The sequence below is a fragment of the Rhodococcus sp. NPDC058505 genome (assembly GCF_042720095.1).
Classification (GTDB): Bacteria; Actinomycetota; Actinomycetes; order Mycobacteriales; family Mycobacteriaceae; genus Rhodococcus_G.
Map to the genome: position 1 here is coordinate 57672 of NZ_JBHXNB010000002.1, position 57671 is coordinate 115342.

Annotated in this window: 49 protein-coding genes, 3 tRNA genes and 1 pseudogene (2 of these 53 cut by a window edge); 28 read left to right on the plus strand and 25 right to left on the minus strand. The window is 70.6% G+C overall.

Features of this window, described 5'->3' with window-relative positions; all coding sequences use genetic code 11:
• The 6 genes from gyrA to ACFWPA_RS01915 form a co-directional block, all read left to right on the plus strand.
• On the plus strand, positions 1-1739 hold the 3' portion of the coding sequence (gene gyrA, locus ACFWPA_RS01890) for a DNA gyrase subunit A (protein WP_378508697.1). The gene continues 775 nt to the left of window position 1, outside the view; the window shows 1739 of its 2514 coding nt (coding positions 776-2514); its start codon lies beyond the left edge, outside the window; its stop codon occupies positions 1737-1739.
• Positions 1740-3110, plus strand: coding sequence for a DUF3566 domain-containing protein (locus ACFWPA_RS01895; RefSeq protein WP_378569563.1), 1371 nt, complete (start codon positions 1740-1742; stop codon positions 3108-3110). It begins immediately after the preceding gene.
• Positions 3111-3210: 100 nt separating this feature from the next.
• Positions 3211-3284 (plus strand) — tRNA-Ile (locus ACFWPA_RS01900).
• Between the two features lie 27 nt (positions 3285-3311).
• Positions 3312-3422, plus strand: a complete 111-nt coding sequence (locus tag ACFWPA_RS01905; RefSeq protein WP_378508699.1) for a DLW-39 family protein — start codon at positions 3312-3314, stop codon at positions 3420-3422.
• Between the two features lie 7 nt (positions 3423-3429).
• Positions 3430-3502: transfer RNA gene (locus tag ACFWPA_RS01910), tRNA-Ala, on the plus strand.
• 168 nt (positions 3503-3670) lie between these two features.
• A complete protein-coding gene (locus ACFWPA_RS01915) occupies positions 3671-4942 on the plus strand; it encodes a lipase family protein (protein WP_378569620.1) in 1272 nt (423 codons plus the stop codon).
• Positions 4943-5019: 77 nt separating this feature from the next.
• Here ACFWPA_RS01915 and ACFWPA_RS01920 read toward each other — a convergent pair whose 3' ends face one another.
• Entirely contained in the window at positions 5020-5460 is a 441-nt protein-coding gene (locus ACFWPA_RS01920; protein ID WP_378569564.1) for a hypothetical protein, read from the minus strand.
• 16 nt (positions 5461-5476) lie between these two features.
• Here ACFWPA_RS01920 and ACFWPA_RS01925 point away from each other — a divergent pair, with 16 nt between their 5' ends.
• Complete coding sequence (locus tag ACFWPA_RS01925) at positions 5477-6037, plus strand: peptidylprolyl isomerase (protein ID WP_378508701.1); 561 nt, start codon at positions 5477-5479, stop codon at positions 6035-6037.
• A 16-nt stretch (positions 6038-6053) separates the two neighbouring features.
• The gene (locus tag ACFWPA_RS01930) at positions 6054-7010 is read left to right on the plus strand and encodes a rhomboid family intramembrane serine protease (RefSeq protein ID WP_378508702.1); all 957 of its coding nucleotides are present in this window, start codon (positions 6054-6056) and stop codon (positions 7008-7010) included.
• A 7-nt stretch (positions 7011-7017) separates the two neighbouring features.
• Here ACFWPA_RS01930 and ACFWPA_RS01935 read toward each other — a convergent pair whose 3' ends face one another.
• Entirely contained in the window at positions 7018-7482 is a 465-nt protein-coding gene (locus tag ACFWPA_RS01935) for a PH domain-containing protein (protein WP_378508703.1), read from the minus strand.
• A gap of 94 nt (positions 7483-7576) precedes the next feature.
• Complete coding sequence (crgA, locus tag ACFWPA_RS01940) at positions 7577-7840, minus strand: cell division protein CrgA (protein WP_378508704.1); 264 nt, start codon at positions 7838-7840, stop codon at positions 7577-7579.
• A gap of 120 nt (positions 7841-7960) precedes the next feature.
• On the opposite strand from crgA, the gene ACFWPA_RS01945 reads away from it, so the two are divergent.
• Both ACFWPA_RS01945 and ACFWPA_RS01950 read left to right on the plus strand, forming a co-directional pair.
• Complete coding sequence (locus ACFWPA_RS01945; RefSeq protein WP_378508705.1) at positions 7961-8695, plus strand: DUF881 domain-containing protein; 735 nt, start codon at positions 7961-7963, stop codon at positions 8693-8695.
• A gap of 48 nt (positions 8696-8743) precedes the next feature.
• Positions 8744-9403, plus strand: a complete 660-nt coding sequence (locus tag ACFWPA_RS01950) for an aminodeoxychorismate/anthranilate synthase component II (RefSeq protein ID WP_378569565.1) — start codon at positions 8744-8746, stop codon at positions 9401-9403.
• A 153-nt stretch (positions 9404-9556) separates the two neighbouring features.
• Here ACFWPA_RS01950 and pknB read toward each other — a convergent pair whose 3' ends face one another.
• From pknB to ACFWPA_RS01985, 7 genes are all read right to left on the minus strand, one after another.
• On the minus strand, positions 9557-11494 hold the full coding sequence (pknB, locus tag ACFWPA_RS01955; RefSeq protein WP_378508707.1) for a Stk1 family PASTA domain-containing Ser/Thr kinase: 1938 nt from the start codon (positions 11492-11494) through the stop codon (positions 9557-9559).
• Entirely contained in the window at positions 11491-12846 is a 1356-nt protein-coding gene (locus tag ACFWPA_RS01960) for a serine/threonine-protein kinase (RefSeq protein ID WP_378508708.1), read from the minus strand. The genes pknB and ACFWPA_RS01960 overlap by 4 nt, the downstream gene beginning before the upstream one ends.
• Positions 12843-14339, minus strand: a complete 1497-nt coding sequence (locus tag ACFWPA_RS01965; protein ID WP_378508709.1) for a peptidoglycan D,D-transpeptidase FtsI family protein — start codon at positions 14337-14339, stop codon at positions 12843-12845. Before ACFWPA_RS01965 ends, ACFWPA_RS01960 begins: the two co-directional genes overlap by 4 nt.
• Entirely contained in the window at positions 14336-15790 is a 1455-nt protein-coding gene (locus ACFWPA_RS01970) for an FtsW/RodA/SpoVE family cell cycle protein (RefSeq protein WP_378508710.1), read from the minus strand. The genes ACFWPA_RS01965 and ACFWPA_RS01970 overlap by 4 nt, the downstream gene beginning before the upstream one ends.
• Positions 15790-17250: a PP2C family protein-serine/threonine phosphatase gene (locus ACFWPA_RS01975; protein WP_378569566.1), complete on the minus strand. Its 1461-nt coding sequence runs from the start codon at positions 17248-17250 to the stop codon at positions 15790-15792. Before ACFWPA_RS01975 ends, ACFWPA_RS01970 begins: the two co-directional genes overlap by 1 nt.
• Complete coding sequence (locus ACFWPA_RS01980) at positions 17247-17711, minus strand: FHA domain-containing protein (RefSeq protein ID WP_378508712.1); 465 nt, start codon at positions 17709-17711, stop codon at positions 17247-17249. Before ACFWPA_RS01980 ends, ACFWPA_RS01975 begins: the two co-directional genes overlap by 4 nt.
• 164 nt (positions 17712-17875) lie before the next feature.
• On the minus strand, positions 17876-19231 hold the full coding sequence (locus ACFWPA_RS01985; RefSeq protein WP_378569567.1) for an FhaA domain-containing protein: 1356 nt from the start codon (positions 19229-19231) through the stop codon (positions 17876-17878).
• 161 nt (positions 19232-19392) lie between these two features.
• Between ACFWPA_RS01985 and ACFWPA_RS01990 the strand changes: the two genes are divergently transcribed.
• A tRNA-Leu gene (locus tag ACFWPA_RS01990) sits at positions 19393-19478 on the plus strand.
• A gap of 81 nt (positions 19479-19559) precedes the next feature.
• Here the strand turns inward: ACFWPA_RS01990 and ACFWPA_RS01995 are convergent.
• Complete coding sequence (locus tag ACFWPA_RS01995; RefSeq protein WP_378569621.1) at positions 19560-20924, minus strand: MFS transporter; 1365 nt, start codon at positions 20922-20924, stop codon at positions 19560-19562.
• A gap of 67 nt (positions 20925-20991) precedes the next feature.
• Between ACFWPA_RS01995 and ACFWPA_RS02000 the strand changes: the two genes are divergently transcribed.
• Positions 20992-21780: an AraC family transcriptional regulator gene (locus tag ACFWPA_RS02000; RefSeq protein WP_378509307.1), complete on the plus strand. Its 789-nt coding sequence runs from the start codon at positions 20992-20994 to the stop codon at positions 21778-21780.
• Positions 21781-21992: 212 nt separating this feature from the next.
• Here the strand turns inward: ACFWPA_RS02000 and ACFWPA_RS02005 are convergent, their stop codons facing one another.
• Positions 21993-22967 (minus strand): NYN domain-containing protein, encoded by a 975-nt coding sequence (locus ACFWPA_RS02005; protein ID WP_378569568.1) that lies wholly within the window; start codon positions 22965-22967, stop codon positions 21993-21995.
• Between the two features lie 131 nt (positions 22968-23098).
• Between ACFWPA_RS02005 and ACFWPA_RS02010 the strand changes: the two genes are divergently transcribed.
• A complete protein-coding gene (locus ACFWPA_RS02010) occupies positions 23099-24418 on the plus strand; it encodes a ClC family H(+)/Cl(-) exchange transporter (protein WP_378569569.1) in 1320 nt (439 codons plus the stop codon).
• Positions 24419-24487: 69 nt separating this feature from the next.
• Complete coding sequence (locus tag ACFWPA_RS02015) at positions 24488-25384, plus strand: esterase/lipase family protein (RefSeq protein ID WP_378509304.1); 897 nt, start codon at positions 24488-24490, stop codon at positions 25382-25384.
• A gap of 112 nt (positions 25385-25496) precedes the next feature.
• Here the strand turns inward: ACFWPA_RS02015 and ACFWPA_RS02020 are convergent, their stop codons facing one another.
• Complete coding sequence (locus tag ACFWPA_RS02020; protein WP_378509303.1) at positions 25497-26525, minus strand: FAD-dependent monooxygenase; 1029 nt, start codon at positions 26523-26525, stop codon at positions 25497-25499.
• A 95-nt stretch (positions 26526-26620) separates the two neighbouring features.
• Between ACFWPA_RS02020 and ACFWPA_RS02025 the strand changes: the two genes are divergently transcribed.
• From ACFWPA_RS02025 to ACFWPA_RS02065, 9 genes are all read left to right on the plus strand, one after another.
• Complete coding sequence (locus ACFWPA_RS02025) at positions 26621-27220, plus strand: TetR/AcrR family transcriptional regulator (protein WP_378509302.1); 600 nt, start codon at positions 26621-26623, stop codon at positions 27218-27220.
• A 282-nt stretch (positions 27221-27502) separates the two neighbouring features.
• The gene (gene gltB, locus ACFWPA_RS02030) at positions 27503-32098 is read left to right on the plus strand and encodes a glutamate synthase large subunit (protein WP_378509301.1); all 4596 of its coding nucleotides are present in this window, start codon (positions 27503-27505) and stop codon (positions 32096-32098) included.
• Positions 32091-33545: a glutamate synthase subunit beta gene (locus ACFWPA_RS02035; protein ID WP_378509300.1), complete on the plus strand. Its 1455-nt coding sequence runs from the start codon at positions 32091-32093 to the stop codon at positions 33543-33545. The genes gltB and ACFWPA_RS02035 overlap by 8 nt, the downstream gene beginning before the upstream one ends.
• A 253-nt stretch (positions 33546-33798) precedes the next feature.
• Entirely contained in the window at positions 33799-35577 is a 1779-nt protein-coding gene (locus ACFWPA_RS02040) for an Ig-like domain-containing protein (RefSeq protein ID WP_378569570.1), read from the plus strand.
• Between the two features lie 78 nt (positions 35578-35655).
• Entirely contained in the window at positions 35656-37353 is a 1698-nt protein-coding gene (locus ACFWPA_RS02045; RefSeq protein ID WP_378569571.1) for an Ig-like domain repeat protein, read from the plus strand.
• Between the two features lie 198 nt (positions 37354-37551).
• Positions 37552-38445: a polyphosphate polymerase domain-containing protein gene (locus ACFWPA_RS02050; protein ID WP_378509296.1), complete on the plus strand. Its 894-nt coding sequence runs from the start codon at positions 37552-37554 to the stop codon at positions 38443-38445.
• Positions 38446-38481: 36 nt separating this feature from the next.
• Positions 38482-39159, plus strand: coding sequence for a DUF4956 domain-containing protein (locus ACFWPA_RS02055; RefSeq protein WP_378509295.1), 678 nt, complete (start codon positions 38482-38484; stop codon positions 39157-39159).
• Positions 39159-40724, plus strand: a complete 1566-nt coding sequence (locus tag ACFWPA_RS02060) for a CotH kinase family protein (protein WP_378509294.1) — start codon at positions 39159-39161, stop codon at positions 40722-40724. The genes ACFWPA_RS02055 and ACFWPA_RS02060 overlap by 1 nt, the downstream gene beginning before the upstream one ends.
• Before the next feature lie 174 nt (positions 40725-40898).
• The gene (locus ACFWPA_RS02065; RefSeq protein WP_378509293.1) at positions 40899-41816 is read left to right on the plus strand and encodes a cutinase family protein; all 918 of its coding nucleotides are present in this window, start codon (positions 40899-40901) and stop codon (positions 41814-41816) included.
• Between the two features lie 10 nt (positions 41817-41826).
• Here the strand turns inward: ACFWPA_RS02065 and ACFWPA_RS02070 are convergent, their stop codons facing one another.
• Positions 41827-43044: an oxygenase MpaB family protein gene (locus ACFWPA_RS02070; protein ID WP_378509292.1), complete on the minus strand. Its 1218-nt coding sequence runs from the start codon at positions 43042-43044 to the stop codon at positions 41827-41829.
• 76 nt (positions 43045-43120) lie between these two features.
• Here ACFWPA_RS02070 and ACFWPA_RS02075 point away from each other — a divergent pair, with 76 nt between their 5' ends.
• Positions 43121-43798, plus strand: a complete 678-nt coding sequence (locus ACFWPA_RS02075; protein ID WP_378509291.1) for a TetR/AcrR family transcriptional regulator — start codon at positions 43121-43123, stop codon at positions 43796-43798.
• Here the strand turns inward: ACFWPA_RS02075 and ACFWPA_RS02080 are convergent.
• The 7 genes from ACFWPA_RS02080 to lysX all read right to left on the minus strand — a co-directional run bounded on the left by ACFWPA_RS02080 (position 43752) and on the right by lysX (position 50804).
• Entirely contained in the window at positions 43752-44357 is a 606-nt protein-coding gene (locus ACFWPA_RS02080; RefSeq protein WP_378509290.1) for a histidine phosphatase family protein, read from the minus strand. The two genes, ACFWPA_RS02075 and ACFWPA_RS02080, sit on opposite strands and share 47 nt — an antisense overlap.
• An 81-nt stretch (positions 44358-44438) precedes the next feature.
• A complete protein-coding gene (locus tag ACFWPA_RS02085) occupies positions 44439-45218 on the minus strand; it encodes an ABC transporter permease (protein WP_378509289.1) in 780 nt (259 codons plus the stop codon).
• Positions 45215-46018 (minus strand): ABC transporter ATP-binding protein, encoded by an 804-nt coding sequence (locus ACFWPA_RS02090; protein WP_378509288.1) that lies wholly within the window; start codon positions 46016-46018, stop codon positions 45215-45217. Before ACFWPA_RS02090 ends, ACFWPA_RS02085 begins: the two co-directional genes overlap by 4 nt.
• Complete coding sequence (locus ACFWPA_RS02095; RefSeq protein WP_378509287.1) at positions 46015-46383, minus strand: DUF1048 domain-containing protein; 369 nt, start codon at positions 46381-46383, stop codon at positions 46015-46017. Before ACFWPA_RS02095 ends, ACFWPA_RS02090 begins: the two co-directional genes overlap by 4 nt.
• A gap of 2 nt (positions 46384-46385) precedes the next feature.
• Complete coding sequence (locus ACFWPA_RS02100) at positions 46386-46715, minus strand: PadR family transcriptional regulator (RefSeq protein WP_378509286.1); 330 nt, start codon at positions 46713-46715, stop codon at positions 46386-46388.
• 73 nt (positions 46716-46788) lie between these two features.
• Positions 46789-47475, minus strand: coding sequence for a DUF998 domain-containing protein (locus ACFWPA_RS02105; RefSeq protein WP_378509285.1), 687 nt, complete (start codon positions 47473-47475; stop codon positions 46789-46791).
• Complete coding sequence (gene lysX / locus ACFWPA_RS02110; RefSeq protein ID WP_378509284.1) at positions 47472-50804, minus strand: bifunctional lysylphosphatidylglycerol synthetase/lysine--tRNA ligase LysX; 3333 nt, start codon at positions 50802-50804, stop codon at positions 47472-47474. The genes ACFWPA_RS02105 and lysX overlap by 4 nt, the downstream gene beginning before the upstream one ends.
• Positions 50805-50871: 67 nt before the next feature.
• Between lysX and ACFWPA_RS02115 the strand changes: the two genes are divergently transcribed.
• From ACFWPA_RS02115 to ACFWPA_RS02125, 3 genes and pseudogenes are all read left to right on the plus strand, one after another.
• Positions 50872-51090 carry an RNA-binding S4 domain-containing protein gene (locus ACFWPA_RS02115; protein ID WP_378509283.1) on the plus strand — a complete coding sequence of 73 codons (219 nt, stop codon included), beginning with the start codon at positions 50872-50874 and terminating at the stop codon, positions 51088-51090.
• 182 nt (positions 51091-51272) lie between these two features.
• A complete protein-coding gene (locus ACFWPA_RS02120; RefSeq protein WP_378509282.1) occupies positions 51273-52703 on the plus strand; it encodes an alkaline phosphatase PhoX in 1431 nt (476 codons plus the stop codon).
• A gap of 137 nt (positions 52704-52840) precedes the next feature.
• Positions 52841-53276: pseudogene (locus tag ACFWPA_RS02125) on the plus strand (L,D-transpeptidase); the annotation flags it as partial.
• A 73-nt stretch (positions 53277-53349) separates the two neighbouring features.
• Here ACFWPA_RS02125 and rraA read toward each other — a convergent pair.
• From rraA to ACFWPA_RS02145, 4 genes are all read right to left on the minus strand, one after another.
• On the minus strand, positions 53350-53829 hold the full coding sequence (gene rraA, locus ACFWPA_RS02130; RefSeq protein WP_378509281.1) for a ribonuclease E activity regulator RraA: 480 nt from the start codon (positions 53827-53829) through the stop codon (positions 53350-53352).
• 38 nt (positions 53830-53867) lie between these two features.
• A complete protein-coding gene (locus tag ACFWPA_RS02135; protein WP_378509280.1) occupies positions 53868-54260 on the minus strand; it encodes a DUF5313 family protein in 393 nt (130 codons plus the stop codon).
• 26 nt (positions 54261-54286) lie between these two features.
• Complete coding sequence (locus ACFWPA_RS02140; protein ID WP_378509279.1) at positions 54287-55063, minus strand: MerR family transcriptional regulator; 777 nt, start codon at positions 55061-55063, stop codon at positions 54287-54289.
• Positions 55064-55141: 78 nt separating this feature from the next.
• The gene (locus ACFWPA_RS02145) at positions 55142-56629 is read right to left on the minus strand and encodes an adenylate/guanylate cyclase domain-containing protein (protein ID WP_378509278.1); all 1488 of its coding nucleotides are present in this window, start codon (positions 56627-56629) and stop codon (positions 55142-55144) included.
• A gap of 297 nt (positions 56630-56926) precedes the next feature.
• Here ACFWPA_RS02145 and ACFWPA_RS02150 point away from each other — a divergent pair, with 297 nt between their 5' ends.
• On the plus strand, positions 56927-57671 hold the 5' portion of the coding sequence (locus ACFWPA_RS02150) for an insoluble domain protein (RefSeq protein ID WP_378509277.1). 449 nt of this gene lie beyond the right edge of the window; the window shows 745 of its 1194 coding nt (coding positions 1-745); the start codon lies at positions 56927-56929; its stop codon lies beyond the right edge, outside the window.

Consider the following 57671-nt stretch of genomic DNA (forward strand, 5'->3'; position numbering starts at 1 on the left):
AGATCGAGGAAAACGCCAAGGGCCAGACGATCATCGTCATCACCGAGCTGCCCTACCAGGTCAACACCGACAACTTCGTCAACGCGATCGCCGAGCAGGTCAAGGACGCGAAGATCGCCGGGATCTCCGACATCCACGACGAGTCCTCGGACCGCGTCGGCCTGCGGATCGTCGTCACCGTCAAGCGGGACGCGGTCGCGAAGGTCGTGCTCAACAACCTGTACAAGCACACGCAGCTGCAGACCACGTTCGGGTGCAACATGCTCTCGATCGTCGACGGGGTGCCGCGCACGCTGCGCCTCGATCAGATGATCCGGCTGTACACCGTCCACCAGCTCGAGGTCATCGTCCGGCGCACCAAGTACCTGCTCCGCAAGGCGGAGGAGCGCGCCCACATCCTGCGCGGTCTGGTCAAGGCACTCGACGCCCTCGACGAGGTCATCGCGCTGATCCGCGCGTCGCAGACCGTCGACATCGCCCGCGCGGGCCTGATCAACCTGCTTGACGTCGATGACATCCAGGCCGACGCGATCCTCGCGATGCAGCTGCGTCGCCTCGCCGCGCTCGAACGCCAAAAGATCATCGACGAACTCGCCGAGATCGAGCGTGAGATCGCCGACTACCAGGACATTCTCGCCAAGCCGGAGCGGCAGCGCGCGATCGTCCGCGACGAGCTCAAGGAGATCGTCGACAAGTACGGCGACGATCGCCGCACCCGGATCATCGCCGCCGACGGCGACGTGTCCGACGAGGACCTGATCGCGCGCGAGGACGTCGTCGTCACGATCACCGAGACCGGGTACGCCAAGCGCACCAAGACCGACCTGTACCGCTCGCAGAAGCGCGGCGGCAAGGGCGTCAAGGGTGCTGAACTCAAGCAGGACGACCTGGTCCGGCACTTCTTCGTCACGTCCACCCACGACTGGCTGCTGTTCTTCACCACGAAGGGCCGCGTCTACCGGGCGAAGGCGTACGAGCTGCCCGAGACCGGGCGCACCGCCCGCGGTCAGCACGTCGCGAACCTGTTGGCGTTCCAGCCGGACGAGCGGATCCAGGGCGTGATCCGGCTGCAGTCCTACGAGGACGCACCCTACCTGGTGCTCGCGACCCGCAACGGCCTGGTGAAGAAGTCGAAGCTGTCGGACTTCGACTCGAACCGGTCCGGCGGCATCGTCGCGATCAACCTGCGCGGCGAGGACGAACTGGTCGGTGCGGTGCTGTGCTCCGCGGAGGACGATCTGCTTCTCGTGTCCGAGCAGGGGCAGTCGATTCGCTTCTCCGCCACCGACGAGGCGCTGCGCCCGATGGGCCGTGCCACGTCCGGTGTGCAGGGCATGCGGTTCAACGGTGACGACGCACTGCTGTCGCTGAACGTGGTCAAGGAGGGGACGTACCTGCTGGTCGCGACCTCCGGCGGCTACTCGAAGCGCACCCCGATGGAGGACTACCCGGTGCAGGGTCGCGGCGGCAAGGGCGTACTGACGATCCAGTACGACCGCAAGCGTGGCACCCTGGTCGGAGCGCTCATCGTCGACGACGACGACGAGGTGTACGCCATCACCTCCGGCGGTGGTGTGATCCGCACGGCGGCCAAGCAGGTGCGCAAGGCCGGCCGACAGACCAAGGGCGTGCGGTTGATGAACCTGGGGGACGGCGACAACCTGCTCGCGATCGCGCGCAACGCCGACGAACCCGAGGAGTCCGACGCCGCCGCGACCGATGCAGCGAAGGAGTCGTAAGTGAGCACTCCCCACCAGTCCGGCAGCGACCGGCCCACCCCGGCGGGCCCCGGCCCGTCGGGGCAGCCGCAGGCAGCGAAGACCGGAACCAATGGGGTCTCGGACGGGGCCGCGTCGACGGCCCCGCCCGTGAACGGCGGTTCGGTACAGCCCGTGAACGGCGGTTCGGCACAGCCCGCAAACGGGTCGGCGCGGCCCACGCCCGCGAAGCCGGACACCGCGGCGGCGACACCCGCCGGTCCCGCGGTGAAGCCGGATGCTGCGGCGACGTCGCCCACCGCGGCACCGGCCGCGGGCAAGCAGGCCGCGCCGGCAGCCAAGGAGGCGTCCGCGCCGTCCGCCGCGGCGGAGTCGGCGAAGCCCGCCGCGTCGAAGCCGTCCGCGGGGGAGTCGTCGAAGCCCCCGGCCGCGGCACCGACCTCGGGAACCGGCCCCGGCGCTGCTGGGCGTCCGGCGGCCGCAGGTGCCTCGGGTGAGCCGTCCGGGTCCGGCGCGCAGGCCAGCGGCCGCTCCGCCCCGTCCACCCCGGCCGCATCGCGTCCGGACCAGGGCGCGACGAGCGGGCAGCAGGCCGACCGCCCCGGCCAGGGGCGGCCCGCCGCGGCCGCCCGGTCCGGTGCGCAGACCCCGCCGTGGCAGCGCGGCACGCAGTCCGCCGCGACACCCGCCCAGCCGGCCAAGACCCCGGCAGCGAGCGGCAAGGCAGCGGCAGCGCAGGCAGGTACGGGCACGCCCGCCGCGGCACGACCGGCCGCCCAGCAGGCGGCCACCGCCCAGCAGCCCGCTGCCCGGCCTGCCGGGCAGCGGCCCGCCGACCCCGCACGGGCCGCGAAGAAGCAGGCGGCGCAGGCGAAGGCCGCCGTGATCGACGGCCCGACCCGGCACATCGACCGGGAGGACCTCGCGAAGGACCTCCCCGACCTGTCGGAGATCAAGCATCCGACGCCGGTCGCGACGGAGAAGGTGCCTGCGCGGAAGCCGCCCGTCGTCGTCGCGGCCACCACCCCGATCGGGGACCCGTTGCGGGCGTCCGTGCAGATCCGCAAGATCGACCCGTGGTCCGCGCTCAAGGTGGCCCTTGTGCTGTCGGTGGCGATGTTCTTCGTGTGGATGTTCGCGATCGGATTCCTGTACCTCGTGCTGGACGGCATGGGCGTGTGGGATCGGCTGAACAACGCGTTCACCGACATCATCTCGGAGTCGTCCGACTCCGGTCTGGTGACCGCGGGACAGGTGTTCGGGTACTCGGCGCTGATCGGTGGCATCAACATCGTCCTGTTCACCGCGCTCGCGACGGTCGGGGCCTTCATCTACAACCTCTGCACCGATCTCGTCGGCGGTGTCGAGGTGACCCTGGCGGATCGGGACTGACCTGGTCTTTCGCTACTCCACCGGCCCGATTTTGGTGGCCGCGGGTCGGTGGGGTAGTGTCATGCCTCGGTTCGAGAGAGTGATCTTCCGGGCCGATCACGGGCCTATAGCTCAGGCGGTTAGAGCGCTTCCCTGATAAGGAAGAGGTCGGAGGTTCAAGTCCTCCTAGGCCCACTCCCCGTGCCGACGAAGGGTTCGAGCATGAAGATTCTGGTGGTCATCGCGACCGCGGCAGCAGTGATCTTCGGACTCACCAAGCTGCGCTCACAGCAACGCGGCGAGGACGTCTGGCACGAGGTCACCAGCCGCTGACGCGGACGGGGCCTTAGCTCAGTTGGTAGAGCGCTGCCTTTGCAAGGCAGATGTCAGGAGTTCGAATCTCCTAGGCTCCACAAGTTCACAGGCTTTCCCGCGACACCCCGCACCCGAACGGTGCGGGGTGTCGTGCATTGCGCGGGCGTGAGCCGGTCGCCCGGGCCGGGCGCGGTGTTGTGTTAATCTCCCCGACGATCTGTTACCACCGGTAACAGGCATCCGTTCCTTCGGGGGTTCTCCACGTGATCAACAGCAGGGGAGTGCGCGGCGCCGTCACGGCCGCACTGGTCGCTGGCGCCGCCGTCGCGATGTCGGGTCAGGCCGCGGCGGCCCCGGACTTCTACCGCGCCCCGACCGAGCTGCCCGACGCCGCTGGCGCGCTGATCCGGACCGAGCAGGCGGTTCTCGTGCCGAGCGTGCCGACCTCGACCGGCGGCTTCCCCGCGGACAGCACCCGGATCATGTACCGCAGCACCGACGCCAACGGGAAGCCGATCGCGGTCACCGGCACCTACTTCGACCCGCAGGCGCCGTGGACCGGAGCGGGAGAGCGGCCACTGGTCTCGCTCGCCGTCGGAACCCACGGCCAGGGTGACCAGTGCGCCCCGTCGAAGCTCTTCGGGCAGCCGCTCAACGTCGACGAGCACCTCGCCCCGATGGTCGAGTACGAGACGCTCGCCGTCGACAACCTCCTGCTGCGCGGCATCGCCGTCGTCGTCACCGACTACGAGGGACTCGGCACCGACGGTGTCCACACCTACGTCAACCGCGCAGCGCAGGCACACGCGGTGATCGACGCCGCCCGTGCGGCCCGCGCCCTGCCCGACACCGCGATCACCGCCGACGGCCCGGTCGGCTTCTGGGGCTATTCGCAGGGCGGCGGCGCGGCGGCGGCCGCCGCCGAACTCGCGCCGCAGTACGCGCCGGACCTCGACGTCAGGGGCGCATACGCGGGCGCGCCCCCCGCCGACCTCGAGGCCACGCTGGAGGAGATCGACGGCTCGTCGCTGACCGGCGCGATCGGCTACTCGATCAACAGCCTCGTCCAGGCCTACCCGGAGCTGTTGGAGCTGCTCGACACCGAGATCAACGACCGCGGCCGGGACATGCTGGCCCGGACCGCGACCCAGTGCGTTCCCGAGACCGCCGCCGCGTTCGGTTTCCAGCGGACCAGCGACTACACCCGCAGCGGTGAGCCGCTGTCGGTGGTGCTGGAGCGGATGCCGCTCGCGAAGGACCTCCTGGCCCGGCAGCGCATCGGCCGGTTGACGCCGGCCGCCCCGGTGTTGATCCAATCGGGCGTGCACGACGACGTGGTGCCGTTCGGGCAGGCCGCTCAGCTCGCCGCCGACTGGTGCGACCGGGGCGCGACCGTCCGGTTCACCGAGAACCCGCTGCCCGCGCTCGGAACGGGTGTCGGCGTGAACCACGCCGCCCCGATGCTGCTCGGCCTGCCCGAGGCGTCCCAGTTCATGGTGGACCGCTTCAACGGAGTTCCCGCCGCGGGCACCTGCTGACGGCCGTCCACCGGTCGGGTTCGGCCAGCACCCCCCGCGATGACCGGGGGGGTGCCGGGCCGTTCCACGTGAAACCGCTACTCGACGACCTCGACGTCGCGCAGGCTCGGCGGCTGGTCCGCGACCGGCGCCGGCTCGGGGCGTCGCAGGCGCCACGCCGCCACCGCGGCGGCGGCCGCGGCGCCGACCGCGCTGAACACCAGCACCCGCCGCAGCAGGCGGCCCCGGTGCTTGTCGGTCGCGGCGACGACGACGAGGTCCTCGGTGTGCGGCGCGGCGGCCCGCCGCTTCGCGCGGGACGCCGCGGTCTTCGCGAGCGTGTAGCCGTTGCCGAACAGGTAGGTGCCGACGGAGGCGCCGCCCTTGGCCAGTCCGCTCGCGCCCCGCAACACGCCGAGCGCGGAGGATTTCGCGAGCCGGAGGGCGGTGTCCGATGCGCTCGGGGCGGTCGCATCCGGTGAGGTGGCGTCGGTTTCGGCGTCATGGGGGGCGGCGGTGTGGGCGGTCGCGCGGGTCATTGGTCCACTGTCGCATATGTTCCGGTCGAGTGAATGGCACCATGGAGGGGTGACTTCACCGAATCAGACCGCAACCGCAACGCTGCACACCAACCGTGGCGACATCAAGATCGCCCTGTTCGGCAACCACGCGCCGAAGACGGTCGCCAACTTCGTCGGCCTCGCCGACGGCTCCGCCGACTACACCACCCAGAATGCGAAGGGCGAGAAGTCCGGCCCCTTCTACGACGGCGCCGTCTTCCACCGCGTCATCGACGGCTTCATGATCCAGGGCGGCGACCCGACCGGCACCGGGCGCGGCGGCCCGGGCTACCAGTTCGCGGACGAGTTCCACCCGGAACTGCAGTTCGACCGCGCCTACCTGCTCGCGATGGCGAACGCGGGTCCGGGCACCAACGGATCCCAGTTCTTCATCACCACCGGGAAGACCCCGCACCTCAACCGTCGCCACACCATCTTCGGTGAGGTCGTCGACGCGGAGTCGCAGAAGGTCGTCGACGCCATCTCGGCCACCCCGGTCGACCGTTCGGACCGCCCGGTCGAGCCGGTCGTGATCAACGGCATCACCATCTCCTGATTCCCCGAGGACACCGATGACCAACCCCGGTTGGGGCGGCGGGCCCGGCGAGGGTCTCCCGCCCCAGCCGCGGTGCGTGCGGCATCCGGATCGACCGACCGGACTGTCCTGCACCCGCTGCGGCCGCCCCGCCTGCCCCGACTGCCTGCGCTCGGCCCCGGTCGGCCAACACTGCGTCGACTGCGTCGCCGCGGCGAACCGACAGACGGCGACCGTGCGGACCGTCGCGGGCGCGCCGGTGCGGTCCGGGACGCCGACGCCGATCGTCACCTACGTGTTGATGGGGATCAACATCCTCGTGTTCCTGGTGACGGCGCTGCAGGCGAAGTCGCTGATGGACAACGGCCGCGGTTTCATCAACCCGTTCACCGGGACGGCCGTCTTCGACTCGTCCCTGTTCGGTTGGTGGGTGCTGTCCCCGGTCGACGTGGCATCCGGCGACTGGATCCGGCTGGTGGGCAGCGGGTTCCTGCACTTTGGGCTCGTGCATCTCGCGGTCAACATGTTCGCGCTGTACGTCCTCGGGCGGGACACCGAACTCGTGCTCGGGCGGGCCCGGTACGGCGCGGTGTACCTGATCTCCCTGCTCGGTGGGTCCGCCTCGGTGATGGCGTTCGAGGGCAGCGGCTTCACCGCCGGGGCGTCCGGCGCGATCTTCGGCATCATGGGCGCGCAGGCCGTGCTCCTCCTGCGGATGCGGCGCAGTCCGGGACCGGTGCTCGCGGTCATCGCGATCAACGTCGTGATCAGCGTGACGCTGCCGGGCATCTCGTTCTGGGGACACTTCGGTGGTCTCGCCGCCGGCGCGGCGGCGACCGCCGCGCTGCTCTACGCGCCGCAGTGGTTCGGCGCCGGGCAGGACCGGGACAAGATTGTCCGGATCGGCTGGATCGGGCTGGGGGTGGTCGCCGTCGTTACCCTCGGCGTCATCGGCATGCGCGTGGCGCAGCTGCGCAGCGAGTACGGGCTGTAGCCCCGGGTCACGGGGTGGCGGAGCGGCGGTCCGGGGGGACCAGGCCGCGGGCGTCGAGCTCCTCGAAAACCGTGGCCGGGTCGGTGCCGAGGTCCCAGCGGCCGAAGATCAGCAGCCGGTCGTCGTCGACGCCGGGTGGCCGGATGTCGATCTCCAGCATCGGCACCCGGCGGCCGAGCCGCGGATAGCGGACGACCCGGATCCGGCTCACCTCGGTGCGGTCGACGTCGAGGCGGCCGAGGAGCCGCTGCATTGTCAGTCCCCGGTCCCCGTCCTGGATCGCGAGCCGCGGACGCTGCCGCGCGCCGAGCGCGGTGATGGTGAGCAGACCGAGCGCGGCCAACCCGATCAGGACCCGGCCCGCGGGATCCGCGGGGACGGCGAGCGCGGCGATCGCCATCGCCACCCCGCCGACCCCGGTCGCGGCGAGCGCCGCGGCGGGGGTCGACCACCCGGTTGCCGGACCGTTCAACGCACCCTCCCCAGAGTTATCCACAGGCGCTATCCACAGTGGGGATGAATGACATGGGTGTAATCGCGTCCGGGGATTTGAGCAAAACCGCAGGTCATCGCCAGCGCATCGTCATGATCAACCCGGCAACCATGAAACCGAACCCGATCAGGAAGTTGTACGCGCCCAGGTTGTTGATGAAATCGATCTGCTCGCCGGCGAGGTAGTACACGATCAGCCAGGCCAGGCCGATCACCATCAGGCCGAGCATCACCGTCACGTAGATCGGGCTCGACGGCCCGGCCTTGACCTTCACGGGAGTGCGGTTCGCGGGGTTGACGGTGTAGTCCGTCTTCTTACGGACCTTCGACTTCGGCATGACGTCCTCGGGTGATGTGTGCAGGGCAGGTAGATTCGAGCCTACGGTAGCGGCATTCGCACCGGTCCGGCACCGATCCGTCGGGCGCGGATCACGACGACTTCGCCGGGAGGCACCGCGATGACCGAACGCCCCCGCCGGTCCGGGCTCTGGCTGGTGTGCGTGCCGATCGTGTGCCTGGTTGCCGGGCTGCTGTTCGCGACCGCGCGCGAGGCGTCCTCCGGAGACGAGCTGCGCCGCGGCGACACCACCAGGCTGTCGGATCTGGTGCGGGCCGCCCAGTCCGACCTCGACCACATCACCGCCGACCGCGACGTGCTCGCCGCGCAGGTCGACGCGCTGCAGGCGGGTGCCGCCGATTCCGATGCTGGCGTTGCGCAGGTCCTCGACCGGGTTCGTGGCCTGGAGGGTCCCGCCGGGCTGGCCGCGGCGAGCGGACCGGGGGTGACCGTCACCCTCACCGACGCGCCCCGCGACTCCGACGGCAACTATCCGGCGGGCGTGCGCCCCGACGACCTGGTGGTGCACCAACAGGATGTCCAGTCCGTCCTCAACGCGCTGTGGGCGGGCGGCGCGACGGCGGTCGGGTTGCAGGATCAGCGGGTCGTCGCGACCACCGCGCCCCGCTGCATCGGCAACACGCTGCTGCTGCACGGACGCACCTATAGCCCGCCCTACGTGATGACCGCGCTCGGCGACCCCGCCCGGCTGACCGCCGCGTTGGACGGGGAACCTGGGGTGCGGCTGTTCAAGCAGTACGCGGTCCGCTACGGGCTTGGCTTCGTCCAGGAACCGTCGGACGACCTGTCCGTCCCGGCCTACGACGGGCAGATGCGGACCAGGTTCGCGCGCTGAACCGACGCCCGTACCCGCCGTGCGGGCCGGTGCGCCTATCCTGACGCCATGCGCATCCTCGTCGTCGACAACTACGACAGCTTCGTGTTCAACCTGGTCCAGTACCTGGGCCAGCTCGGCACCACGGCGACGGTGTGGCGCAACGACGACCCGCGGCTCGACGATCGGGCCGCGGTCGCATCCGACTTCGACGGGATCCTGCTCAGCCCCGGACCGGGCACCCCGCAACGGGCAGGGGCCAGCATGGACCTGGTCGCGGCGTGTGCGGCGGCGTCGACGCCGCTGCTCGGGGTGTGCCTGGGGCATCAGTCGATCGGTGCCGCGTTCGGCGCGACCGTCGACCGGGCACCGGAGCTGCTGCACGGCAAGACCAGTCAGGTCACCCACGACGGCACCGGGGTGCTCGCCGGGCTTCCCAGCCCGTTCACCGCGACCCGCTACCACTCGCTGACGGTGCTGCCGGAGACGCTGCCCGACGTGCTGATCCCGACCGCGCACACCGACTCCGGCATCGTGATGGCGCTGCGGCACCGGGATCTGCCGATCCACGGCGTCCAATTCCACCCGGAGTCGGTGTTGACCCAGGGCGGGCACCGGATGCTCGCGAACTGGCTCGAGGTGTGCGGCGAGCGGCCCGCGGAGGGCCTGATCGAGACCCTTGAGGCGGAGATGGCCCGCGCTCTCGGCGACGCGCTCACCCACCCCTGACCGACCGCCCCGCCCCCTGACCGAATGTGGGATTCGATCAGTTCAACTGACCGAATCCCACATTCGGTCAGGCGGGGCGGGGTTGGCCGGGCGGGCGGGTCAGGCCGGGCGGGGCGGGGTTGCTCAGGCCGGGCGGGCGAGGGCGGGGTTGGGCTAGCGGTTGCCGCTCGGGATGCCGAGCTGGCCGATGCCGACCGTGATGGACGCGGTCTTCGACACCTCGGACCCCGGCGGCTGCGTCTGCGTGACCACCTTCCCGACCTGATCGGTTTCGAGGGTCGCCTCCGGATGTTGCACCAGCTGGCTGGTCGAGCCGGTCCACCCTGCTCGGCGCAGCGAGTCGAGCGCCTTCGACACGGTCTGGTTCGACAGGTCCGGCATCTGGATCATGTTGCCGTTGGACACCTTCAGCTTGACGGTGCTGCCGCGGGCCGCGGTCCCGCCGCCGGTCGGGTCGGTGGACACCACCTGCCCCTTCGGCCTGCCGGAGTCGACGTTCTCCACCTCGACCTTGAACCCGGCGCCCTCGACGTTGGGCTGCGCGACCTCGAGGGTCTGCCCGACGACGTTCGGGACGCGGACCTGTTCGGGGCCACTGCCGAGGGTCACCTGCACGGTGCCGTTGAGGTCGACGGTGGCACCCGACGCGGGCTGCTGGGCGGTGACCTTGTCGAGTTCGTCGGCGGACGATGGCGCCCGCTCCACGCTCGGGTCGAGCGCCAACCCGGCCGCGTTCAGCGCCTGCGCGGCCTGCGACTGGGTCATCCCGGTCAGCTTCGGCACCTCCACCTGCTGCGGTCCCGACGACACGTCGAGGGTGACGACCGTGCCCTCGTCGGCGCGGGAGCCTGCGACCGGGATGGTGGCGACGACGTTGCCGGTCGCGACGACATCACTGGGCTTCTGCTGCGTCTGCACCCGGAAGCCGAGGTTCTGCAGTTCGGTCTGCGCGGCCTGCGACGCCTGGTTGGTGACGTCGGGGATGGTGACCTGCGCGGCCTTCGACCCGGGGCCGAGCGACCACAGGAATGCACCGACGATGCCGATCACCGCGAGCGCGGCGACCGCGAGCAGCGTCATCTTCAGCGCCTTGCGGGAGCCGTCCTGCTGCTGCGGCGGCACCGCGGCAGCAGCGGCGGTGGGGGTCGCTGCGGCAGGCGGGGTCGCCGCGTACCGGCCGGAGTTGGTGTCGACGGCACCGAGGATGGTGGTGCGGTCCTCGTCGTTCATCACCATCGGCGCGGAGGGGCGCTGCCCGCCGAGCACCCGCACCAGGTCGCTGCGCATCTCGGCGGCGCTCTGGTACCGGTTGGCGGGGTTCTTGCTCATCGCCTTGAGGATCACCGAGTCCAGCTCGCGCGGAATGTCGGGGTTCACCGACGACGGCAGCGCCGGATCCTCCTTGACGTGCTGGTAGGCGACCGCGACCGGGGAGTCGCCCTTGAACGGCGGTTCCCCGGTGAGGACCTCGAACAGCACGCAGCCGAGCGAGTACACGTCGGAGCGGGCGTCGACCTGCTCGCCGCGGGCCTGCTCGGGCGAGAGGTACTGCGCGGTGCCGATCACCGCGGCGGTCTGCGTCATCGGGCTGGAGCTGTCCGAGATCGCGCGGGCGATGCCGAAGTCCATCACCTTCACCGCACCGGAACGGTTGATCATGATGTTCGCGGGCTTGATGTCGCGGTGCACGATGCCGTTGCGGTGGCTGAAGTCGAGCGCCGCGCACACGTCGGCGATGACCTCCATCGCGCGGCGCGGCGCCATCGGGCCCTCGCCGCGGACGATGTCGCGCAGGGTGACGCCGTCGACGTACTCCATCACGATGTACGGCAGCGGACCGCCGTCGGTCTCGGCCTCGCCGGTGTCGTAGACGGCGACGATCGCCGGATGGTTCAACGCGGCCGCGTTCTGTGCCTCGCGGCGGAACCGCAGGTAGAACGTGGGGTCGCGGGCCAGGTCGGCGCGCAGCACCTTGATCGCGACGTCGCGGCTGAGCCGCAGGTCGCGGGCCAGGTGCACCTCGGACATGCCACCGAAGCCGAGAATCTCGCCCAGCTCGTAGCGGGAGGAGAGTTTGCGCGGTGTGGTCATGGCTGTCCTTGGGAAGCCGAGGTCGTCGTCTCGGTCGTGGTCTCGGTGGTGGTCTCGGTCGTGGTGGTCGGCGGCTCGGTGGTCGTCGTCGTGGTCCGTTCCAGCGTGGTGGTCGGCGGCTCGGTGGTCGTCGTCGGTTCCGTCGTCCACAGGGTCGTCGGTTCCGTCGTCTGCTCCGTGGTCCACTCCGTTGTTCGTTCGGTGGTCGTCGGCCGGGTGGTCGTCGGTGCGTGGGTGGTGGTCACCGGCGTCCGGGTGGTCGTCGGTGCGCCCGGGCTCGGCGGTTGCCCGTCACCCCCGGTCAGCAGCACCCAGCCGCCGAGCAGCAGTGCCAGCAGCACCAGGGCGCCGCCGCCCCAGGCCAGGGCCCGCTGACCGGGGGTCAGCCCGGATGGTGGCGGGTCCGCCACCGGATCGGGCCCAGCATAGGCATCGGTCGACGAGGTCAGCACCTGGGTGGCCGCGGTGGGTGGTGCGACCGCGACGGTCGGTGCGCCGGAGCCCGGCATCGGCGGCCGGGCACCGGCCCGGACGGCGGCGACGGCGTCCCCGAACTCGCCGCCGCTGTGGTAGCGGGCGGCGGGGTCCTTCGCCATCGTGATCTCGATCAGTTCCCGCACGTTCGGTGGCAGGTCCGCGGGCAGCGGCGCTGGCACCTCCTGCACGTGCTTCATCGCGACGGTCAGCGCGCCGTCCCCGCTGAACGGGCGGTGCCCGGACAGCGCCTCGTAGCCGACGACGCCGAGCGCGTACACGTCGCTGGCCGGGGTGGCGTCCTGCCCGAGGGCCTGCTCCGGGGCGATGTACTGCGCGGTGCCCATCACCATGCCGGTGCGGGTGACCGGGGACGCCTCGACCGCCTTCGCGATCCCGAAGTCGGTGATCTTCACCTGCCCGGTCGGGGTGATCAGGATGTTGCCGGGTTTGACGTCGCGGTGCACGACGCCGCCCGCGTGCGCCGCCTCCAGCGCGCGACCGGTCTGCTCGAGCATGTCCAGCGCGTGCGGCAGCGACAGCCGTCCGACCCGCGCGAGGACCGCGTTGAGCGGCTCCCCGTTGACCAGCTCCATCACCAGGTAGGCGGTGGCGGCGCCCGCCGCGTCGCGGGTCTCGCCGTAGTCGTAGATGCCCGCGATCCCCGGATGGTTCAGCTGGGCGGTGGTGCGGGCCTCGATGCGGAACCGCTCCAGGAACTCGGGGTCGGAGGAGAACTCCGACTTGAGGACCTTGACGGCGACGCGGCGGTGCAGCCGGTTGTCCGTCGCCTCCCACACCTGGCCCATGCCGCCGGTGGCGATCAGGCGGAGCAGCCGGTACCGGTTCGCGATGACCGCGCCGTTCTGCAGACTCATCGTTCCCCCTCCCGCTGCAGGGCAGCGGCGATCACGGCCCGGCCGATCGGTGCGGCCACCGAGCCGCCGGTGGCCGCGGCGCCGCGGTCGCCGCCGTCCTCGACGATGACCGCGATCGCGACCGTCGGGTTCGCGGCGGGCGCGAACCCGATGTACCAGGCGTGCGGCGGCGTGTTCCGCGGGTCGTTGCCGTGCTCGGCGGTGCCGGTCTTGGACGCGATCTGCACGCCCGGGATCTTGTTCCCGCCGCCGGTGTTGTTCTCCGACCCGATCATCAGGTCGGTCAGGGTGGCCGCGACCTGCGGGGACACCGCCTGTCCCTTCGATTCGGGCGCGGTGGTGGCCAGGTCGGACAGGTCCGGGCTCTGCAGCTGCGCGACGAGGTGCGGCTGCATCCGGACGCCGCCGTTGGCGACGGTCGCCGCGATCACCGCGTTCTCGAGCGGGGTGAGCGCCACGTCCCGCTGCCCGATGCTGGACTGGCCGAGCGCGGCGTCGTCGGGGATCGATCCGACGGTGCCGTCCGCGACCGGGATCGGGATGCCCGGCGAGTCCGCGGTGATCCCGAACGCCGACGCCTGATCCTTCAACGCGTCGGCGCCGGTGCGGATGCCGAGCTCGACGAACGCGGTGTTGCAGGACCGCGCGAACGCCTCCCGCAGCGACGCGGTTGGGCCGCCGCCGCAGGTGGTGCCGTCGTAGTTCTCCAGGGTGGTCGTGGTGCCGGGCAGGGTGATGTTCGGCGCCGCGGTCAGCTGCTCGTCGGGGGTCGTTCCGTTCGCCAGCGCGGCGGCGGTGACGACCACCTTGAACGTCGACCCCGGCGGGTAGGTCTGCGACACGGCCCGGTTGAGCAGCGGCTTGTCCGGGTCGGCGTTGAGGTCCTCCCACGCCTGCGTGCTGACCTTGCCGTCGTGGCTGGCGAGCAGGTTCGGGTCGTAGCTGGGGGTGCTGGCCATCGCGAGGACCTGCCCGGTGCTCGGTTCGATCGCGACGACGGACCCGGTGTAGCCCTTCGCGGTGAGCTGGTCGTAGGCGACCTGCTGGACCACCGGGTCGATGGTGGTGACGACGTTGCCGCCGCGCGGGTCGCGGCCGGAGACCAGGTCGAAGAAGCGGCGCCCGAACAGCCGGTTGTCGGAGCCGTTGAGGATCGCGTCCTCGGCGCGTTCGAGGCCGGTGTTGCCGTAGAGCATCGAGTAGAAGCCGGTGACGGGGGCGTTCGCGAACGGGCTGGACGGCGACGACGGGTTCGGCGGGTAGGTGCGCAGGTACTTGTACCGGTCGTCGGTGGGGACGGACGCGGCCAGCACCTGCCCGCCCGCCGAGATCTGCCCGCGCTGGCGGGAGTACTCGTCGAGCAGCACCCGCGAGTTCCGCGGGTCGGTGCGCAGGTCGTCGGCCTTGATGACCTGCACGTAGGTGGCGTTGGCGAGGAGCGCGACGACCATCACCATCACGGCCATCGCGACCCGGCGCAGCGGGGTGTTCATGTGCGCCTCAGCATTTCCGTCGGTGCGTCCGCGATCGGTGCGGGTCCCTTCTGCTTCGGTTCCGGTGGGGTGCGGGCGGCGTCGGAGATCTTCATCAGCAGCGCCAGCAGCAGGTAGTTCGCCAGCAGCGACGAGCCGCCGTACGACATGAACGGGGTGGTCAGACCGGTCAGCGGGATCAGCTTGGTGACGCCGCCGACGACGACGAACAGCTGGATCGCGATCGTGAACGACAGGCCAGCGGCGAGCAGCTTGCCGAAGCTGTCCCGGACCGCGAGCGCGGTGCGCAGGCCGCGGATGACGAAGATCAGGAACAGCATCAGCACCGCGGCGAGCCCGATCAGGCCGAGTTCCTCACCGATCGTGGCGACGATGAAGTCGGTCTTCGCGAACGGGACCTGCGACGGCCTGCCGCTGCCCAGCCCGGTGCCGGCGACGCCGCCGGTGGCGAGCCCGAACAGCGACTGGGAAATCTGGTAGCCGGTGTTGTTGTAGTCGGCGAGCGGGTCGAGCCAGGTGTGCACGCGGACCCGGACGTGCCCGAACATCTGGTAGGCGAGGACGAAGCCGAGCGCGAGCAGGCCGCCGCCGATCACCAGCCAGCCGGCCCGTTCCGTCGCGACGTACAGCATCACCAGCACGGTGCCGAACAGCAGCAGCGAGGTGCCGAGGTCCTTCTCGAGCACCAGCACGCCGATCGACACCACCCAGGCGACGAGGATCGGGCCGAGGTCGCGGGCGCGCGGCAGGTCGAGGCCGAAGACGTGCTTGCCCGCGGTGGTGAACAGTTCGCGTTTCGACACCAGGACCGACGCGAAGAAAATGATCAGCAGGATCTTCGCGAACTCGCCCGGCTGAATGCTGAAGAACGGCAGCTTGATCCAGATCTTGGCGCCGTTCACCTCGGACATCGACGACGGCAGGATCGCGGGGATCGCGAGCAGCACCAGCCCGGCGAGGCCGAGGGTATAGCTGTACCGCGCGAGCAGCCGGTAATCGCGCAGCAGCACCAGCACCGCGATGAACCCGGCGATCGCGAGCGCCGTCCACAGCACCTGCTGGGTGGCGTCCGGGGACGGCGCCTCCCTACCGAAGTAGGCGGCGCTGGACGCGTCCGCGAGGTCGAGCCGGTGGATCAGGACCAGGCCGAGGCCGTTGAGCAGCGCGACGATCGGCAGCAGCAGCGGGTCGGCGTGCGGCGCGAACCGGCGGACCGCGGCGTGCGCGACGAGGAACAGGACCGCGTACGCGATCGCATACTTGGCGAGGTCCCAGGTGAGGGCCTGTTCCTGGCTGATCTCGACGAGCACCAACGACAGGGTGGTGATCGCGATGGCGGCGCCGATCAGCAGCAGTTCCACACCGCGGCGGTTCGACGGAGGGGGTGCGGGGGCGAAACCGCCGGGTGGGCTCGGGAAGGAGGCACCCGAGGGTGCCGAGGACACGGACATCAGCTACCGGTCCTGCAATTCTGTCCCGGGACCTGAGGCAGCGTCGTCTCCGTCGGCGGGGCCGCTTCCGTGGTCGGTACGGGTGCCGGGGCGGGCGGCGCCGGGGGCGCGGGGGGTGCTCCCGGCGCGGGGACCGGGGTGGGGGCCGGGGCGGGCGCGGGGGCCGGGGTCGGGGTCGGGGTGGGTTGCGTGCTGGTGGTCAGCGGCGTGCACACCGGGAGGAGGTCCCCGTCGGTGAGCCGGTGCATCTGGTCCTTCGCATCGGCGAGCGACCCGGACGGCAACCCGGCCCGGACCTGTTCCCGCGCGGACGGCTGCAGGTCGTCGACCATCAGCGCCGTGCAGGATGTGGGGGTGATGTCGGTGGCGACCAGCGTCAGGTCGCCGTCCTCGGTGACGCAGCCGACGAGGTCGACCTCCTGTAGCGAGTACCCGAGGACGGAGCCGGGCACCCCGCGCAGCACGGCGACGCGACCGTCGTCGGCGCCGACGTAGTAGTTGTTGCGGATCAGGGCCCGCCCGATGAGCAGCCCGACCGCGAGCGCGACGACCAGGCCGAGCGAGATCAGGGTCCACCGCATCCGGTGACTCTTCTTCGGTTCCGGTTCGGTGACGGTCACCCGGCGCGGGGTGGCCCGCGGCGGACGCATCGCGGCGGCGCGGCCCGCTGCGGTGTCCGGCGGCGGGGTGTCCTCCTCCTCGTCGGAGGCGGCGCCCCCGACGATCGGGCGGCTCGGACCGTAGTCCAGGTCGATGACGTCGGCGACGACGACGGTGACGTTGTCGGGTCCGCCGCTGCGCAACGCCAACTCGATCAGCCGGTCCGCCGAGTCGGCGGGGGTGCCGCCGCGCAGGACGTCGGCGATGGTCTCGTCGCTGACGACGTCGGACAGTCCGTCGGAGCACAGCAGGTACCGGTCGCCGGCGCGGGCCTCGCGGACGGTCAGCGTCGGCTCGATCTCGTTGCCGGTCAACGCCCGCATGATCAGCGACCGCTGCGGGTGGGTGTGTGCCTGTTCGGCGGTGATGCGGCCCTCGTCGACGAGGGACTGCACGAAGGTGTCGTCGCGGGTGATCTGGGTGAGCGCGTCGTCGCGGAGCAGGTAGGCGCGGGAATCGCCGATGTGCACGAGGCCGAGCTTGCTGCCCGCGAACAGGATCGCGGTCAGGGTGGTGCCCATGCCGTCGAGTTCGGGTTCCTCCTCGACCTGTTCGGCGATGGCGGCGTTACCGTGCCGGGTGGCGGCCTCCAGCTTGCCGAGCAGGTCGTCGCCGGGTTCGTCGTCGTCGAGGTGCGCCAGCGCGGCGATCATCAGCTGCGAGGCGACCTCGCCCGCGGCGTGCCCGCCCATGCCGTCGGCGAGGGCCAGCAGGCGGGCGCCGGCGTAGACGGAGTCCTCGTTGTTGGACCGCACGAGGCCGCGGTCGCTGCGCGCTGCGTAGCGCAGGACGAGGGTCACGGGCGGAGCTCGATCACGGTCTTGCCGACCCGAACCGGGGTGCCGAGCGGCACCCGGACCGCGGTGGTGACGCGGGCCCGGTCCAGGTAGGTGCCGTTGGTGGAGCCGAGATCCTCCACGTACCAGTCGGTTCCGCGGGGGGAGATGCGGGCGTGCCGGGTGGAGGCGTAGTCGTCGGTGAGCACCAGCGTCGAGTCGTCGGCGCGGCCGATGAGCACCGGCTGGGTGCCGAGCGTGATCCGGGTGCCCGCGAGGGAGCCCTGCGTCACGACGAGGTTCTTCGCGACCTTCGGCTTCCCGAACGTCGGCAGCACGGACGACGCGCTGCGGCCGCGGGGCGGGATCCGAACGCCCGCCGCGGCGTAGACGTCGTTGCGCAGGGTGCGCAGGACCGCCCACACGAACAACCACAGGAGCAGCAGGAAGCCGGCCCTGGTCAACTGCAGGATGAGTCCCTGCACAGCGGTCCACCTCCTCCTCGTGCGTGCGGCGTCGTGCCGACAGCGTCGTATGGCGATGCGGCGGTTGTCGATCGCATCAGGGACGCCCGAACCACAATACGGAATTCCTGCGGAGTTCCGCTGCTGTCGGGTTGGCCACGTCGGACTGGGTAACTGTCCGGTAACTAGACGATACGCACCAGGATCTCGGAGTGCCCGGCCCGGATCACGTCGCCGTCGGCCAGCTGCCAGTCCTGCACGGGAGCGCCGTTGACGGTGGTGCCGTTGGTGGAACCGAGGTCCGACAGCATCGCGACCTGGCCGTCCCAGCGGACCTCGATGTGGCGGCGGGAGACACCGGTGTCGGGGAGCCGGAACTGGGCCTCCTGGCCGCGGCCGATCACGTTGCGGCCCTCCCGCAGCTGGAAGTTGCGGCCGCTGCCGTCCTCGAGCTGCAGGGTCGCGGTGAGGGCGCGGTTCTGCTCGAAGCCGCCCTGGAAGTCGCCGCCGTACGGCTGCCCGTACTGCTGCTGCTGCGGCTGCTGGCCGTAGCCCTGCTGCTGGCCGTAGGCCGGGTAGTCGGCGCTCGGCGGGTACGGGTTCGCGTAGTCCTGCTGCCCGTAGTCGGCCTGCTGCGCGTAGTCGGGCTGCTGCTGGCCGTAGGCGGGGTAGTCCGGGTTCGGCGGGTACGGGTTCGCGTAGTCCTGCTGCGCGTAGTCGGGCTGCTGCTGGCCGTAGGCCGGGTAGTCCGGGTTCGGCGGGTACGGGTTCGCGTAGTCCTGCTGCGCGTAGTCGGCCGAGGCGTAGTCGCTGCCGCCCTGCGCGTAGTCGGGGTTCGGCGGGTACGGGTTCGCGTAGTCCGTCTGCGGGTACGGGTTCGCCGGGTACTCGGCACCGTTGCGCTGCTGCGCGCCGCCCTGCGCGTAGCCGTTGCGGGGCTGGTCGTAGCCGCCGCCCGCCGCGGAGTAGCTCGGGTAGGCGTTGCCATTCTGGGCGCTGACCTGCCGGTCCTGCGGGTAGCGACCCTCGTCGGCGGGCTCACGCGAGGGGTCGAAACCTGGGTTCTGGGTCATCTGGCCAGCTCCTGAATTCTTCGGTGCGGAGGGTCGTGCGTTCGCGGGCGGTAAGGCTACTTGCCGATTCGGTCGAGGGGGAGGGGTTGTCCCCACATCCGGATCCACCGCACCACTGGTCCGGAACTGCCCCGTGTGCAGTGTGGGTGATGCCTCGAACCGTACGGAAACCGGCCCATAGGTCTGCCACCCCTGGTCACGGATGAAGTCCTCAAGGTGGCGGGAGAACGCCCGCACCGTCAATTCCCGATCCGAGGACAGTTCCTCGTGATCGGACTCGTTGATCGTGATCACGTAGGAGTTCGGGGCGAGCGTGTGCCCGCCGTCGAGCCGCTGCAACCCGTCGACCGCCTCGCGCTGCAGCGCGGACTCGACCTCCTGGGGAACGACTCCTCCGCCGAAGACCCGGGCCAGACCGTCGCCGACGGCGCCCTGAAGCTTCCGTTCGAAGCGCTGGACGATACCCACGTCGCCTCCTCTCGACCTCGCCGCGTGTCGCGGTCAACCGCGACCGCTTCTGCATGGTATCCGTGACGCGCGACAACGTCATCGGCGGCGCGCATCGCCGCAGGTCAGACGGGCGAATCGTGATTTCGGCATGGTGCGTGCTAGTGTTTCCAGCGTCGCTCGGGCGAGTGGCGGAATGGCAGACGCGCTGGCTTCAGGTGCCAGTGTCCTTCGGGACGTGGGGGTTCAAGTCCCCCTTCGCCCACCAGGAGCAGTTCCACGAACTGCGACGAACGAGGTCACGAACTCGAAAGAGGTCGTGACCTCGTTCTTTTTTTGCTGTCGTCGTTCAGGTTTGCGCGGCGGACGGCACGCTGCGGTCATCGGCGCCACGCCCGGCAGACGGCCGTGCGCGGTGGTCAGGCCGCGGCAGCGCGATGACGATGAGCACCGCGCCGAGCGCCAGGCAGACCGCGCCCGCGGTGAGTCCACCCGAGTAGCCCAGGATGGCCAGTGCGGCTACGCCGATGGCGCCGCCGATCTGTTGGACGGATGTGAACAGCGCCGAGCCGAGCCCGGCGTCCTTGTCGGTGGTGCCGTCGACCGCGGTCACGGCCAGGACCGGCAGGCTCAGCCCGTTGCCCACGCTCAGCACCAGCATTCCGGGCAGCACATGGGTGACGTAGGAATCGCCAGCGGCAAGACCGGACAGCAGCAGCAGTCCGACGATGTTGATCAGGAAGGCCAGGAGCAGAGCCCAGCGGGTGCCGATCCTGACGGAGACGCGGGAGGACAGCCACATCCCCGCCAGAATGCCCGCGCCGTAGGGCAGGTAGGCGATGCCGGCCAGCAGCGGGCTGTACGTCAGCACGGTCTGGATCTGGATCATCAACAGGAACGCCATCGCATACATCGCCATCGAGAACAGCAGGGTCGCAACGTTGGCGATGGCGCGCGTGCGCGAGGCGAGGAACGACATCGGCACCAGCGGCGCCGTCGATCGCCACTCCGCCGTCAGGAACGCCCCGGCCAGGGCGGCGGACAGCCCGACGGCACCGACGACGATCAGATCGCTCCAGCCAGTCTCGCTGGCCCGCAGCAGTCCGTACACCAGCGACACGGCGGCACCGGTCACCAGCACCGCGCCGGGAACGTCGAGGTGGCGCTGGCCCGGGGCGCGGGACTCGGGGAGCAGCCGCGGGAGCAGCGCAAGGGCAAGCGCGACGATCGGCAGGTTGATCAGGAAGATGCCACGCCAGGAGACCAGCTCCGTCAGCGCCCCGGACAGCACCAGCCCCGAGGTGCCGCCCAGTGCCGCGATGCCACCCCAGATGCCGAGCGCTCTGGCGCGCTCCTCCCGCCCCGGATGGAGCAACGTGATCATCGACATCGCCGCCGGGCTGGCCATCGCCGCCCCCGCCCCCTGCACGAATCGCCCGACCACCAGCTGCCACGGCTCCTGCGCGATCGCGCAGGCCAGGCTGGCCACCCCGAACAGCGCAACGCCCATCAGGAAGACGCGCCGGCGGCCCAGCAGATCCGCCATCCGGCCACACAGCAGCAGCAGCCCACCGAACGCGAGGAAGTAGGCGTTGACGACCCAGGGCAAGCCGGATGGGCTGAATCCCAGCTCATCTCGGATGCTGGGCAGGGCCACATTCACGACGGTGTCATCGAGCACGAGCATGAACTGGACGAGACACAGCAGAATCATCGGCACGAGACGACGCTATGACCCGCCACAGTTGGCCACAATCCGCACGGAGGCCACACTATGTCGCATGGAGGACATCGGCGCGATCGTCGTGGGTCACTTCCCGCTGGCCTCGGGGGAGTGGATCCCCGAGCACCGTCACACCCACCACCAGATCGCCTGGACCCGCCGGGGAGTCCTGAGCGTCGGGGTCGGCGAGCTGTACTGGGTTCTGCCGCCGACCAGGGCGCTGTGGATACCCGCTGGCATCTCCCACACGACGGGTGCCACCCGCGACGCGGTGCTGTGCAGCCTGTATCTGGCCCCCGAGCAGTGCCCGCTGGACTGGACCGAGCCCACGGTGGTCGGCATCGACGGCCTGCTGGCCGAACTGGCGGCGTACCTGGCCCGGGACGACCTGCCCGACGAGGCGCGGTTGCGCGCCGAGGCGGTGGTGCCCGACCTGCTGCACCCGCTGCCGACCCGTCCCATCGAGGTGCCGCAGCCCACCGACGAGCGCGTCCGGATCGTGGCGGACGCCCTGCTCGCGGATCCGGCCGACCCGCGTGGCCTGGAGGCCCACGCGCGCGTCGTCGGGGTGAGCAGGCGGACCTTGACGCGGCAGTTCAGCCGCGACACCGGGATGAGCTTCGATCGGTGGCGCACCCGGGTCCGGCTGCGCGCGGCCCTGCCGCTGCTGGCGGAGGGGCAGCCGGTGTCGCGCGTGGCGCACGCCGTGGGGTACGCCACCGCGAGTGCGTTCCTGGCGGCGTTCCGGCGCACGGTCGGCACCACGCCCCGGCGGTACCTGCTCACCGGACCCGACGAGGAGGTCCACCGCGTCAGGTTCACCAGGGACAGCAGTCACGACGCGTGAGCGGGGGACGCGGTCCCGTCGAGAACGTCCGGTCGGCGGGACCGTCATCCGATCGTGCGGCAGTCCACAGACCTTCTGCGGCACACGCAGGGCTATTCGACGCGCACTGCCCTGTGCACGCCGGAAAAGGCTTGTGCACAGGGGTAGTGCAGCCAGCGCCGAATCGGTAGGCCTGCGGCGAATCGCCGAACAGCACTGCGGCCCACGGCAGTTCAGCTCTCGTCGTACTTCTCCCAGAACCGCGCCCGCAGCCGGTACCGGATCCGCTCGTCCAGGTCGTACCGCTGCATCACGTCGGAGGCATCGAGCAGCAGCGCGCGGTCGATGTCGCGGGGGATCGACGGCTTCGCGTTCTGCAGCTCCTGCAGGCCCGCGGGGGTGGCGCTCTCCCGGAACGAGGTGAGGACGCGCAGCACCACCTCGTCGATCAGGTCGTCGCGGTCGACGTCCTCGTAGCCGCGCTGCGCCTGTGCGGGGGATCCGGTCGAGACGCTGTAGGCGAGCACGCTCGACGGCCGCGGCGCGGCAGGGGGGTGCGCCGCGGTCGCCACGTCGAGGGGGGTGCGGGCGGTCGGCCGGGCCGCCGCCACCGCGGGGGTGCGCGGCGCGGGCACCGGGGCCGGCGCCGGCACGGGTTGCCGGTCCACCTTCATTACCGCGGCGTCGACCGCGGCCCCGTCGATGCTGTCGAGTTCGTCGGCGGCCCGGATCAGGTGCCTACTCACCCCGTGCGGCTTGCCGCCGACGGTGGGGACGGCGAGCAGCACCACCTGGACGCCGTGCACCTGCGCCTCCTCGACGGCCTCGGTGAGGTCGTCGTCGCCGGAAACGAGGAAGAACACATCGGATGCGCCGTTGCGGGCGTGCGCCACCAGGTCGAGGCCGATCCGGATGTCGACGCCCTTCTGCTCGCCGGTGTACCCGAACCGGCCGAGCCGAAGCTTCACCTTCGGGAGCTCGCCGATCCGCTCCTGCTGACAGTCGGGGATGCCGTCGCGAGCCGAGTCGTACCAGTGCACGCGCAGCACCGGCAGACCCGACCGCGCCTCCGCGGCGTCGACCAGGGAACTGATCAGCGGGGCGTACTCGACGTGGATCCCGCTGCGCAGCGACGTCCCGGTGATCCGCGTCGCCGCGGACGCGAGGAGGTAGCCGGCATCGATGTACAGGGAACAGGTCGACCGCATGCACCCACTATCGCCCACCGCCCCTGCCGTTTCCGGCGATTGCGTCCCGCCGTCGTGTCCCGGACCCCGGTGCGGGCGCCCCAAGTCGGCGATACTGGGCGGGACCACCGTGCACCTCCATGGAAGCCGACATGGCGCACACACCGGCAGGTTCCGACGACCCCACCCGCGGGCTGGTGCTGTTGTGTGCGGTGGCGCTCGGCGCTGGCGTCGCGATCGGTTTCGTCGGCGGCGCCTTCCGGTGGTGCCTGCGGCTCGCCGACCGGTGGCGGCTCGACCTCCTGGACTGGGCGGATCGGGCACCGGGCCCGGCGTGGCTGGTGCCCGTCGCGGTCACCGCCGTCGGCGCCGCGTCCGCCGCCGTGATCGCGCAGCGGATGCCGCTCGCGGCGGGCAGCGGCATCCAGCACGTCGAGGCCACCGCCCGCGGCGAGTCCGCGCCGCCGACGCTGCCGCTGGTGCCCGCGAAGTTCGTCGGGGGACTGCTCGCGATCGGCGGCGGTCTCGTCCTCGGCAGGGAGGGCCCGACCGTCCACATGGGTGCCGCGATCGGCGCCGAGGCGGGACGCCGCGCCCGCCTCGGGACGGACGACGTCCGGCTCACCCAGTCCGCCATCGCAGGCGCCGGGCTCGCGGTCGCGTTCAACGCCCCGGTCGGCGGGGCGCTGTTCGCGTTCGAGGAGGTCACCCACACGTTCCGGTTGCGGATCGTCGTCCCCACCCTGCTCGCGGTCGCCGTCGCGGTCGCCTGCTCCCGGCTGGTGCTCGGCGACCACCCCGACTTCGACGTCCGGCCCGGCGCCGCCCCCGCGATCGCGTGGCTGCCCATGTTCGCGGTGTTCGGCCTGCTGACCGGCCTGCTCGGCGTCGCATACAACCGGCTCGTGATCGGCTTCCTCGACCTCGCCGCGGCAGCGGGCCGGGTTCCGCCAGCGGTGCGGGCGGCGATGATCGGCGCCCTGATCGGTTGCCTGCTGATCGCCGACCCGCGGGCCGCGGGCGGCGGCGACACCCTGACCCAGGAGATCGTCGGCGGGGGGACGCTGCTGCTGCCGGCGGTGCTCACGCTGCTGCTGGTCCGGTTTGTTGCCGGGCCCCTCTCCTACGCCGCGGGGACGCCCGGCGGCCTGTTCGCGCCGCTGCTCGCCGTCGGCGCCCTGTGGGGTGTGCTCTACACCCGGCTCGCGGACGCCGTCCTGCCCGCCGACCTCGCGGCGCTCACGGTGCCGATGGCGGTCGTCGGGATGGCGGCGTTCTTCGGTGCGACGGTCCGCGCACCGTTGACGGGCATCGTGCTGGTGATCGAGATGACCGCGACCGCGGAGCTCACCGTCCCGATGGCGGCCGCGACGGCGATGGCGGTGCTCGTCGCGCAGCTCGCCGGAGCCGCGCCGATCTACGACAGCCTCCGGGACCGGATGATCCGCGGAATGCGGCCCGGGGCGCCGTGATCCGCGCGATCGTGCCATCCGGGCTACCGTCGACGCGTCGCGCAGGGGATGAGGGTGGGAGGACCGGTCATGGGTGGTGTGCGGGTGCTGGCGTCGGCGCTGCTGGCGATCGGGGTCGCGGTGGGCACCGGTGCGATCGCGCAGGCGGCCCCCGGATCGGGGTCGCTCGATCCGGTGGCGCTGCCCGCAGGCGAGGCGGTGGTGCCGCCGATCGACTGCGCGTCCACCGCGGCACGTCCCCGGCCGGTGATCGTGCTGCCCGGCGCGGACGGCACCACCGCCCAGACCGCCGACCAGTGGGCCACCGTCACCTCCGCGCTCCGCGACGCCGGCGCCTGCACGCTGGTGTTTCAGGGCGGCGTCGTCGACGGCACGCGGTGGGCCGGGAACATCCCGGACGCGGCCGCGCAGCTCGCGTCGTTCGTGGCCGCGGTGCGCGAACACACCGGCGCGGACACCGTCGACCTCGTCGCCCACTCCGCGGGCAGCGTCGTCTCGAACTACTACCTGAAGGTTCTCGGCGGGGCGCCCGCCGTGACCCACGCCGTGTTCCTGGCACCGGAGGGCCGGTCCTGCGACGGCGCGGGTTTCCTTGCCGCGTACGGGATCCGCAACCCGGCGGTCACGCCGGTCCAGGTGCTGCGGGCGCTGCCGTTCCTGCCGCCGCTGCTCGGGCACCTGTCGCCGGACCTCGCGGTCGCGCTCCAGTTGGCGCCCGGCTCCCGGGTGCACCGCGAGGTGTTCGAATCCGGGCCGGTCACCCAGGCCGGGGTGTCCTACTCGATCCTCGCCACCGCCCGCGACGAGATCGCCACCCCCGCCCCCAGCTGTTCGTTCATCGACGAACCCGGCGTCACGAACACCCTGTTCGAGGACGCCTTCCCCGGCGCCCCCGCGGTCGATCACTCCGCTCTGCGGTCGAGCCCGCAGGCCGCCGGCTGGGTCGTCGGCCGGCTGGCGCAGTGACGCTGCCCACAGTGCGGCGACATCACGATCCGGTCACGCTATGGTTACCGACAGCACTGGCCGCAGCTGATTCGAATCGCTGCGGTCAGTAGTCGTTTCGGGGCCTTTCCCCTCAGGACACCGTCCGCCGGGTTCCGGTCGCCGCCCCGAGCGCCGCGTCCCGCAGTCGGATCAGCGTGCCTGCGGTCGCGACCCGGCCCATCATCCGCGAGCCGCGCACCAGCATCCGCGTCCGCCATCGACGCGCGCGGTCGTAGCGGCGCAACGCGGTCGCGACGTCGGGACTCTCGGACAGGGCACGCGCGAGGGTGGCCGCGTCGACGATCGCCTCGCACGCGCCGCGACCCAGGTTCGGCGCCATCGCGTGCGCGGCGTCGCCGATCAACGCGACGTTGCCGCGCACGTACGACGGCAGCGCAGGCGACTCGTACAGGTCGTGATGCAGCAGGGCCGCCCCGTCGAGACGGTCGAGGACGTCCCGAACCTCGGCATGCCAGCCGCCGAACCTGGTGCGCAGGAACGCAATTCCACCGTCCGGCAATCCAGGTTTGACGCGCGCCGCGGCGAAGACGTTGGTGAGGCCGCCGTCGCGCGGGGTGATCCCGAACAGGGCCCCGGCGTCCCAGGTCTCGGCGGTGACGTCGGTGTCGCCGGGCACCCAGCCGCGCCACGCCGTCATCCCGAGCGGCCGCGCCCGATACCGCGGGCCGGCGATCGCCTCCCGGATGCCGCTGCCGATCCCGTCCGCACCGATCACCACGTCGGCCCCGGCCGGGACGGCGTCGACGGTCCGGCCGAACCGCAGCACCCCGTCGGGCAGGGCGGCGGCGAGCACGCCGAGCAGGGCGGGCCGCGACACCAGGACCGGCGACCCGCGGACGGCGAGCCGGGCGATCGTGCTGCCGTCGGGCCGCAGGATCGCGCCGGACGGCAGCGCGACGCCGCGCCCGCGGATCGGGTCGCCGAGCCCGACCGCGTCGAGGGCATCCAGCGCCGCGGGCCACATTCCCAGCGCGGTGCCGGTGTCCGGTACCGCGGGGGAGCGTTCCAGCACCCGAACCTCCCACCCCGCCCGAATCAGGTGCGTGGCCGCGGTCAGCCCGCCGATGCCGCCGCCGACGATGGTCACGGTTCCGCGCATGACCGCCACCCTACTACCGACGTAGTGCCGCATCACTACGTCGGTAGTCTTTGCCTGCGCCGGCGGTCGGGGACTACCTCGGTAGTGTTCCGGGCATGCCAGCCAACCGGGACCGTGCGCTGGACGCCGCGATCGCCCTCCTCGGCACGCGCGGCCTGAAGGGGCTGACGCATCGCGGTGTCGACGCGGCGGCGGGCCTGCCGCAGGGATCCACGTCGAACCACTTCCGGACCAGGAATGCGCTGCTCGCGGCCGTGGTCGCGCGGCTCGTCGAGCGGGACAGGGAAGACTGGGCGTCGCTCGGCGCCGCCCGGCTGCCCGCGACGCTGACCGACCTCGCCGACGGGCTGGCCGGCTACGTGCTGCTCGCCGTCGGCCGGGACCGGGTGCGGACCACCGCGCGGTTCGTGCTGGTCGCCGCCGCCGCGACCGACCCGACGCTGGCCGCCCCGATCGGTGCGGGCCGCGCCGAACTGGTGGCGTGGGGGAGCACGATGCTGGCAATGCTCGGGGCCGCCGATCCGCACCGGAACGCGGTGCTCCTCACCGACTACCTGGACGGGGTCATCCTGCACCGGCTGACCCCGCCGCCGACCCCGGCCGAGCCCGCCGCGGCGGCGGACCAGTTCGACCCGCGGGCGGGGATTGTTACCGTTCTCGGCGCGGTGTTCGGCGCCGACGCGGGCCGCTTCTGACCGGGCGTCCAACGAATCACCCCAGGTCGCGGCCAGAAAAGGCTACCCTTGGTTGGCGCGATGTGGGTTTCGTGAATTATCGTTTTCGGAACATGCTGGACACACAAGAGTCCAGAGGGCCACCCGGTCGAGCCGACGGAGGCGGGAACCCCCGCCGGATCCGTCCGCCGCGACCGCAGGGTGGGCGCGCCGATCCGACGCTGTGTCGGCGCTCGTTTTGCCACGTGATGGCCATCAGCGTTGCTGGTCGTCTGTGCACTTTCACGCACACGAAGGCTAGGTATGAAGCAATTTCCAGGCCACCGGTCTCACGGACCCCAGGGCCTCTATGACCCCGCAAACGAGCACGACGCGTGTGGTGTCGCGTTCGTCGTCGACATGCACGGTCGCCGCAGCCGCGACATCGTCGACAAGGCCATCACCGCGCTGGTGAACCTCGAGCACCGCGGCGCCGCTGGCGCCGAGCCCAACAGCGGTGACGGCGCGGGCATCCTGCTGCAGGTCCCGGACTCGTTCCTGCGCGCGGTCGTCGACTTCGAGCTGCCCGCCGAGGGCGCCTACGCGACCGGCATCGGTTTCCTCCCGCAGGGCGAGGCCGCCGCCGACGAGGCAGCAGCCGGCGTCGAGAAGATCGCCGCGGACGAGGGCCTGACGGTCCTCGGCTGGCGCGCGGTCCCCACCGACGCGTCGTCGCTCGGCGCGATGGCCCGCGACGCGATGCCCACCTTCCGGCAGGTGTTCCTGGCCGGGACCGGCCTGGCAGGCATGGACCTCGAGCGCCGGGCCTACGTCGTCCGCAAGCGCGTCGAGCACGAGCTCGGCGACGGCGGTGCAGGCGCGGACGGCCCCGGCAAGGAGTCGGTGTACTTCCCCAGCCTGTCCGGGCAGACCTTCGTCTACAAGGGCATGCTGACCACCCCGCAGCTCAAGAGCTTCTACCTGGACCTGCAGGACGAGCGCATGGAGTCCGCGCTGGGCCTGGTGCACTCGCGCTTCTCCACCAACACCTTCCCGTCGTGGCCGCTGGCGCACCCGTTCCGCCGCGTCGCGCACAACGGCGAGATCAACACCGTCACCGGCAACGAGAACTGGATGCGGGCCCGCGAGGCGCTCATCACCTCCGACGTGTTCGGTGCGGGCAAGCTGGAGAAGATCTTCCCGGTCTGCACCCCCGGCGCCTCCGACACCGCGCGCTTCGACGAGGTGCTTGAGCTGCTGCACCTCGGCGGCCGCAGCCTGCCGCACGCCGTGCTGATGATGATCCCGGAGGCCTGGGAACGTCACGAGAGCATGGATCCGGCGCGGAAGGCGTTCTACGAGTACCACTCCGCGCTGATGGAGCCGTGGGACGGCCCGGCGTCGGTGTGCTTCACCGACGGCACCGTCGTCGGCGCCGTCCTCGACCGCAACGGCCTGCGCCCGAGCCGGGTCTGGGTCACCGACGACGGTCTCGTCGTGATGGCATCCGAGGTCGGCGTCCTCGACATCGATCCCGCGAAGGTGGTCACCAAGACCCGCCTGCAGCCCGGTCGGATGTTCCTGGTGGACACCGCGCAGGGCCGCATCGTCTCCGACGACGAGATCAAGTCCGAGCTCGCCGCCGCGCAGCCGTACCAGGAATGGCTCGACGCGGGCATGGTCCGCACCGAGAACCTGCCCGAGCGCGAGGTCATCCACATGAACCACGAGCGCGTGCTGATCCGTCAGCAGGTGTTCGGGTACACCACCGAGGAGCTGAACATCCTCCTCGCGCCGATGGCGAAGACCGGCGGTGAGGCGCTCGGCTCGATGGGCACCGACACCCCGATCGCGGTGCTGTCCGCCCGCTCGCGCCTGCTGTTCGACTACTTCCAGCAGCTGTTCGCGCAGGTCACCAACCCGCCGCTGGACGCGATCCGGGAAGAGGTCGTCACCAGCATCGGCGGCAGCATCGGCCCCGAGGGCGACCTGCTCAACCCGGGACCGGACTCCTGCAAGCAGCTGTTCCTGCCCTCGCCGATTCTGCACAACGACGACCTCGCGAAGCTGGTCCACGTCAACGACGACGGTGAGTTCCCCGGCTTCCGCTCGGTCGTCATCCCCGGCCTCTACCGGGTCGCGGACGGCGGCGCCGGCCTGCGCGCCGCGCTGGACAGCATCCGGTTCCAGGTGTCGGAGGCGATCGCGGGCGGTGCCCGCATCATCGTGCTCACCGACCGCAACTCGAACGAGACGTTCGCGCCGATCCCGTCGCTGCTGCTGACCGCGGCCGTGCACCACCACCTGGTGCGGGAGCGGTCCCGCACGAAGGTCGGCCTGGTCGTCGAGGCCGGTGACGCCCGCGAGGTGCACCACATGGCGATGCTCGTCGGCTTCGGTGCCGCCGCGGTCAACCCGTACATGGCCTTCGAGTCGATCGAGGACATGATCGAGAGCGGCCAGCTCACCGGCGTCACCTACGAGCAGGGTGTCGCGAACTACATCAAGGCGGCGGGCAAGGGCGTGCTCAAGGTGATGTCCAAGATGGGCATCTCCACCCTCGCCTCGTACACGGGTGCGCAGCTGTTCCAGGTGATCGGCCTGTCGCAGGAGCTCATCGACGAGTACTTCACCGGCCTGCGGTCGCAGCTCGGCGGTATTGGGCTCGACGAGATCGCGGCCGACGTGAAGGTGCGGCACCAGCACGCCTACCTGCCCCGCAAGGAAGAGCGCGCGCACCGCGAGCTCGAGGTCGGCGGCGAATACCAGTGGCGCCGTGAGGGCGAGTACCACCTGTTCAACCCGGACACGGTCTTCAAGCTGCAGCACGCCACCCGCACCGGCCAGTACTCGATCTTCAAGGAGTACACCAAGATGGTCGACGACCAGTCCGAGCGACTGGCGTCCCTGCGTGGCCTGTTTGCGTTCAAGTCCGGTCTGCGCGAGCCGATCTCGATCGACGAGGTCGAGCCGGCGAGCGAGATCGTCAAGCGGTTCTCCACCGGTGCGATGAGCTACGGCTCGATCTCCGCGGAGGCCCACGAGACCCTCGCGATCGCGATGAACCGGCTCGGCGCACGCTCGAACTCCGGTGAGGGCGGCGAGGATCCGCGGCGCTTCGAGGTCGAGGAGAACGGTGACTGGCGCCGGTCCGCGATCAAGCAGGTCGCGTCCGGACGCTTCGGTGTCACCTCGCACTACCTGACCAACTGCACCGACATTCAGATCAAGATGGCGCAGGGTGCCAAGCCCGGTGAGGGCGGCCAGCTGCCCCCGCACAAGGTGTACCCGTGGGTCGCCGAGGTGCGCGGCTCGACGCCGGGCGTCGGCCTGATCTCGCCGCCGCCGCACCACGACATCTACTCGATCGAGGATCTCGCGCAGCTGATCCACGACCTGAAGAACGCCAACCCGGCGGCCCGCATCCACGTGAAGCTGGTTTCCGAGGTCGGTGTCGGCACCGTCGCCGCTGGCGTCTCCAAGGCGCACGCCGACGTGGTGCTCATCTCCGGTCACGACGGCGGCACCGGCGCCTCCCCGCTCACCTCGCTCAAGCATGCGGGTGCGCCGTGGGAGCTCGGCCTCGCCGAGACGCAGCAGACGTTGCTGCTCAACGGTCTTCGGGACCGGATCGTGGTGCAGGTCGACGGTCAGATGAAGACCGGCCGGGACGTGATGATCGCGACGCTGCTCGGCGGCGAGGAGTTCGGTTTCGCGACCGCTCCGCTCGTGGTGTCCGGCTGCATCATGATGCGCGTGTGCCACCTCGACACCTGCCCCGTCGGTGTCGCGACCCAGAACCCGTTGCTGCGCAGCCGGTTCACCGGCAAGCCGGAGTTCGTGGAGAATTTCTTCCTGTTCATCGCCGAGGAGGTGCGTGAGCTGCTCGCCGAGCTCGGCTTCCGCACCCTCGAGGAGGCGGTCGGTCAGGTCGACGTCCTCGACACCACGAAGGCGCAGGAGGTGTGGAAGGCGTCCAAGCTGGACCTTTCACCGATCCTCGCCGCGCCGACAACGGCGTTCCCGGACCAGGACCTGTACTGCACCGGAACCCAGGACCACGCGCTGGACAAGGCGCTGGACCAGGAGCTGATCGCCCAGGCCCGGCCCGCACTCGACGCCGGTGCTGCCGTGCGGATCGAGTCGAAGATCACCAACGTCAACCGGACGGTCGGCACCATGCTCGGCCACGAGCTGACCAAGGTGTACGGCGCGGAAGGACTGCCGGACAACACGATCGACATCACGTTCACCGGCTCGGCGGGCAACAGCTTCGGCGCGTTCGTCCCGAAGGGCATGACGCTGCGCCTGAACGGCGACGCCAACGACTTCGTCGGCAAGGGCCTCTCGGGTGGCCGCATCGTGGTGCGGCCGTCGCTGCAGGCGCCGAGCGAATTCGTCGCCGAGGACAACATCGTCGCGGGCAACGTCCTGCTGTTCGGTGCCACCGGCGGCGAGGCGTACTTCCGCGGCGTGGCCGGTGAACGGTTCGCGGTCCGCAACTCGGGTGCCACCACCGTCGTCGAGGGCGTCGGCGACCACGGCTGCGAGTACATGACCGGCGGCCGGGTCGTCATCCTCGGTGCGACCGGCCGCAACTTCGGTGCGGGCATGTCCGGCGGCGTCGCGTTCGTCTACAACGCCGACCGGTCCTTCGAGGCGAACCTCAACACCGAACTGGTGGACCTCGAGGACCTCGAGCACGACGACTTCGCGTGGCTCAAGGCCACCGTGGAGAAGCATCGGGACGAGACCGGGTCGGAGGTTGCCGCGCGCATCCTCGCGGACTGGTCACAGCAGGTCAACCACTTCGCGAAGGTCATGCCCCGCGACTACAAGAAGGTGCTCGTGGCGATCGACACCGCGAAGAAGAACGGAAAGAACGTGGACGAGGCGATCATGGAGGCCGCTCGTGGCTGATCCGAATGGCTTCCTCAAGCACACCTCCCGGGAGACCCCGGTCCGGCGGCCGGTGCCGCTGCGGCTGATGGACTGGAAGGAGGTGTACGAGGACTTCGACTCGAAGACCCTCCGCACCCAGGCCAGCCGCTGCATGGACTGCGGTATCCCGTTCTGCCACAACGGCTGCCCGCTCGGGAACCTGATTCCCGAGTGGAACGACCTGATCTACAAGGATCAGTGGCGGGAGGCGTTCGACCGGCTGCACGCGACGAACAACTTCCCGGAGTTCACCGGGCGGCTGTGCCCGGCCCCGTGCGAGGCGTCCTGCGTCCTCGGCATCAACCAGGACCCGGTCACCATCAAGCAGGTCGAGGTCGAGATCATCGACCGCGCCTTCGACGAGGGCTGGGTCAACCCGATCCGCACCTCCAGCCTGACCGGCAAGAAGGTCGCGGTCGTCGGGTCCGGCCCGGCTGGCCTGGCCGCCGCGCAGCAGCTGACCCGCGCCGGGCACACGGTGACGGTGTACGAGCGGGCCGACCGCATCGGTGGCCTGCTCCGCTACGGCATCCCCGAGTTCAAGATGGAGAAGCGGCACATCGACCGCCGCCTGGTGCAGATGGAGTCCGAAGGCACCGTCTTCCGCACCGGCGTCAATGTCGGTGTCGACATCACCGCCGAGGAGCTCAGGGCGCAGTACGACGCGGTCGTGCTGGCCGGCGGCGCCACCGAGGCCCGCGACCTGCCGATTCCCGGCCGGGAGCTGGACGGCATCCACCAGGCGATGGAGTTCCTGCCGATCGCCAACAGGGTGCAGTTCGGCGATCTCGACGCGCCGACCATCACGGCGGAGGGCAAGAAGGTCGTCATCATCGGCGGCGGCGACACCGGCGCCGACTGCCTCGGCACCTCGCTGCGGCAGGGCGCGGAGATCGTGCACCAGTTCGAGATCATGCCGCGCCCGCCGGAGGAGCGTGCCGACTCCACCCCGTGGCCGACGTACCCGCTGATGTACCGGGTGTCCTCGGCGCACGAGGAGGGCGGCGAGCGCGTCTTCTCCGTCAACACCGAGGAATTCGTCGGCGAGAACGGCAAGGTCACCGCGCTCAAGGCGCACGAGGTCCAGATGGTCGACGGCCGCTTCCAGAAGGTGGAGGGCTCGGACTTCGATCTCGAGGCCGACCTGGTGTTGCTCGCGATGGGGTTCGTCGGACCGGAGAAGCCGGGCCTGCTCACCGATCTCGGCGTCGACCTGACCGACCGCGGCAACGTCGCCCGCTCCGACGAGTGGACCACCAATGTCGACGGAGTCTTCGTGGCCGGTGACATGGGCCGCGGACAGTCCCTGATCGTGTGGGCGATTGCGGAGGGCCGTTCGTGTGCGGCCGCCGTCGACGCCTACCTCGAGGGCGGGCAGACCTTCCTGCCGTCCCCGATCAAGCCCACCGCTGCCCCGCAACGGTAGGAAGACCGCCGGTCAGCGTCGCCCGGCATCATCTCGGCAACCCGCCGCTCCGGACCTGGTCCGGGGCGGCGGGTTGCGTTGTGCCGAGGGTGCCGGCCCCGTGTCGTTCAGTTGGACGAATGTCCGATTGATCTGGACGAATGTTCAGCAAACCGCTCCCTGTGCTTTGCAATGCCATTACCCTCCCCTCCCGACATGTGACCGCAATCACGCATGAGGGCCGCCTTCCGGCTGGTCCGCCGAGGAGGTAGCAGTGCGCCTGACCCTTCCCCGTCGCCTCGCGACACCGATCATCGCGGCAGCGGCCGCCGCCGGGCTCGTGCTCGGCGTGACGAACGGGATCGCCGCCGCCGACGATCCGCCGCCCGCCTGGTCCGGCGACCGGTCCGCGGACAACCTGCGGTGGAACCTGAGCCTGTCCGCGGTCAACGGCGCCGCCGTCGACCGCGCCCAGCCGGGTGTCAATGTCGTCCACCCGGGCGATACCGTCACCCTCACCGCCAAGATCTGGAAGAACGGCGGTGTCGACCGGACGGCCACCGCGATCCGACAGATCCAGCCCGCCGGGTTCCAGTACATCTCGCACACCATCAGCAAGCAGGCCAACGTCACCGACGAGGGTTCCGCCGGGGTCAGGGCCAGCTGCGCCGGTGGTGGGTGCGGCACGATCTGGGGACTCGGCAGCGGCTTCAAGAACGGCGTGGACTTTGCCGTCACCTACAAGATCCCCGACGCCCAGGCCTTCGGCGACTACGAGGCCGGCTTCGTCTTCGACGTCTATTCGTTCCAGTCGCAGCAGGGTGCGAACCCGGCGGGCGCCTGGCTGCGGGTCGTCGACCCGAACGTCGCCACCACCACCGAGCTGCAGGCCCCGGCCACCGCGAAGACCGGGGAGCCGGTGACGCTCACCGCGAACGTGGGACCCGCACACGCGGTCGGCACCGTGCAGTTCACGGACGGGAACACCAACATCGGTGACCCGGTTCCGGTTTCGGGTGGCGCCGCCACCCGGTCGCACACCTTCGACGCCCCGGGTGCCCACAGCATCGGCGCCACCTTCGTCGCGGGTGCCGGGTTCCACGGCTCGGTGTCCGGTGCGACGACCGTCGACGTCACCGCGGACACCAGCACCACCCTGTCCGCGCCGGCAACCGCGACCGTCGGTGACGACGTCGAGTTCACCGCGACGGTCGATCCGGCGGGCGCGACCGGCCAGGTCCAGTTCACGGCAGGGGCCGTCGATCTCGGTGCACCCGTCGACGTCGCGAACGGCACGGCACGCCTGACCCGCAGCTTCGCCGAGGCCGGTTCGCACAGCGTCACCGCCCGGTTCATCGGGGCCGGTGGCTACAACGGATCCTCCTCGGCCGCGGCCGATCTGACCGTCACCGACGCCGACTTCGGTACCACAACCACCGTCCTCGAACCCGTGACCGCCACCGTCGGCACCCCGGTGAACCTGTCCGCCACCGTGTTCCCGATCCCCGGCGGTGGTGAGGTGACCTTCACCGTCGACGGAACCACGATCGGGTCCGCCCCGGTCGGCACCGCCGACGGCGTGGCGGTGCTGCCGCATACGTTCGACGCCGCAGGCACCGCGAACGTGGTCGCCGAGTTCACCGGCGCCTCCGGATTCACCCCGTCCACCTCGGCGGGCTTCACCGTCACCGTCCGCAACCCGGACACCCGCGCGGCAACGTCGACCGCACTGTCGGTGTCCGGCAACGCCATCGTCGGCCAGACGGTGACCCTCACCGCCACCGTCGATCCGGCCAACGCGGGCGGCACCGTGCAGTTCAAGGCGGGCACCACGACGATCGGTGCCCCGGTTCCGGTGGTCAACGGCGTCGCGACGCTGACCCACACGTTCGACATCGACGGCACCTACGCGCTGACCGCGGGCTTCACCGGGGGCGCAGGCTTCAAGGACTCGGTCTCCGGACCGACCGTGCTCACCGTTGCCGTTGCGGGTGCGCCCGGCGGCACCGGCAGCGCCGACTTCGGGTCGCTGACCGACCTCTTCGGTTTCTGATCCACCCCGCCCGGGCCCGCGGAGCATTCCGGGTCCGGGCGGCGGTCCACCGCTTCGTATTCATCCGTAGGAGTATTCGTGCAGAAGAAGATTCGCGGGATCATGACGCCGATCGGGGCCGGTGCGATCGCCGGTATCACGTTGCTGGCCGGGGTGCCCGCCTCCGCAGCGCCCGCCGTCACCAACTTCAAGGCCTCGTGCCTGGCCACCCCGTCCGCGGTGGCCGGGCCGCAGACCCAGACCGACGACGCCGGGGTGACGGTCGACGCCCCCGAGACCGTTGCCGCCGGTGAGGAATTCGAGGTCACCATCCTCCCGTCGACGATCAGCTTCCCCAATTCGACCTCCGGGGCCAACGTCGTGAACGTCTCGCGCATCAAGATCGACGTCGCGATGCCGCAGAACGTGGAGTTTCTCGGCGCCGAGGTGGTACCGGGGACGAGCACCGGGTTGAGCGGTGTCGCGCCGAACGTGCTGCGGGTCAACGAGTCCGGCAACGTGGACCCGAACGGCGGGGTGCTGCGGTTGTCCGGCAACAACGCCACCATCGGCAACGGCCCGAACTCGAGCAAGAACAGCGAGGGCGGCATCGTCGCGAGGGCTGCGGGCGGCGCGGAGACCACCTTCCAGTTGCCGCAGGTCAGGGCCCGGCTGAAGGCGGGGCCGTCGGGGGCGGTCGAGATCACGCTGCGCACCGCGGGCACCGCGGGCCAGTGGGGCAAGGACGAGAACTTCATGACGTTCCTGCCGCGGGCCAGCGCACCCTTCGGCATCACCGCGTGGGCACCGACCCAGTGCACCCCACGCGACACCTCCTCCGCCCCGCTCAACGCGGGCGCAGGCGCGCTCGCCACGACGCGGATCATCGAGGCCGACAAGCAGACCACCACCACGATCGCCGCACCGGGCGCGGTGAAGAACGGCGACGAGGTCACCCTCACCGCGAACGTCGACCCGGCCGCGACCGGCGGCACCGTCCAGTTCGCGATCAACGGAACGGACCTCGGCGGCCCGGTCGCCGTCACCGACGGCACCGCCAGCATCACCCACACCTTCGACACCGACGGCGACGTCACGGTCACCGCGGTGTACTCCGGGACGCAGGGCTTCGGCGGGTCGACGGCAGCACCGAAGACGATCAACGTCAGCACCGACGACATCGTCACCAGCGTCGTGATGACCGCACCGGACCGGGCCTACGTCGGCCAGGACGTCAACCTGCGGGCACAGGTCACCCCCGCCGTCCAGGGCGGCACCGTCGAGTTCACGATCGGCGGCGGCGACCGGGTGACGGGCACGGTCGGCACCGACGGTGTCGCGGTCGCGCCGTACACGTTCACCGGCACCGGCACCCACAGTGTGGTCGCCCGCTACTCCGGCACCGAGGGCGTCGCCGCGTCCGTCGCCCCGGCCTTCCCGGTCAGCGTCACCACCGCACCGGCCGCGGCCGTCCGGACCACCACCAGCCTCGCGGCGGTGGGGACCGTCGCCCAGGGTCGACCGGTCACCCTGACGGCCACGATCGACCCGGCCGACGCCAACGGCACGGTGCAGTTCCTGCTCGGCAACACCCCGCTCGGTGCCCCGGTCCCGGTGGTCGACGGCGTCGCGACCCTGCCGACGACGTTCGCCAGTGCCGGAACGTTCAGTGTCACCGCGGAGTTCGTCGGCGCGTCCGGTTTCGTTGACTCGGCGTCGGATCCGCAGGAGCTGACCGTCCCGGGCAGCGAGGGCGGCGGAACCGGCAGCCTCGACGGGCTGTTCGGCTCCTCGTAGTAGCCCCGTCGCACCGACCGTGGCCACCCGGGCAGTTCGCCCGGGTGGCCACGGTCGTCTCACGCCATGGCTTCGATTCGCCGCCCAGCATTGGCAGCGAACTGCCAGGTTCATCCCATGAAGCGACAAGGTGAAGCCGGTGTGATCGGTTGGTGAACGTCGTCCGACGTTCGACCGAGACCGAGGAAGGCCGATCCGATGGGACTGTTCGACCGTTTCCGCACCCCCTCCGCGGAGGGCAGGCACCGGACGGAGGATGTCCTCACCGATCCCACCGGTTACCAGCGGACCGCGAGCAGGCTGCACGCGTTCAACCGGTACGAGATCAAGTACTTCGTCGACGAGATGAAGGTGCCCGAACTGCGGGCCGAACTCGCCGCGCGGATGGACACCGACCCGTACTCGCCGCACGGCGGCTACCCGGTGACGTCGCTGTATTACGACACCCCCGATCTGCGGTTCTACTGGGAGAAGATCGAGGGCCTGAAGTTCCGGCGCAAGCTGCGGCTGCGGCTGTACGGCCCGCCTGCCGCGTGCACCGACGAGACCCCGGTTCAGATCGAGATCAAGCAGCGGGTCAACCGGGTGACCCAGAAGCGCCGGATCGCGTTGCCGTACGGGCTCGCTCAGCGCTGGCTGAACGGCCGCGAGGAGATCGACGGTGATCCGTCGCAGCGACCGTTCGTGAACGAGGTGACCACGCTGATCGGGAACCTTGATCTGCGTCCGACGGTGACCACCGGCTACCTGCGGGAGGCGTTCGTCGGCAGGGAGGCGGATCTCGGGCTGCGGGTCACGATCGATCATAAGGTGCACGGCCGGGATCGGGACTTCCATTTCGCCTCCGGTGCCGAGAACCGCTACATCATCCCGCCGAAGCTGGCGATCGTCGAGCTCAAGGCGAACGAGCGGGTCCCCTACTGGGCGACGGATCTGACCGCGCGCCTGAACATGTCGGTGATCCGGGTGTCGAAGTATTGCCAGTCGGTGGAGGCCTTCGGGATGGCGCCGCGATCGCGGCACGGTGCGCCGGAGCTGGTGCTCCCGGACGGGTTCGACCGTCGGGTGCGGGCCGATCCGCTTCCTCTGTAACCCAGTGCGCTGCACGGAAAGCAAGACAGGAAACCCATGAATCTCAATCTCCAGGACCTCAGCGGTACCTTCAGCACATTCGACATCATCGTGTCGCTGTCACTGTCGTTCGTGCTGTCGGCGATCATCGGCTGGGTCTACCGGTACACCCACAAGAACGTGTCGTACAGCCAGTCGTACGTGCAGACGTTGGTGATGGTCGGCATGATCATCTCGCTGATCATGCTGGTCGTCGGCTCCAACATCGCCCGCGCCTTCGCTCTCGTCGGCGCACTGTCGGTGGTCCGATTCCGCAACGCCATCAAGGAAACCCGCGATGTCGGGTTCATCTTCCTGGTGATGGCGATCGGCATGACGACCGGCACCAGGTTCTATCTGCTGGCGATCGCCGCGACCGTCGCGATCTGCCTGGTGCTGCTGATCATGAACAGGTTCAGCTGGTTCAAGCTCGACGTGCAGCGCCAGGTGGTCAAGGTGCAGGTGCCGCCGGAGCAGGAGTACGCGGCCCTCGTCGACGACGTCCTCATTCGGTACTGCTCCGAGTTCGAGCTGGTGTCCACGGAGGCGGTCCGATCGGGTGCCCTGAACGAGATGTACTACACCGTCCAGCTGAAGAAGGGTCGCACGCCCGCCGAGCTGATCGCCGCCCTCGGCGCCGTCAACACCGGGCAGCGCGTGACCGTACTGACCGGATACGACCAGACGGACATCTGATGCCACCGACGAACGCCGCCCGGCCTCCTGGTCCGAAACTCGGTCTCCGGCACCGGATCCCGACATCGCTCCGACAGCATTGGAAGTTGCTGGTGGTGTTCGTTGCGTTCGTGACCGTGATGGCCACCGTCTTCGGTGGCACCCGCATCCGACCGACGATCACCGGCGACGCCTCGGTGATCGCGTCCCCGATCACCGACAACATCATCGGCACGGTGAACCTGTTCGACGATGCCGTGACGCACCAGGTGTCCCTCGAGATCACCGATGCCGAGTACGACGACATGATCACCGAGTTCCAGGCGACCGGGGACAAGAAGTGGGTCACCGCCGACCTCACGATCGACGGCACCTTCGTCAACGACGTGTCGATCCGGCTGAAGGGCAACTCCACCCTGATGGGGGTCAGCGGACGGGGCCCCGGCACCGACGGATTCGAACCGCCGGACGGCATGGGACCACCCGAGGGCATCGAGATCCCCGAGGGTGCCGACCCGATGGGCGCGATGGGTGAGCAGGCCTCGGAGGACGACCCGACCTCGCTGCCGCTGCTCATCAGCTTCGACGAGAACGAGGACGGGCGGGCCTACCAGGGCATGACGGAGCTGTCGGTCCGGCCCGGCTCCCCGGTGCTGAACGAGGCGATGTCGCTGTCGCTGACGGCCGGGACCGGGCAGCCGTCCCAGCGCTACGCGTACACGGTGTACTCGATCAACGACAGCGCCACCACCACCCGGCTGCTGCTCGAACACCCCGACGACACCTACGCCAACGCGCTGTTCGACTCGGACGGCTACCTGTACAAGGCGGATGCGAACTCCCGCTTCGAGTACGCGGGCGATGACCAGTCCGCCTACGCCGACCAGTTCAAGCAGATCAACGCCGTCGGCAGCGGGAACCTGCAGCCGATCATCGGCTTCCTGCGGTGGCTGGACACGGCGTCGGACAAGGAGTTCGACGCGCACCTGGCCGACTGGGTCGACGTCGACTCGTTCGCCCGGTACCTGGCAACCCAGAACCTGATCGTCAACGGCGACGACATGAGCGGGCCCGGGCAGAACTACTACCTCTGGTATGACCTCGACACCGGCAAGTTCACCGTCGTCTCGTGGGACCTCAACCTCGCGATGCAGGGGGACGCGACGGCCGGCCCGCACGACGAGGTTGCGTTGGCGATGGGGGCGGGTGGTCCGGGAGCAGGACCGGACGCCGGTGCGCCCGGTGCGGGCATGACCGCGCCGCAGGGCATGGCCGCGCCGAATGGCATGCCGCCGAGCGGCATGACCCCGCCGCAGGGCGGGCCGCCCGGGACGAGCAAGGACAACGCGATGAAGACCCGCTTCCTGGAGTCGGCCGCCTTCACCGCCGCGTACGAGGACGCCTACTGGGCGCTGTTCGACCAGATGTACGCGGGCGGGCTGGCCGCCGACCTCCTCGATCGGCTCGCGGTCACCGTCCCGGTCAGCGACGGGCTCGCCGCGGAGGATCTGCGGGCCGACGTCGACGCGATGCGCACCTGGATCGACCGCCGCACCGCCGCGCTGACCGGGCAGCGCACCGGCTGAGCGACGCGCCCGGTTGCCTGCCCCGGAGGGCGCGCATGGTATTTGTGTTCCGCCTCGCCGACCAGCGGTCGGCCGGGGTAACGTTTCTTTACCGCTTGTGCATCTTTTCGACACATCCCGGTGCGACGATCGCGGCGTCGTTGTCGGGAGTGCAGGAAGTAAGGGGTTGGCTGAATGGGGCCGAGGAAGTTCGTGGCGATGGCATCGGCGGCCGTCGCGGCGGCAGCGGGGCTGCTGGTGGGGGCGGGTGCCGGTGCGGCACAGGCGGACCCGGCATGTCCCAGTCTCTACGTCGTCGCCATTCCCGGGACCTGGGAGACCGGCGTCACCCCCGACAAGCAGGCCGGTGGCGGCATGCTCGCCGACGTCACGAACCGGCTGCGCGGCGCGGACATCCGCACCGACTACGTGCGGTACGTCGCGACCGCCTTCCCGTGGGAGGGCGAGATGTACGGCGCGTCCAAGCAGCAGGCCACCGACTTCGCGCGCGGCATGCTCGAGGCGATGCAGGCCCGCTGCGCGGGCACCCGCTTCGGGATCATCGGCTACAGCCAGGGCGCCGACGCGGCCGGGGATCTGGCCAACGAGATCGGCACCGGGCTGAGCACCATCCGGCCGGAGCGCATCGCGGGCATCGGGCTGCTGTCCGACCCGAAGCGGTCCCCGACCGACGCGCTGATCGGCCCGAGCGTGCCGGGCGCCGGTGCGGGCGGGGCACGTCCCGGCGGCTTCGGCTGGGTCAGCGACCGCACCGTGACGTTCTGCGCGCCCGGTGACCTGTACTGCGCCACCGAGTCCGACGACTTCGTGACCCGGATGGCCGGCTTCGCCGCGACGAACGCGGACCCCGGCTCGTCCGATTCGCCGGACTACGTGCCGGAGGCCGGGGTGATCCTCGGTGATCTCGCCGGGGCGGGCGGCATGCCCACGCTGCGCGGCCAGTTGACCGAACGGGCGAACCTGGAGCGGGCGGCGGACCTGGCCCGGTTCTACGGTTCCGGCGCGCACCAGAACTACCAGGGCTATGCCGTCGACGCCGCGGGCACCACCCCGACGGCCTGGCTCGCCGGATGGCTGCGCGAGAAGGCCTGACGCCGACGGGTCATGCGGCGCGGTGGGTGATCCCCGTCGCCGCGTGACCGACGGTGGCGTCGCCGTCGACCATCGTGCGCATGAACGCGCGCTGCTGGGCGGCGCCGCGGGCCGCGGCACGGTCCCGTCCGCCGCGGCGTAGGGCAAGGACCGATCGAAAAGCGTTGAGCGGAAACCTGATCAGCGGGTACCAGGGCAGGACCAGCGCCGGGAGGCCCAGGGTCCGCATCGCGCCGGGCCCGAGGAAGGCACTGGTGACCGACAGGTGCTGGGACCGCGCGATGCGTCTGCGCAGCGCAGGGAGGACGCGGTAGTTCCAGGACAGCGGGTCGTCGATCATCGGGACCGCGAGCTGGCGCGTGGTCTCGTCGGGTGTCGAGAGCGCGTACGAGGTGTGCAGCAGCACCCGCACCGCGTCCCGGAATCCGGTCGGCAGGAACTCGTCCTGCACCCCGATCAGCCACCCCACGTACCGCGTCAGGTGCGCGACGGCGTCGTACTCGGTGGGGCGGTACACCGTTCCCATCGCGATCGCGCCCATGCTGGGGGCGACGAGCGCGCCGACGACCGTCGCCGCCATGTCGGTCTGGTTGATCGGCAGCCCCCAGGCGCCGGGATCCCAGTCGGGGAGCGCCGCCACGTGCCGCCGGACCATCGCGTGGATCAGGCGCACCCGCAGCGTCGACCGGTAGCCCGCCCCGCCCGGCCGGAGCCCGTCCTCGCCGATCACGTCCAGCGCCCACTGGGAGGTCTCGGCGAACCGGGCGTTGGAGCCCTTCTCGAGGGCACCGGTGCGCAGCAGGGTCTGGTTGAATCCGGCGAACATGTAGCCGCCGAGCAGGGCGACGTCCCTGGCGATGTACAGCCCATCGGCGCCGCCGCTGCGCATCACCGCCGCGCCCAGCTCGATCGTCGGCCAGTCGACCCAGTCCGGGACCGCCTCGACCCCGGAGAAGAACGCGCGCAACGGTTCCGGCGCGTCCTCGATGGCGCCGATCCCCTCGGACAGGGCCCGCTCGAACAGCGGGCGCGCGGCGGACATCCCGGCCGCGTACATCCACTCGACCAGTCGGTCCGCGGGGGCGTCGCCGACCGTCAGGCAGTCGCCCATGCGGCGGAACTCGGCGGCATCGGGTCGTCGCAGTCCCAGCATCAGGCCGAACATCCGGATGCCGGGCGGGACGGTGCACGGTGCGTCCGGGTGACGGGTGGGCGGCGCGGACGTCATCGGGAGCCCTTCGATCGGCACGAGTTTTGGGCAACGCATGTTTTCCAAAACATAGGGCGACGGTAGAGTGCTGTCAATGGCACGGGGAGATGTGGTGCGGTCCTACGGCGGGGTCAGCGCGGACGACCGCCGCGCCGACCGGCGTCGCAAGCTGGTCGGCGCCGCCCGCCGGTCCTGGGGGCACGCGGGCCTCGGCGAGGTGACGGTGCGCGGGGTGTGCGCCGCGGCCGGTCTGCAGCCCCGCTACTTCTACGAGCAGTTCGCGAACCGTGATGCCCTCCTCGTGGCGGTCGCCGACGAGGTGCGCGGCGAGCTGTTTGCCACCCTCGTCGACTCCAGTCGGGACGCCGACGGCACCCTCGAGGACAAGCTGCGCGCGGCGCTCTCGGCGTTCCTGGGCGCCATCGCCGCCGACCCCGACCTGCACCGCATCATGCGGACCGACCTCGCGGGCATACCCGGCCTGGAGAACCGCCGGGTGGACAGCCTGAACATCGTGGCGGACCTGATCCTGCAGTACGGCAGCGGAATCCCCGGTTTCGGGACGCCCGGCGGCGCCGACCCGCGGCGGTTCGCCCGGTTCGTCGCGGGCGGCGTCAATCACCTCGTCGAGAACTGGCTGGTGCATCCCGACGAATCACCCGAGGAACTCGCCGACGTGTGTACCCGGCTGTGTCTCGGTTTCGCGGGCAGGCCCGGTCGCCCGCTCAGCGGTAGCGGGGTAGCAGATCCCGCACGTGCCCCGTCTCGTTGACCGATGCCGGTCGGGCCTTGCCGTTGCGGGAAAACAGGATCCGGCTGACCGACGTGTAGTCGACCGGGAAGGTCAGCGGACGGTCCAGTCCGAGCAGGTGCTGCAGGTAGATGTTGATGACGCCGCCGTGCGCGACGACCGCGACGGTGTGCTCGTGGTCGGCGGCGGCGACGATCCGGCCCATCGCGGCGAGGACACGGGCACGGAAGGCGGGCTCGTCGACGAACCCGGGCAGGTGGCCCGCAAGGATCCGCGCGTACGCCTCGGGCGCCGCGGTCTTCGCCTCGTGGATCGGGATGTAGTGCGAGAGCTCGCTGTCGTACTCGGCGAGGCCGGGGTCGACGTCGACCTCGATCCCGAGCGTGCGGGCGAGCGGCGCGGCGGTCTGCCGGGCCCGCAGCTGCGGGCTGCTGATGATCCGGGCGACCGGATACGGCGCCAGCGCACCGGGCAGCCGCTCGGCCTGGGCCCGGCCCTCCGCGGTCAACGCCGGATCGGCGGGGCCGTCGACGGTGACGACGTGGTCGGGGAGGGCGTGGCGGATCAGGAGCAACTGCACCACCTCACCCTGTCATGCCCCGTGCCACCCGCCGCCGCGAAACGTCCCCCCGTGTCACGGGGGGACGTGCCGCGGGCCGGGTCAGGCGAACCGGCGCCGGTAGATCAGCACCGCGGCGGCGTAGGCGACCAGTAGGAGACCGCCGCACCAGGCGAGGGCGACCCAGACGTCGGAGCCGGCGGGGTGGCCGGCAAGCAGGCCGCGGATCGCGTCGACGATCGCGGTCACCGGCTGGTTGTCGGCGAAGGCCCGCACCGGCCCCGGCATCGAGTCGGTCGGGACGAAGGCGGAGCTGAGGAACGGCAGGAAGATCAGCGGGTAGGCGAACGCCCCCGCGCCGTCGACCGAACTCGCCGACAGGCCCGCGATCACTGCCAGCCAGGTCAGGGCCAGCGTGAACAACACCAGAATGCCCACAACCACAAGCCATTCGAGAAGGTTCGCCTCCGAGCGGAATCCCATCAGCAGCGCGACACCGACGACGAGGACGAGTGCGCCCAGGTTCGCGACCAGCGAGGTGAGCACGTGCGACCACAGCACCGACGGCCGGGCGATCGGCATCGACTGGAACCGCTCGACGATGCCGCCCTGCAGATCATTGAAGAGCCGAACGGCGGTGTAGGCGACGCCCGAGGCGATCGTGATGAGCAGGATTCCGGGCAGCAGGTAGGTCGCGTACTCCCCGGTGCTCGTTCCGGTGCCGGAACCGGTGTCGATGGCACCGCCGAAGACGTACACGAACAGGAGCATCATCGCCACCGGGGTGATGGCGGTCGTGATGACGGTGTCCGGGCTGCGGGTGATGTGCCGCAGGGATCGCCCGGTGAGGGCGGTGGTGTCGGCGAGAACGTGGGTGGTCATGACGGGTCCCTTCCGTCGGTGCCCGTCCGCGTGCCCGCGGGACGGCTGTCGGTGCCGACGAGGCTGAGGAAGACCTCCTCGAGCGTCGGCTGCTTCTCGACGTACTCCACCGTCGCGGGCGGCAGCAGCGCCTTCAGTTCGCCCAGCGTGCCGTCGACGATGATCCGCCCCTGATGCAGGATCGCGATCCGGTCGGCGAGGTGTTCGGCCTCCTCGAGGTACTGCGTCGTCAGCAGCACCGTCGTGCCGTTCGCGGCGAGTTCCCGCACCGCCTGCCACACCTCGTTGCGGGCCTGCGGATCGAGTCCCGTCGTCGGTTCGTCGAGGAACACGATGGGCGGGTCGCCGATCAGGCTCATCGCGATGTCGAGGCGTCTGCGCATGCCGCCGGAGTACGCGCCGACCTTTCGGTCGCCCGCCTCGCTCAGGGAGAAGCGCGCGAGCAGACCGTCGGCGACCTTCGCGGGATCGGCCAGGTGCCGGAGCCGGGCGATCAGTACCAGATTCTCTCTGCCCGTGAGTATCTCGTCGACGGCGGCGAACTGGCCGGTGAGGCTGATGGATTCGCGCACCCGGTCCGGTTCGGTGCCGACGTCGCGCCCGTCGACCGTTGCGGTGCCCGCGTCGGCGCGGAGCAGGGTGGCCAGGATCTTGACCAGGGTGGTCTTGCCCGCGCCGTTCGACCCGAGCAGCGCGAAGATGCTTCCCCGCGCGACCTCAAGGTCGACGCCGCGCAGAACGTGCAGCTGGTCGTACGACTTCTCGACGCCGCGCACCCGGATGGCCGTGGTCGTGCTCATTGCTCGTCCTCCCGCTCGAGGTCCTCAATGGTCCGGGTGAGGCGGGTGCGCTCCTTGTCGATCCACCGTTTACCGGTGTAGGCCTGCGCGAACGTCTCGGCGAACTCGACCGGATCGTCGCCGACGATCGCCCGCACCGTGGTGCCATCGGCCGCGGCGCGTTCCCAGAGGTCGGCGGCGTCGACGTACATCGTGACGAGGGTGTCGCCATCGGTGACGCCCGCGTAATAGGTCAAGTACCGCTCGAGCGCCTTCGCCAACGTCGCGTATGGCTCGGGCAGCGCCTCGATCCGGGCCCGGTACTGCTTGAACTGCTTCTTCTGTTCGAGTGATCCGGTGATGGTCTCAATCCATTTCGCGGCCATGATCACTTCTCTCCTTCGTGGAGCTGCTCGATCCGTTCGGCGAGGAAGCTCCAGGTCCTCCAGAACTCGGTCAGTTGGTCTCGGCCCCTGTCGTTGAGGGTGTAGACCTTGCGCGGCGGCCCCTTCTCGGACGGAACCTTCTCCACGTCGACGAGGTCGCGCTGCTCGATCCGCACGAGCAGGGCGTAGATGGTGCCCTCCGCGATGTCCGCGAAGCCCTGATCGCGCAGTCGCGCGGTGATCTCGTATCCGTAGGCGGGTCGTACCGACAGGAGCGCGAGAACGATGCCCTCGAGGACTCCCTTGAGCATCTCGGTTGCCTGCTTGCCCATCGCACCTTCTCCAGTACTCGGTGTTGCTGACTACCGGTACAAAGTAACGCTGAGTAGTGGTACTTGGCAATACTTAGTAGCGAACTTTCTTGCGCTGCCACCACGCGACCGCCGCGGCGTAGGCGATCCACCCCGACACCGCAAGCAGCTGAAGCCGCTGCGCGTACCCGAGCAGCCAGACCTCGTCCCCGTGGCCGTCCGCCCGCACCGCCCACAGCGTCCACGCCAGCCCGGCGACGTACCCGACGACGATCGCAATGCCGGTCCAGCGCAGCCACCCCGGCCACCCGTAGCGATACGCGGCCAGGATGAACGCGAACACCGACACCGCAGCGGACGTCGCGGCAACGGTGCTCGTCGACGCGTGCAGCAGACGGGCCTGGTCGTACACCCCGGCCGCCTCGAGTGCCGCGCATCGGGCGCTGGCATGCGCCGAACAGTGCAGCGGCATCCGCGAATCGGCGGCGGTCGCGATCCCGAATACCCCGAGCGCGACCCAGCCGGTGGTGGTGAGCGGACGCCGCGGCAGCAGCGCGGCGGCCAGCAGTGCTGCGGTCAGCAGGATCGCCCCGGTCACCAGATCCGCCGTCCGGAACCAGAATCCGTACGGCTGGTCCAACGCGGCCAGCTCGCTGGTGTACGCGCGGGCCGGGTCGAGCCCGGTCGGCAGCACCAGCTCGAGCAGCCACGAGGTGTAGCTGACGGCGCCGACGGCAAGCAGCACCACGACGACGACCCGGACGCGGGCCGCGCCGGTCACTGCTTCGGCTTCGCGAGCGGGAATGCGAGGGTCTCGCGGATGCTGCCGCCGGTGATGAGCATGACCACCCGGTCCACCCCCATGCCGAGCCCGCCGGTCGGCGGCATCGCGTGCTCGAGGGCCTGCAGGAAGTCCTCGTCGAGTTCCATCGCCTCCTCGTCCCCGCCCGCCGCGAGCAGCGACTGTTCGGTCAGCCGGGCCCGCTGGTCGATCGGGTCGGTGAGTTCGCTGTACGCGGTGCCGAGTTCGACGCCCCACGCGACGAGATCCCATTTCGCGGCCACCCCAGGGATCGTCGGGTGCGGCCGGGTCAGCGGCGACATCGACGTCGGGAAATTCGTGTAGAAGGTGGGGAACTCGGTGTGATCCTCGACGAGGTGCTCGTACATCTCCTGTGCCACCGCACCCTCGTCCCAGTCCGTCCGGTACGGGATCTCATGTCGGTCACACAGTCGCCGGAGATCGGAAAGCGGTGTCTCCGGACCGATTTCGACACCGATCTTCTCCGACACCGCGCCGTGCATCGTCTTGATCGGCCACACCCCGGAGATGTCGACCTCGACCATCGCCCCGTCCGGCCCGGGTCGCAGGATGACCTCCCTGCCGTGCGCGGCGACCGCCGCCGCCTGGATCAGTTCCCGGCACAGCACCATCATCTTCTCGTAGTCGCTGTGCGCCTCGTACGCCTCGAGGATCGTGAACTCGGGATTGTGTTTGAAGTCGACCCCCTCGTTGCGGAACACCCGGCCGATCTCGAAGACCCGTTCCATCCCGGCGACGCACAGGCGCTTGAGGTACAGCTCCGGCGCGATCCGCAGGTACAGGTCCAGGTGGTAGGCGTTGATGTGGGTCAGGAACGGGGCCGCGTTGGCGCCGCCGTGCACCCGCTGCAGGATCGGCGTCTCCACCTCCAGGTACCGCCGTGCGGTGAGGGTGTCCCGCAGCGACCGCACCACCGCGCTGCGTGCCACCAACAGGTCCCTGGCCTCGGGATTGATCGCCAGGTCCAGGTACCGCTGCCGGACCCGGGTCTCGGGGTCGGACAGACCCTTCCACTTGTCCGGCAGCGGGTGCAGGCACTTGCCGTTCATCCGCCACTCCGCGGCGAGTAGTGACAGCTCACCGGTGCGGCTGCGGCCGATCGTGCCGCTCACCTCGATCAGGTCGCCGAGGTCGAAGTCCGCGGTGAACTCGTCGAGCCGGTCGCCGACCGTGGCTCGGTCGAACAGCACCTGCAGATCCCCGGACCAGTCCCGGACCACCGCGAACGCGACCCCGCCGTACGGGCGGATCCGCTGCAGCCGACCGGCAATCCGGAGTCGGGTGCCAGCGGGGGACGCGGCGGCCGCCGCGACCGTGTGCGTCGGCGGGGACGCGACGGGATAGGCGTCCACGCCCTCGCCGGTGAGCCGGGCCAGCTTGGCCATCCGCACCCGCACCTGCTCCGGCCGTCGCGGCCCCGGCCCGGCGTCGGGGGCCGGTGCGGCGAGGGCCGGGACTCCGTCGGGCGCACTGCCGTCCGCGTGCAGTGTCCCGGAGCCCGCCACCGCGGCGGGAACCGCCTCGTGCACCCCGGTGTGCCTGCTCGCGTCGCGGCGGCGCAGGCTGGGCACGGCGAGGAACCCCTCGGCGATCGCGGACGCGACCCCCACCTTCGGCAGCACCCGGCGGTCCGCGAAGCACAGGTAGCGCGGCACCCAATCGGGTTGGTACTTCACGTTCGAGCGATACAGGGCCTCGAGCTGCCACCACTTGGACGCGAACATCAGCAGCGACCGCCACATCCGCAGCACCGGTCCGGCACCGATCCGGGCGCCCTCCTCGAACACCGAGCGGAACACCGCGAAGTTCAATGAGATCCGGGTGATCCCGAACCGGTCACCGCCGGTGGCGAGGTCGGTGACCATCAGCTCCACCACCCCGTTGGGCGCCGTCGGATTCCGGCGCATCAGGTCGAGCGACACCCCACTGGCGCCCCACGGCACCAACGACAGCAGCCCGAGCGCCTCGTCGTCGGATCCGAGCGCCTCCACGAGCAGGCAGTCGCCGTCGGCGGGGTCACCGAGCCTGCCGAGGGCCATCGAGAACCCCCGTTCGGCATCGGTGTCCCGCCAGGCGTCGGCGAGGTCGATCACCCGGCGCATATCCTCGGGTGGAAGGTCCCGGTGTCGCCGGATCCGGACCGTGACGCCCTGCTTGCGGACCCGGTTCACGGCCTGACGCACCTGCCGCATGTCCCGGCCTGCGAGGTCGAAGTCGCGGGTACGGACGATCGCCTCGTCGCCGAGTTGCAGCACGGTCAACCCGGCCCTGGCGTATGCGGTGGCGCCGGCCTCGCTCGCCCCCATCACGGCGGGCGTCCAGCCGTAGGTCGAGGCGAGCGCGAGCCAGGCGTCGATGGCATGCGGCCACGCCTGCTCGTCGCCGATCGGGTCGCCGCTCGCCAGGCACACCCCGACCTCGACGCGGTAGGTGACGGCGGCCTTGCCCGACGGCGCGAACACCACCGCCTTGTCGCGTCGGGTCGCGAAGTAGCCGAGCGAGTCGTCCCCGCCGGAACCGGCAAGCAGTCCACGCAGCGCGGACTCGTCGTTGCCGGTGAGCGCGTTGGAGGCGCGCTGCGACCGGAACAGGACCAGCACCGCGGCGAGCAGCGCGACGGCCCCGAACAGGCCGAGCAGGGTGTTCACGAAACCGTGTGGGCGGCCGTCGAATTGCTCGTTGTCGAGCACCGCGAGCGCGGTGACCCGGTTGACCGACCACAGCAGGCGTTGATCCTGTGGGAGGCTGCCGGGGAACAGTTCCACCAGGCCCCACCCGAGCAGGGTGCCGACGGCGAGCCCGGCAACCAGCACCCCGAGTGCCTTCCACACCGCGCCCCGCCGCACCCGGGTGTAGAACTGCGGCCGCGCGGCGATCAGCACCGCGACCACCGCCACGTGCACGCCGCAGGCCACCCCGGCGTTGATGTTGCGGTCGGCGACGGCCACCACGAGGTTCGCCAACCCGATCAGCGACAGGTAGACCGTCAGCAACCACCACGCGATCCGCTTCCGGCTGGCGAGCGCCGCGGCAAGCAGTCCGAGCACCAGCGCCCACGCGACACTGGTATCCGGTGCGTCGAAGTAGTACTCGTCGACGTACACGCGCACCGGATGGATCAGGTAGCGCAGCACCGGCGACAGGCTCCACAGGAACACCAGGACCGCGTAGACCCCGAGGGTGAGCCCGGCGATGTGCGGGACCCGGGTCAGCCGCGTTCCGGGCGGACCGGGCAGCACCCGCGCGGGCGTCGGAGTTGACGGTGCACCCACGGTGATCGGCGGCATCGTCCCAGTGTGAACGGTCCCGCGCCCGGGTGCCGGATGACATGGCCGGGTGCGCGAGAATGGGGTCATGTCCGCCGCCGAAGACGTCCCCATCCGCGACGAGGTCATCCGCCTCGGCCAGTTCCTCAAGCTCGCCAACCTGATCGAGTCCGGTGCGGAGGCGAAGGAGGTCATCGCCGACGGCCTGGTCACCGTCAACGGCGAGGTCGAGGTGCGCCGCGGCAGGCAGTTGCGGGCCGGTGACGTCGTCGAGATCGGTGGCATGCGGGCCCGCGTCGCGCACTGAGCCGCAACCCGACGGCTACCGTTTGGCGCGGCAACACTGTTGGCGGGCAGGCAGTTTCGGGATGGCCACCGGCGGCGGAAATTGTTCCGCGGTTCACCGGCCGGACACGCGGAATCCACCGGACCCGGTGCTCGGCCGCCTACCGTCCTGGCGTCCCAGCTCACCGACGGAGGTACCGCACCGTGTCCACCACACCGCTCAACCGTCGCTCGTTCCTCGGGCGCACCGCACTCACGGGGCTGGGGGTGGCGCTCGTGGGCAGCGTCGACACCCTGTTCCGGCCTGCCCTCGGATCGGCGGCCCCCGGCCCGCTGGTCGGCTACGGTCCGCTCGTGCCCGACCCCGCTGGGATCCTGGCGTTGCCGGTCGGATTCACCTACACGATCGTCGCCCGATCCGGGGAGACCCTGCTCGACGACGGCTCCCCGGTCCCGAGCGACCCCGACGCGAACGGTGTGTTCGCGCACGGCACCGGCACCGCGGTCGTTACCAACCACGAGATCGGCGGCGACGAGCCGTTCGGTGTTCCCGTCGTCGACGGCCTCACCTACGATCCCGGCGCGCGCGGCGGCACCACGACGACGATGATCGGTCCGAACGGGGAACGCCTCGGACAGTACGTCAGCGTCGCGGGCACGGTGAACAACTGCGCGGGCGGCATCACCCCCTGGGGCACCTGGCTGACCTGCGAGGAGACCGAGGACCGCGCCGGAAAGGACGGCGCGACCCTGGACCACGGCTACGTCTTCGAGGTCGACCCGGTCAGCAGGGACGCCAACATCGGCAAGAGCGGCATCCCACTGAAGTTCCTCGGCAGGTTCGCGCACGAGGCGGTCGCGGTCGACCCCGGCAGCAACGCGATCTACCTCACCGAGGACGCGTCCAAGCCGAACGGGCTGTTCTTCCGGTGGACGCCGCCGCCGGGATTCGTCGGCGGCCGCGGCGCGCTGCACGCGCTCGCCCAGTCCGCGGGCGGCGACACCGCGGGCGGCTTCCAGGCGATGCGGTGCCTCGCCGACGGCGTCCATGTCGCGGACCTGTCCCAGGCGACCGTTCCCGGCGTCCGCTACCAGGTGCAGTGGGTCGACGTCCCGGACCGGGACGCGACGTCCACCTCGATCCGCAAGCAGCTCGCGAACGATCAGGTCACCCGCAGCCGCAAGCTCGAGGGCCAGTGGTGGGGCGACGGCGGCGCGTACTTCGTCGCCAGCTACGCCCGCACCTCCGACGGCAGCGTCGCCGAGCACGACGGTCAGGTGTGGTTCTATGACCCGGCCAGCGAGACGGTCGAACTGAAGACGCTGTTCGGGGTGAACCCGGATCCGTCCGTCGACACCGGCAACTACGACGGCCCCGACAACATCACCGTCTCGCCCTACGGCGGCGTGATCCTCGCCGAGGACGGCGACGGCATCAGCCACCTGATCGGCGTCGCCGAGGAGGGCGATCCGTTCCCGATGGCCCGAAACGACCTGAACGACAGCGAGTTCTGCGGGCCGGCCTTCAGCGCCGACGGGAAAACGCTGTACGCGAACATCCAGTCGCCGGGGCTGGTCCTCGCGATCCGCGGACCGTGGCGACGCGCGGCAGGCGGTTCGGTCTTCGGTTCGTAGTTCCGGCGGCCGGGGGCTGTTGTACGCCGTCCCGCGGTGCGACACTGGAGTGATCGGTCACGTCTGAAGGGTGGTGTGGCCATGAGAAGTTCACGCACAGTGCGCGCCGCGGTGGCGCCGATCGTGTTCGCGTCGGCCGCAGTTCTGTTGCTGCAGTGGGCGCTTACAGCTCCGGTGGCGTCGGCGCGGGTGACGTCCGCGGTCGCGAATGTGTCGACGCACACCTTCACGGTCGCCGCGAACGGCGAGGTCCGGACCATGCCCGCGTCGATGGGCAAGCCGGGGTACGAGACCCCGCTCGGCACGTTCGAGGTGCTGGAGAAGTTCCGGCACCTGGTGATGGACTCGTCCACGTATGGTGTCCCGATCGACTCGCCCGAGGGCTACCGGATCGACACGGAGTTCGCGGTCCGGCTCACCTGGGGTGGCATCTTCGTGCACTCCGCGCCGTGGTCCGTCGACTCCCAGGGGTATGAGAACGTCAGCCACGGGTGCATCAACCTCGGCCCGGAGGACGCGCGGTGGTTCTACGAGAACGTGCAGGTCGGGGACCTGGTCACGATCGTCGGCTGATCGTCGAACGGGCGGCTCCCGCGACCGTCACTGCGACGATGCCCCGGTAGCCGCCCGTTCGACGCGGCGCCGTTCAGTCCTCGGCACGGACCACGACGCCGTCGTGGTCGCTGTAGACCATCTCGCCGGGGTGGAAGGTGACACCGCCGAACGTCACCGGCACGTTCTTCTCCCCGGACCCGGTCTGGGTGCTCTTGCGCGGGTTGGTGCCCAGCGCCTTGATCCCGATCTCGAGGGTGCGCAGGATCGCCGAGTCCCGGACCGCGCCGTTGACGATCACGCCCGCCCAGCCGTTCGCGACGCCCTTGCCGCCGATGATGTCCCCGACCAGGGCGGTGTGCACGCTGGCATCGCCGTCGACGACCAGGACGCCGCCCTCGCCCGGCTCGCCGAGCGTCTGCTTGACCAGCAGGTTGTCCTGGAAGCACCTGATGGTGGTGATCCGTCCGGAGAACACCGCGTGACCGCCGAACTGGATGAACTGGGTGTCGCAACTGCGGATGTCGGGGCCGATCTCGTCGGCCAGGTCTGCGGTGGCTACCTGCTCGGTCATGTGCGTTTCCCTTCGTTGGCGGACACCGACGAGCGTAGTTACTCGCCGGTACCCCGGCCGTGCCGGGACTCATAGTCGTCCCGGGTGCGGGCGGCCCGGCTGCGGGCCCGTTCCCCGAGCAGCTCGGGGTCGAGGCCGTGGCTGAGCAGGCGATGCCTGCGGTAGATGTTCATCAGCGCGATCGCGAAGTACAGCACCGGCAGCAGCAGCAACGCCATCATCGCCAGCGGAATCCAGCGCTCCCCGGGAATGAGCAGGTAGAACGCAACGAAGATCGGGATCAGCGGCAGCGTGAACCGCAGCACGTACCGCACCGACGAGCCCGGCCCCATCACGTCGTTGCGGACCCAGTCCTGCATCGAATCCGGCAGGGTGCGGCCGACCAGGTACCCGAGGTACTGGCCGAAGCTGGGGGTGCGGCGGTCGGACATGAGTACAGGGTAGGACGCCGCCCGGGTCAGGCGTGCCGGGCGGCGTTCGCGACGATCGCGTCGTGCACGTACTGCGCCAGCCCGGGCGCGACGTCGTCGTAGTGCTTCCGGAAGCGCTCATCGGCGACATACATCTGCGCCAGGCACACCTGCATCTCGTGAGAGCAGTCGTAGAACCGGTCGATGCCGGCCCGGTGCCGTTCGGCGAGCCCGGACGCGCGGTCCGAGTCGGCGGCGGCACCGTCCGCCAGGGCCGCGGCGAAGTCCGCCTCGATGGCGTCGGTCTCGGCCTTGATCGCCGTCCAGTCGTCCTTGGTGAACGCCGCCGTCCGCTGCCGCGACTGGGCCCAGGCGTCCGTATCGCCCCAGCGCTGCTCGGCCTCCGCCGCGTACTCCTCGCCCGGCCAGTCGTCACCGAAGACCTCGCGCTGCTCCTCGGGGGTCAGTTGAATTCCCATCTGCTTCGCCTCCATCATGTTCTCCACTGCTGCGACCATCCGATGCAAGCGATCGATCTTCTCCTCCAACAGCTTTCGCTGTCGCTGCAGGTGCGCCAGCGCATCCACCGACGGATCGTCGAGGAGGGTCGCGATCTCCTCAAGGGGGAATCCCAGTTCCCGGTAGGTCAGCACCCGATGCAGCCGCTCGACGTCGGCTGCCGAGTAGGTGCGGTAGCCGGACGGGGTGCGGCCGGACGGCCGGACCAGCCCGATCTCGTCGTAGTGGTGCAGGGTCCGCACGCTCACCCCGACCAGCCTCGCCACCTCCCCGACGGTCAGCCGGGATTCCCTGTTCTCGCTCACACCGGTCACCGTGCCGCCTCCCGTCGCGTGAGGGTCAAGCCCGCGTCCAGTGTGCACCGCGGACCGGGGGAGGGCCCGTCACCGGCCTGGTGGGAGCCGATCGGGGGGCGTGAACGGCCTCGCCGCGCGCAGCACCCGCGGGGCGCGGCGGGCCACGCTCAGCACCACCCGGTCGATCACGTGGAGGCTCAACGGTTTTCGATCGACGATGCCGGATCGGTCGCAGGTGTCCGCGAGCAGGAACAGTCGCCAGCGGCCGGGGACACCCTTGAGGTTGTGCTCGCCGCGGTCGACGAACACGAAGCCCGATCCGACGGCCAGATCGCGGACGGTGCGCGAGACATACACCTCCCCCGGACCGGCCGAGGCGCCGACACGGGCCCCGATGTGGACCGTCAGGCCGGTCACCTCGGTGCCGATGCCCTCCACCTCGCCGGTGTGCACCCCGGCTCGGACACCGAGCCCCAACTCGCGCGCCGCCCGGCACACCGTGCGTGCGCACCGGACCGCGGCGGCCGGGCCCTCGAACACGCTGAGCGTGCCGTCCCCGGCGACGTTGACCAGCAGCCCGCCCGCCCGCTCCACCTCGATCCGGACCTGCCGCTCGTACGCGGACCGCAGTGCGCGGTAGGGCCCGTCCCCGATTCGGGCCAGGGTCTCCGTCGAGCCGACCACATCGGTGAACAGCACCGTCGCGAGATAGCGTTCCGCGTTCACCGGGCGCCCGACCCCGGTCGCGATGTGCTCGATGTGGTCGAGCACCGGGATCCACGCCTCGCCCATCGAGGTGCCCGGCGGCAGCGGCGGCAGCACGTGCAGGGCGCCGTGCGGGATCGCCTCGGCCACCCGTCGCGAGGCCTCCAGCGGGACCGCGCTTCGCGCGGAATGCAGCACCCTGGTTGGGCACTGGATGGAGGACAGGGCGTCGAAATAGTCGATCCGGAACAGCCATTCGAGGTGCGCCCGTGCGGTGGCGGGCGTCGCGGAGCAGCGTTCGAGCAGTGCCATCAGCCGCCGGTTGAACGGCGAGTCCTGGGTGGGATCCCACATCGCGATGACCTGTCCGGATCCCCAGTTGTCGTAGACGGCGCGCCACCCGTCGACGAACCGGTCGCGGGCCTCCTCGGTCCACCCGCGCGGCAGGCTGTCGCCCTCACGGAGCGCGCCCTCGACGAACGGCTGCTGAAGCACCAGGCCCGCCGCCCGGTCCGGGTCGCGCGCCGCGATCAACGCCAGCGCGCCGCAGGTGCTGCCGATCCCGACCAGGGTCGCCCGCCGCATCCCGACCGCGTCCATCACCGCGAGCACGTCGTCGGCCTGCTGTTCGAGGGTGGGGACGTGGTCGACGGGGTCGGACAGCCCAAATCCGCGACGCTGGAAGTACACGAGCCGACAGAAGGTGGCCGCGCGCTCGAAGACGTAGTGGATGTGCGGATCGGTCCACATCAGGTCCGGGTGCAGGCCGATCTCCAGGAACAGCACGACGTCCGCGGGGCCCTCGCCCACGACCTGGTAGGCCAGCGCGTGCCCGTCACGCTCGACATACCTGGTCCCGGGTGGGTCCATGCGCCCCAGCGTAGTCGCGCCAGCGCACCCGTCGAAGACCGAACGGTCTGTTGGGGGTTGTCGGCACCGGCCCGGCGCCTCTATGCTCGCAGCGCTCGTGTCGCACCTACAGGGGGGTGGTCCGCGAGCGCATCAGTACACGTGTGGGGGCACGTCGCTACCGGCAGCCCTCACCGCATCAGGGGGAATTGTCTTGAGCTCGACTGCTTTCGGCGTGCGCACTCCGCGCCGCCCGCGTTCCCTCCCGCACCGGCGGCACGGTGCCGCCGGTGTTGCACCGATCGGAGGGACATCGACATGAGCCGCACCACATCGCAGGGTCCGCATCGCCGCCGCGCCGAACGTGTCGTGGTGGCCGGTGCGCTGCCCGTCGCCATCGCGATCGCCTGCGCTGGGGTCGCGGTCGCGGTCCCGGTCCAGCCCGGGGTCAGCGACACCCCGGACGCCCAGCCCGGCGTCGACGCCGAGCTCGCGCCGCCCGTCGTGGAAACGCCGCCCGCCGCCGCGCCGGTCCCCGAGGAGTCGAAGATGTACTGGGTCGCGCCGCCGGTCGAGTACGACAACGTGCCCACCCGGCCCGCCCCCACCCGGTACTACGAGGAGGAGCCGATCGCACCGGCGCGCGTGCAGCAGCTGCACCTGCCGGTCCCGGTCGCGCCGGTCGCGCCGATCGAGGCGCCCGCCGAGCGACTTCGACTCGGCGACTACATCGCCGACCGGCCGAACTGGCTCACCGAGGCGAACCTCGACCGGACCAACAACACCGCCGCCGCGTTCGAGGCGCAGGTCAACACGTTCTGGCAGTCGGTCGGCCTCGACGCCTCCCGCGCGGACCGGATCGGTGCCGCCACCGTCGGCGGCGCCGCGGTCGCCGGACTCGGCGCCGCCGCCGCGGCGGGCCTTCCTGCTGCGGTCGCGGGCGGACTGGTCGGTGGTGCGATCGGCGGCAACATCGGGGTGCCCGCAGGCGCCATCCCCGGGCAGGTGGTCCTGCCCGTGATCGGCCCGGTGGCGGGCGCCGTCGTCGGGGGCGCGGTCGGCA

What these genes read in the sequence shown, in the direction of transcription:
- ACFWPA_RS02050 (WP_378509296.1), top strand. Translation starts at nt 37,552, where the DNA reads ATGGGACTGTTCGACCGTTTCCGCACCCCCTCCGCGGAGGGCAGGCAC.
- ACFWPA_RS02145 (WP_378509278.1), bottom strand. Translation starts at nt 56,629, where the DNA reads ATGGACCCACCCGGGACCAGGTATGTCGAGCGTGACGGGCACGCGCTG.
- ACFWPA_RS01995 (WP_378569621.1), bottom strand. Translation starts at nt 20,924, where the DNA reads ATGATTCTGCTGTGTCTCGTCCAGTTCATGCTCGTGCTCGATGACACC.
- ACFWPA_RS01905 (WP_378508699.1), top strand. Translation starts at nt 3,312, where the DNA reads ATGAAGATTCTGGTGGTCATCGCGACCGCGGCAGCAGTGATCTTCGGA.
- ACFWPA_RS02070 (WP_378509292.1), bottom strand. Translation starts at nt 43,044, where the DNA reads ATGACGTCCGCGCCGCCCACCCGTCACCCGGACGCACCGTGCACCGTC.
- pknB (WP_378508707.1), bottom strand. Translation starts at nt 11,494, where the DNA reads ATGACCACACCGCGCAAACTCTCCTCCCGCTACGAGCTGGGCGAGATT.
- ACFWPA_RS01965 (WP_378508709.1), bottom strand. Translation starts at nt 14,339, where the DNA reads ATGAACACCCCGCTGCGCCGGGTCGCGATGGCCGTGATGGTGATGGTC.
- ACFWPA_RS01920 (WP_378569564.1), bottom strand. Translation starts at nt 5,460, where the DNA reads ATGACCCGCGCGACCGCCCACACCGCCGCCCCCCATGACGCCGAAACC.
- ACFWPA_RS01925 (WP_378508701.1), top strand. Translation starts at nt 5,477, where the DNA reads ATGTTCCGGTCGAGTGAATGGCACCATGGAGGGGTGACTTCACCGAAT.
- rraA (WP_378509281.1), bottom strand. Translation starts at nt 53,829, where the DNA reads ATGACCGAGCAGGTAGCCACCGCAGACCTGGCCGACGAGATCGGCCCC.
- lysX (WP_378509284.1), bottom strand. Translation starts at nt 50,804, where the DNA reads ATGCCGCCGATCACCGTGGGTGCACCGTCAACTCCGACGCCCGCGCGG.
- ACFWPA_RS02015 (WP_378509304.1), top strand. Translation starts at nt 24,488, where the DNA reads ATGGGTGGTGTGCGGGTGCTGGCGTCGGCGCTGCTGGCGATCGGGGTC.
- ACFWPA_RS02020 (WP_378509303.1), bottom strand. Translation starts at nt 26,525, where the DNA reads ATGCGCGGAACCGTGACCATCGTCGGCGGCGGCATCGGCGGGCTGACC.
- ACFWPA_RS02005 (WP_378569568.1), bottom strand. Translation starts at nt 22,967, where the DNA reads ATGCGGTCGACCTGTTCCCTGTACATCGATGCCGGCTACCTCCTCGCG.
- ACFWPA_RS02000 (WP_378509307.1), top strand. Translation starts at nt 20,992, where the DNA reads ATGGAGGACATCGGCGCGATCGTCGTGGGTCACTTCCCGCTGGCCTCG.
- ACFWPA_RS02065 (WP_378509293.1), top strand. Translation starts at nt 40,899, where the DNA reads ATGGGGCCGAGGAAGTTCGTGGCGATGGCATCGGCGGCCGTCGCGGCG.
- ACFWPA_RS01960 (WP_378508708.1), bottom strand. Translation starts at nt 12,846, where the DNA reads ATGAGTCTGCAGAACGGCGCGGTCATCGCGAACCGGTACCGGCTGCTC.
- ACFWPA_RS01950 (WP_378569565.1), top strand. Translation starts at nt 8,744, where the DNA reads ATGCGCATCCTCGTCGTCGACAACTACGACAGCTTCGTGTTCAACCTG.
- ACFWPA_RS02100 (WP_378509286.1), bottom strand. Translation starts at nt 46,715, where the DNA reads ATGGGCAAGCAGGCAACCGAGATGCTCAAGGGAGTCCTCGAGGGCATC.
- ACFWPA_RS02095 (WP_378509287.1), bottom strand. Translation starts at nt 46,383, where the DNA reads ATGGCCGCGAAATGGATTGAGACCATCACCGGATCACTCGAACAGAAG.
- ACFWPA_RS02025 (WP_378509302.1), top strand. Translation starts at nt 26,621, where the DNA reads ATGCCAGCCAACCGGGACCGTGCGCTGGACGCCGCGATCGCCCTCCTC.
- ACFWPA_RS02055 (WP_378509295.1), top strand. Translation starts at nt 38,482, where the DNA reads ATGAATCTCAATCTCCAGGACCTCAGCGGTACCTTCAGCACATTCGAC.
- crgA (WP_378508704.1), bottom strand. Translation starts at nt 7,840, where the DNA reads ATGCCGAAGTCGAAGGTCCGTAAGAAGACGGACTACACCGTCAACCCC.
- ACFWPA_RS02090 (WP_378509288.1), bottom strand. Translation starts at nt 46,018, where the DNA reads ATGAGCACGACCACGGCCATCCGGGTGCGCGGCGTCGAGAAGTCGTAC.
- ACFWPA_RS02115 (WP_378509283.1), top strand. Translation starts at nt 50,872, where the DNA reads ATGTCCGCCGCCGAAGACGTCCCCATCCGCGACGAGGTCATCCGCCTC.
- gltB (WP_378509301.1), top strand. Translation starts at nt 27,503, where the DNA reads ATGAAGCAATTTCCAGGCCACCGGTCTCACGGACCCCAGGGCCTCTAT.
- ACFWPA_RS02085 (WP_378509289.1), bottom strand. Translation starts at nt 45,218, where the DNA reads ATGACCACCCACGTTCTCGCCGACACCACCGCCCTCACCGGGCGATCC.
- ACFWPA_RS01970 (WP_378508710.1), bottom strand. Translation starts at nt 15,790, where the DNA reads ATGTCCGTGTCCTCGGCACCCTCGGGTGCCTCCTTCCCGAGCCCACCC.
- ACFWPA_RS02075 (WP_378509291.1), top strand. Translation starts at nt 43,121, where the DNA reads ATGGCACGGGGAGATGTGGTGCGGTCCTACGGCGGGGTCAGCGCGGAC.
- ACFWPA_RS01930 (WP_378508702.1), top strand. Translation starts at nt 6,054, where the DNA reads ATGACCAACCCCGGTTGGGGCGGCGGGCCCGGCGAGGGTCTCCCGCCC.
- ACFWPA_RS02060 (WP_378509294.1), top strand. Translation starts at nt 39,159, where the DNA reads ATGCCACCGACGAACGCCGCCCGGCCTCCTGGTCCGAAACTCGGTCTC.
- ACFWPA_RS01945 (WP_378508705.1), top strand. Translation starts at nt 7,961, where the DNA reads ATGACCGAACGCCCCCGCCGGTCCGGGCTCTGGCTGGTGTGCGTGCCG.
- ACFWPA_RS02010 (WP_378569569.1), top strand. Translation starts at nt 23,099, where the DNA reads ATGGCGCACACACCGGCAGGTTCCGACGACCCCACCCGCGGGCTGGTG.
- ACFWPA_RS02135 (WP_378509280.1), bottom strand. Translation starts at nt 54,260, where the DNA reads ATGTCCGACCGCCGCACCCCCAGCTTCGGCCAGTACCTCGGGTACCTG.